This window comes from Pseudomonas sp. GW821-FHT11G12, assembly GCF_058808055.1.
This window is the reverse complement of the sequence record NZ_JBXARH010000006.1, coordinates 286062-343732: the sequence shown is the minus strand read 5'-3', so window position 1 is coordinate 343732 and position 57671 is coordinate 286062. Positions and strand designations below refer to the sequence as shown.

The window sequence follows — 57671 nt, the reverse complement described above, 5'->3', positions numbered from 1 at the left end:
GCGTTCATCTTCGCCGGCCCCGAAGGCGTGGACATTCACCACTGGCCGATGCTGGTCAGCCTCGACGAATCGTTCTACATGAAGCCCGACGCCGGCATGTTCCTCGGCTCGCCGGCCAACGCCGACCCCGTCGAACCGCACGACGTGCAGCCGGAAGAACTGGATATCGCCATGGGCATCTACCAGATCGAAGAAGCGACGACCCTGACCATCCGCCGCCCGACCCGTACGTGGGCCGGCCTGCGCAGCTTCGTGGCCGATGGGGATTTGTTGTCCGGGTTCGATCCGCAGGTGCCGGGGCTGTTCTGGGTCGCGGCCCAGGGCGGTTACGGCATCCAGACTTCGCCGGCGATGGGCCAGGCCAGCGCGGCGCTGGTGCGCGGTGAGTCGCTGCCCGAGCACCTCAAGCAGTTCGGTCTGTCCGCCGCCATGCTCTCCCCCGCCCGCCTGGCCTGACCGCCCCCGGATGACTCGCCCAACGGATTGCGGCACACTCGCAACGCCCCCGGACCACGGGGGCGTTGACGTTGCCTGGAGCTCCACAGTTATGACCGCCCCCGAACAATCTCCCGAGCTGAATGACGCCGCGCTGGATAACTTCCACGCCATCGCCGACGCCATCGCCACCCTGTTCTTTCCCCACGCCGAAGTGGTGTTGCATGACCTGCGCACGCAGAAGGTCGACTACATCGCCAACAACCTGTCGAAACGGGTGATCGGCGATGAATCGTCGCTGGAAGACATGCTCAGCGACGACGTCAGCGAACGGAACATCGGCCCGTACGAAAAGCTCAACTGGGACGGTCAGAAGATTCGCAGCCTGAGCACTGTGCTGCGGGACAGCGAAGGGCATCCGCTGGCGGTGCTGTGCATCAACCTGAATATTTCGCTGTTCGAGAACGCCAAGGCTGCGCTGGACCTGTTCCTCTCGCCGAGCAAGCTGATCCCGCAACCGGACTCACTGTTTCGCGATGACTGGCAAGAGCGCATCAACACCTTCCTGCATGCCTGGCTGCGCGAGCGGCAACTGAGCCTGAATCTGCTGACCCGCGACCACAAACGTGAACTGGTACTGGCGCTGCACGCCGAGGGGGCGTTCAAGGGCAAGAGCGCCTCGAACTATGTGGCCAATGTGCTGAACATGGGGCGGGCGACGGTGTACAAACACTTGAAGGAATTGAAGGGCTGAAGCCGTGCAGCCTGCAAAGGCTGCACGGTTTTCAAGATCAGTCGCCGTAGATGTCCGACTTGAAGTACTTCTCGGAAATCTTCTGGTACTCACCACTGGCACGAATGCCGTCGATGGCGGTATTCAACTGGCTGACCAGTTCGGTGTTGCCCTTGCGCACCGCGATCCCGGCGCCCTCGCCCACGTACTTCGGATCCTTCAGTTCCGGCCCGACAAACGCGTAACCCTTGCCGCGCGGCATCGACAGGAAGTCGGTCAGTGGAATGGTGTCGGCAAAAATCGCGTCGAGACGCCCGGCCGCCAAGTCCATGTAGATTTCTTCGTTGTTGCCATAGCGCTTGACGTTGATGCCCTTGGGCTCGAACACCTCGGTGGCGTAGCGATCGGTGGTGGTGGCGCGCTGCACACCGACCGTCTTGCCCTTGAGGCTGGCGTACTGGTCATCGACGTTCGCGCCTTCCTTCATCACCAGCCGCGACGAGGTGAAATAGTACTTGTGGGTGAAGTCCACCGACTTCTTGCGATCTTCGTTGATGGTCATGGACGACAGCGCCATGTCGATTTTCTTCACTTTCAGGGAAGGAATCAGACCGTCGAACTCGCCCTCGACCCACACACACTTGACCTGCATCTGCGCGCACAGAGCGTTGCCGATGTCGTAGTCGAAACCGACGATTTCACCCTGGTCGGTCTTTGAGGCGAAGGGCGGATACGCCGCTTCGATACCGATGCGCAGGGTTTTCTCGGCGGCAAACACGCTACTGCACGCCAACAGGCTCAGCGCCAGACCGGTGATGAGGGGGAATTTCTTCATGTTCGTTCTCTCGCGGGTTGTTGTTGGTTTGGCAAGACAGAAGAAAGAGCTGAAACAGGGAAAAGCTTTATTTGTACTTGTAAATCCATACTGGACTTTTACGTACATGCCGTCAATTGGACAAACGCCATCGGCGTCAGCCGATGGTCGGGAGTCGAGGGGAGATTGATTGAGGAGAGGAATTACTGCTTCCAGCGATCCGCCGCCGCATGATCGCTGTCACGACCTTCGACCCAACGCGGGCCGTCGCTGGTGTTCTCTTTCTTCCAGAACGGCGCGCGGGTTTTCAGGTAATCCATGACGAAGGCGCAGGCGTCGAACGCGGCTTGGCGGTGGGCACTGGCGGCGCCGACGAACACGATCGGCTCGCCCGGCTCCAGCGCGCCGATGCGGTGCAGCACTTCCAGCTTCAACAGTGGCCAGCGCTGTTCGGCCTCGACGGCAATCTTGCCCAGGGCCTTTTCGGTCATGCCCGGATAGTGCTCCAGAAACATTCCGGCAACATCGAGGCCATCGTTGAAGTCGCGCACGTAGCCGACAAAACTCACCACCGCCCCGACGCCGACATTGGCCGCGTGCATCGCGTTGACTTCAGCGCCGGGATCGAACGCCGTGGACTGCACACGAATCGCCATGTCTCAGCCTCCGGTCACGGTGGGGAAAAACGCCACTTCGTCGCCATCGACCACCGGTTCGTCGAGCTGACAAAGGTCTTCGTTGCGCGCGCACATCAGGTTCTGTTCGCTCAGCACCTCGGCGCCATCACGCTTGGCGAGCAACGCACGTACATCGTCGACCGTCGCGAAATCGCCCTCCACCTTCACCGAATCCACGCCCAGCGCCTCACGGTAACGGGCAAAAAACTTCACGGTCAGGTTCATGGCTGCTCCGCCTGGAAATGCCCGCTCTTGCCGCCGACTTTCTCCAGCAGACGCACGCTTTCGATGGTCATGCCGCGATCCACGGCCTTGCACATGTCGTAGATGGTCAGGGCGGCGACGCTGGCGGCGGTCAGCGCTTCCATCTCGACGCCGGTCTGCCCGGACAGTTTGCAGCGAGCCACGATGCGCACGGCGTCGTCACCTTCGGCGCTGAGTTCGACCTTGACGCCGGTCAACATCAGCGGATGGCACAAGGGAATCAGATCACTGGTTTTCTTCGCTGCCTGAATGCCGGCAATGCGCGCCACGGCGAACACGTCGCCCTTGGGATGGCCGCCGCTGACGATCATCTGCAGAGTGTCGGGCAGCATGCGCACCAGCGCTTGGGCCGTCGCCTCGCGGAACGTCACGGCTTTTTCGGTGACGTCGACCATGTTGGCGCGACCTTGGGAATCGAGATGAGTCAGCACGGGATTACTCCTGATCAGGAGCACCGATTGTAAACCTGCGGGTCAAATTTCCGCACATAAAAAACCGGGCGACTTTGCAGTCGCCCGGTTCCTTTGTAAGGGTTACAGATGCGATTCGGCGTATTCGGCCAGAATCGAACGCGGCACCCCTTGCAGGGTGATGTGCACACCGTTGGGGAAGTCTTTGAAACGTTCGGTCAGATAGGTCAGCCCGGAACTGGTCGCGGACAGGTAAGGGGTGTCGATCTGTGCCAGGTTGCCCAGGCACACCACTTTGGAACCGGCGCCGGCCCGGGTGATGATGGTTTTCATCTGGTGCGGCGTGAGGTTCTGGCATTCGTCGATCAGGATCAGGCTTTGCTGGAAGCTGCGACCGCGAATGTAGTTGAGCGATTTGAACTGCAGCGGCACTTTGCTGAGGATGTAGTCGACGCTGCCATGGGTGTTTTCGTCATCCATGTGCAAGGCTTCGAGGTTGTCGGTGATGGCCCCCAGCCAGGGCTCCATTTTTTCCGCTTCGGTGCCGGGCAGGAAGCCGATTTCCTGGTCCAGGCCCTGCACGCTGCGGGTGGCGATGATGCGGCGATAACGCTTGCTGACCATGGTCTGCTCGATCGCAGCGGCCAGCGCCAGGATGGTCTTGCCGGAACCGGCGGCGCCGGACAGGTTGACCAGATGAATGTCAGGGTCGAGCAAGGCGTACAGCGCCAGGCTCTGATAGATGTCACGCGGCTTGAGGCCCCAGGCTTCCTGATGCAGCAGCGGTTCCTGGTGCAGATCGAGAATCAGCAGCCGGTCTTCTTCAATCTCCTTGATCCAGCCGACGAACCCCTGCTCATCGATGATGAACTCGTTGATGTGCACGGCCGGCAGGTTGTCGATCAATTGCACCTGGTGCCAGGTGCGGCCATGGTCCTGACGGGTTTCGACCTTGCTCACGCGGTCCCAGAAGGAGCCGGTCATGTTGTGGTAGCCGTTGGGCAGCAGGGACACGTCGTCGACCAACTGGTCGGTGCTGTAGTCCTCGGCCGCAATCCCGCAGGCGCGCGCCTTGAGGCGCATGTTGATGTCTTTGGTGACCAGCACCACCGGTTTTTTCGGGTCGCGGGTGTGCAGATCGATCAACTGGTTGATGATTTTGTTGTCGTTCAGGTGCTCGGGCAGAATCAGGTTCGACTCCGCCTGCTTGCTCATCAGAATTGACAGCAACCCCTTCGGCCCGCTCTTTCCGCGCTGGATCGGCACCCCTTGCTCGACGTCTTCGGGCGAGGCATCGCCCAGCGTCTTGTCGATCAGCCGGATGGCCTGGCGGCATTCGGCGGCCACGCTGTGATGCCCGCTCTTGAGCTTGTCCAGCTCTTCAAGCACGGTCATCGGGATCGCGACGTGGTGTTCTTCGAAATTCAGCAGGGCGTTTGGATCGTGAATCAGTACGTTGGTATCGAGTACATAAAGGATTGGCTGGTTGGAGGAAGGGCTACGTCCGTGATCATCCATACTCGGTCACCTTTGTGGGAGCCATTCGACGCAATACCTGGACGGTGCTGCGCCTCGAAGTGACTGCCGAATCCACCTGCACAGCTTTTGTCGGGATAGCAGGTGAACCGCACACAAAATGGGTCTTGGAAGACGCCACCTGTGTTGCAGGTTTCGGCGGTCTGACTTCGTAATACTCCAAAACCCGTGACAGAAAAAAGCACTTTGACGCTTTTTTGAAGTTTATTTTGCAAAGTGACGAAAAGCCCTTGGCGGACCGCCCCGCCCCCGTTAGAGTCGGAAGTCCGCCTGCATCGAATTTTGCAAAAAATTCACCCCAAGCCCAATGTTTCCGGGCTCTCGACGCTTGTCAGCGAAAAGCGTCCTGACAGTCTTCCCAGCCGATGCCGCTTTGCGCGGTTTGCGTGATCAGCCACGGCAACGCCGTCTTCACCGCATCCTGCTTCATGTTGAAATTGATCACCCCGTGGCGCCACAACAGCATCAGGGTCAGCACCCGCTGTGCGCTCGGATTGCCCTTGAGCTTGCCGGCACCGTCCTGGGCGTCGATGTCCCACAGCGCCACTTGCAGGCCCTGATTGCGCAAGAAACTGCCGGCATCACTGCGGCGCTGCCCCTCTGGTGGACGGAACAGCGGCACGTAGTTCTCCGGCAGCTTGTTCTTCACCAGATCGCTGCTGCGGCGCACCGAGTCCTGCCAGTCCTGCCAGTGGCTGTGGGAGCGGAACTCCCAGCCCTGCACGCCCACGCAGAGTTTCGAGAATTCCGATTGCAGGTTATTCACCGAGCGATCCGCCAGCCGCGCCTGCACATCCTTGCCGAGCAAAAAGAAGGTGCCGCTCAGACTGGATTTGCGCAGGTAGTCGGCGATCCAGTCGGTATTGTCCGGCTGCAGGTTCGCAGCGCTGTCGAAACTGAGCAGGAACAATCGGTCATGCATCTCGTCGCCGTTGCGCTCGTAGTCGCCGAAATGATCGACTTCGCTGGTGGTCTGCGGCGACAGCGCCGCCTTGCGCATCAGTTCGTCCAGGTATTGCAGATGGAAGATCCGGCTCGGCTCGGCCCACTGGGTGTAATAGCTTTCGTCGCTGACCACGAACTTGGTCGCCTGCTCGCGCAGGGTCGGCAGGTCTTCGACGAGGAAGCAGAACGAGGCGTCCTGATCGCAGCTCTGTTGGGCGAAGTTGTAATTGGCGAGCAGCCGCTGCCACAGACGCTCACGCAGGCTGTTGATCGCCTCCAGATTGACCGTGCGCAGCCCCAGACGCTGGGCCAGAGCGGCCTCATCCAGCGACTCGCTGCCCAGCAGGCCCCGGGCGAACATCAGGATTTCTGCCCGCGAGGCGACGTCGAACAGGGTCGGGTTGTCGAGTTTCTCCGGCCAGGTGCTGCGATCGAGCGTGGCAATATCGCCCGGCGCCGCAACGGCCCCGAAGCTCAACAGCCACACCGTGAATAAAAGAACAATGCGCAAAGGGGTGTCTCCATAACAAAACCCGCGCGGCACTATAGCCGATCCGGCTCGCAAACCGCCGATCACCTATGGACCTGATAGCTGGAGTCATCCGCCTCAACCCCCTAGAATCGCCCCCACGATTAAAGGAGACGACTTCATGCTGATGGTGATTTCCCCCGCCAAGACTCTCGATTACGAAACACCGCCGGCGACCCAGCGCTTTACCCAGCCGCAATACCTCGACCATTCCCAGGAGCTGATCCAGCAATTGCGCGAGCTGACACCTGCGCAGATCAGCGAACTGATGCACGTCTCCGACAAGATCGGCGGCCTCAACGCCGCGCGTTTCGGCAGCTGGACACCGGCGTTCACCCCCGAGAACGCCAAACAGGCGCTGCTGGCCTTCAAGGGCGACGTCTACACCGGGCTCGACGCCCAGTCCTTCAGCGAAGCCGATTTCGATTACGCGCAACAGCACCTGCGCATGCTCTCCGGTCTCTACGGCCTGCTGCGCCCGCTCGACCTGATGCAGCCGTATCGTCTGGAAATGGGCACCAAACTGGCCAATGCCCGGGGCAAGGACTTGTACGCATTCTGGGGCACGCGCATCAGCGAATGGCTGAACGAAGCGCTGGCCGATCAGGGCGATGACGTGCTGCTGAACCTGGCCTCCAACGAGTACTTCTCGGCGGTCAAACGCTCAGCCCTGAACGCGCGGATCATCAACACCGAGTTCAAGGACCTGAAGAACGGCCAGTACAAGATCATCAGCTTCTACGCCAAGAAAGCCCGCGGCCTGATGAGTCGCTTCGTGATCCAGGAGCGCATCAACGATCCGGCCGCTCTCAAACAGTTCGATGCTCAGGGTTATCGCTACAGTGCCGAACAGTCGAAACCGGACAATCTGGTGTTTCTGCGCGACCACGCCCCGGAATAAAGCATGCTCATTGCACGACTCTTAATAGTGAGAGTCGTGCAGCTCGCACGACGTCAAAAAAACCTCCCCCCTTTTCGCCGATTTATTGGCGCCATAAAAACATCGCCTCGATTTCTATCTTTTCTTTCACTCGACAGTTGTCATTTTTTTCAGTAGTGGCACGTAAATTTTTTACCGGTAGTGGCACAAAACCATCTAACGCGATTATCTGCCTATCAATAAAGGGCGAAATCGAAAGTGCTATCAATATGAGAGCAGTGCCATCTTTCTCAATATTTCAAGAAATTTCAGATTTGGCGATGGGCGGACCGGAACTATGTCCAAATGCATAGCTCATACCACCGGTAACGATTCTCGCCGAACATGTACGAGATAACTTACGCAGAGATCAAAACCATGTAACCAAGTTGTCACAGCAACTTGCCTGAATGGATAACAACTCTGGACAACTATCGAAGGACAGGAGATACGCACCATCAATATCCCCTACAAGGCCAAGGCCGCGCCCTTATAAACGTGCTCGCCTGAGCACCCAACCGCCCGATCCACAGGCCTGCGCCTGACATCGAGCGCGCAATACGAGATTGCACAAGAGTCCTCTTGCCAGAGGATCAGCTGCATAACAGGGCACGTCACAACAATAAGGCCTGGTTGCGCACATCTTGAGTGCACTTATTTAGACACTCGAAACTTAGTATGCCTGCACACGGCATTGTGGCGCCTGCAAGTCACACTTTCGAGTGCACTAAGACCGCTGAACACCATTAACTCCGGCCCTTTAACGGCCTGATATATACAGAGGTAATTGCGATGCGCATCAGCATATTTGGTTTGGGTTACGTCGGCGCAGTGTGTGCCGGTTGCCTGTCTGCACGGGGCCATGACGTGGTTGGCGTCGATGTTGCCAAAGACAAGATCGATATGATCAACGCGGGCAAATCCCCCATTGTCGAACCGGGCCTGGGCGAGTTGCTGGCGAAAGGAATCGAGACCGGTCGTCTGCGCGGCACGACCAACTTCGCCGAGGCGATTCGTGACACCGATTTGTCGATGATTTGCGTCGGCACGCCGAGCAAGAAGAACGGCGACCTGGAACTGAACTACATCGAAGCCGTGTGCCGCGAGATCGGTTTTGTCCTGCGTGAAAAATCCACCCGCCACACCATCGTCGTGCGCAGCACCGTGCTGCCGGGCACCGTGGCCAACGTGGTGATCCCGATCCTCGAAGACTGCTCCGGCAAGAAGGCCGGCGTTGATTTCGGTGTAGCCGTGAACCCTGAGTTCCTGCGTGAATCCACCGCGATCGCCGACTACGACCTGCCACCGATGACCGTCATCGGCGAATTCGACAAGGCTTCGGGTGACGTTCTGCAATCGCTGTACGAAGAACTCGACGCGCCGATCATCCGCAAGGACATCGCCGTCGCCGAGATGATCAAGTACACCTGCAACGTCTGGCACGCGACCAAAGTGACCTTCGCCAACGAGATCGGCAACATCGCCAAAGCGGTGGGCGTCGATGGCCGTGAAGTGATGGACGTGGTCTGCCAGGACAAGACCCTCAACCTGTCCCAGTACTACATGCGCCCGGGCTTCGCCTTCGGCGGTTCGTGCCTGCCGAAAGACGTGCGCGCCCTGACCTACCGCGCCGGTTCCCTGGACGTCGAAGCGCCGCTGCTCAACTCGCTGATGCGCAGCAACGAATCGCAAGTGCAGAACGCCTTCGACATCGTTGAAAGCCACGACAAACGCAAAGTCGCCCTGCTCGGCCTGAGCTTCAAGGCCGGCACCGATGACCTGCGCGAAAGCCCGCTGGTGGAACTGGCCGAAATGCTGATCGGCAAGGGTTACGACCTGAGCATCTACGACAGCAACGTCCAGTACGCCCGTGTCCACGGCGCGAACAAGGATTACATCGAGTCGAAGATCCCCCACGTGTCGTCCCTGCTCAATGCGGACTTCGATTCGGTGATCGACAACTCCGACGTGATCATCCTCGGCAACCGCGACGAGAAGTTCCGCGCGCTGGCCCAGCAGGCACCGCACGGCAAACAGGTCATCGACCTGGTCGGCTTCATGGCCAAAGCCACCGATGCCGGCACCCGCACCGAAGGCATCTGCTGGTAACGCAGCAGCAAGCCTCGAGCTTCAAGCCGCACGCCGTGAATCGGCAGGCGGCTTGAAGCCCCCATCACCTTCGGATGACGGTCATGTCCAAGCTCAAACATTTTTTTCTGCAATCCGCCGGCTGGCTTTTGTTTCTGAGCCTGCTGATGGGCCTGGCCCTGATGCTGCCCACGTCCACGTTCGACTCCGAGTCGAAGGACTTCATTTTCCTGATTGGCGCCGTGGGTATCTGGCGCTACTCGATGGGTGCCACGCACTTTGTGCGCGGCATGATTTTTCTCTACATCGTCTACCCGCACCTGCGCCGCAAGGTTCGCAAGCTGGGTAAGGCGGCGGACCCGTCGCATGTGTTTCTGATGGTCACCAGCTTCCGTATCGACGCGTTGACCACCGCGCAGGTCTACAGCTCGGTGATCCGCGAAGCCATCGACTGCGAACTGCCGACCACCGTGGTCTGCTCCATCGTCGAAATGTCCGATGAGCTGCTGGTCAAGGCGCTGTGGGCGCGAATGAATCCGCCAGAGCGGGTGAAGCTCGACTTCGTGCGCATTCCCGGCACCGGCAAGCGCGACGGCCTGGCTTATGGTTTCCGCGCGATCTCCCGTCACCTGCCGGACGACCGTGCCGTGGTCGCCGTGATCGACGGCGACACCGTGCTCGGCGAAGGCACCGTGCGCAAGACCGTGCCGTGGTTCCAACTGTTCGGCAACGTCGGCGGCCTGACCACCAACGAATTCTGCGAAGTGCGCGGCGGCTACATCATGAGCGAGTGGCACAAACTGCGCTTCGCCCAGCGCCACATCAACATGTGCTCGATGGCCCTGTCCAAGCGCGTGCTGACCATGACCGGCCGGATGTCGGTGTTCCGCGCCACCGTGGTCACCAACCCGGAATTTATCGCCGACGTTGAAAGCGACTCACTGCAACACTGGCGTCTGGGCCGTTTCAAGTTCTTGACTGGCGACGACAAGTCGAGCTGGTTCAGCCTGATGCGTCTGGGCTACGACACCTTCTACGTGCCGGATGCCGCGATCAACACCGTTGAACATCCGCCGGAAAAGAGCTTCATCAAGGCCAGTCGCAAACTGATGTTCCGCTGGTACGGCAACAACCTGCGGCAGAACTCCCGGGCTCTGGGCCTGGGCGTGAAACGCCTCGGCGCCTTCACCTCGGTGGTGCTGTTCGACCAGCGCGTGTCGATGTGGACCTCGCTGCTCGGACTGACCGTGGCGCTCATCGCCAGCTTCAAATACGGCGGCGCGTTCATCCTCGCGTACCTGCTGTGGATCGGCATCACCCGCCTGATTCTGACGCTGCTGCTGTCCTGCTCCGGCCACCGCATCGGCCCGGCGTACCCGGTGATTCTCTATTACAACCAGATCGTCGGTGCGCTGGTGAAGATCTACGTGTTCTTCCGCCTCGACCAACAATCCTGGACTCGCCAGCCCACTTCCCTGACCCGTGACCTCGCCAGCTTTCAACGTTGGTTCAACACCTGGTCGTCTCGGACCATGACCTTCTCCGCCGGCAGCATTTTCGTCGCCGTGCTGCTGATGATGGTCTGACCCGCCCCTCTTGAATTAACAAGGAAATCGCCCCTATGAATACCGCCGTCAACGCCAACGTAGTGCATGAATCCGAAGCCCAGCGTCAGCACGCCCGGGTGAAAATCCCGGCTAAGCTGCGGTTCTTCGGTCCCGACCGGACACCGGTCGAAGCACGGGTCATCGACCTGTCTGCCGGTGGTCTGGCGTTCAATGCCGGTCAGTTGCCGCTGACGATTGGCGAGGTGCGCAAGGCGCGCCTGCAATTCGTCATCGACAACCTCGGCATCGCCATGGACGTTGAACTGCAAGTGCGCTCCTACGACCGCCAGACCGGTCGCGCCGGCTGCCAGTTCCAGAACCTCGAACCGCAGGACATCTCGACCCTGCGCCACCTGATCACTTCGCACTTGGCCGGCGACATCGTCAGCATCGGCGAAGTGCTGGCAACCCTGCAGCGCGACAACTTCACCAAGGCGCGCAAGGTCAAGGACGGCGGCCACGGCATGACCCCGTTCGGGCGCCTGAAAGCCGTGACCTTCAGCGCCGGCATTTTCGCGATCGGCCTCGTGGCAGCGGGTTTCGTCTTCAAATCGGTGTACAGCATGTATTTCGTCAGCCACGCACAGGCCGGTCTGGTCAGCGTGCCGGGCATGAACATCACCATGCCGCGCGACGGCACCGTACAGAGCCTGGTGAAATCCGACGGCGTCGCCGCCAAAGGCGCACCGCTGGCGACATTCAGCACCAGCATGCTCGACGTGCTCAAGGGACATCTGGACGAAGACCAGTTGCAACCGGCCAAGGTTGAAGAACTGTTCGGCAAGCAGATGACCGGCACCCTCACCTCGCCTTGCGATTGCACCGTGGCCCAGCAACTGGTGGCTGACGGTCAGTACGCGAGCAAAGGCGATGTGATCTTCTCGCTGGTGCCGCGTAACACCCAGGCCACCGTCGATGCACGCTTCTCCTATCGCCAGTTCGGCGACGTGCGCCCGGGCACCCCGGTGAGCTTCCAGATCGCCGGCGAAGACAAGACCCGCACCGGCAAGATCGTCAGCAGCACCAGCCTGAAAAGCGCCGACCTGTCCTCCGACATCCGTGTGCAGATCCAGCCTGACGAGCCGCTGGACAGCAGCTTCGCCGGCCGCCCGGTGGAAGTGAACAGCGACCGTGGTCCGAACCTGAACTGGCTGATCGACAAAGCCATGGCTGCCGGTCTTTAAGTCGAGGACATGCCTATGACGAGCCCTATCAGAATCCCGCCGGCCCCGCTGAGCCTGGCCATGGCCATGGCAATCGCCCTGGCCGGTTGCGCCGGCCTGCCCGACCAGCGTCTGGCCAACGAAGCGCTCAAGCGCGGTGACACCGCGACCGCCGCGCAGAACTACCGTGCACTGGCCGACCTGGGTTACAGCGAAGCTCAGGTCGGGTTGGCCGACATTCAGGTCGACAGCCGTGACCCCGCGCAGATCAAACAGGCTGAGGCGACCTACCGCGCAGCGGCCGATGTTTCGCCGCGCGCCCAGGCGCGTCTCGGTCGCTTGCTGGTGGCCAAGCCCGGCGCCACCGAGGCCGAGCATCAGGAAGCCGAAACCCTGCTGAAGAAAGCCGCCGCCAACGGCGAAGGCAACACGCTGATCCCGCTGGCGATGCTGTACCTGCAATACCCGCACAGCTTCCCGAACATCAACGCCCAGCAGCAGATCGACCAGTGGCGCAAATCCGGCTACCCGGAAGCCGGCCTGGCGCAGGTGCTGCTGTATCGCACCCAGGGTACTTACGACCAGCATCTGGATGAAGTGGAAAAGATCTGCAAGGCCGCGCTCAACACCACCGACATCTGCTACGTCGAACTGGCCACGGTCTATCAGAAACGTGGCGCGCCGGAGCAACAGGCCGAGCTGATCAAACAACTGCAGGCTGCTCACAGCCGTGGCAGCGTCAGCGCCCAGCGCGTGGATTCCGTTGCCCGTGTGCTCGCCGATTCGACCCTGGGCAAGACCGACGAAAAAACCGCACAGTCGCTGCTCGAGCCGATCGCTCCGGGCTACCCGGCGTCGTGGGTCACTCTTGCGCAATTGCTCTACGACTTCCCGGAACTCGGCGACACCGACCAGATGATGAAGTACCTGGACAACGGCCGCGCCGCCGACCAGCCGCGCGCCGAACTGTTGCTGGGCAAGCTCTACTACGAAGGCAAACTGGTGCCGGCCGACGCCAAAGTCGCCGAGGAACATTTCCAGAAAGCCGTCGGCCGCGAAGTCGCCGCCGATTACTACCTCGGCCAGATCTACCGCCGTGGCTACCTCGGCAAGGTCTATCCGCAGAAGGCCCTCGACCATCTGCTGACCGCTGCGCGCAACGGCCAGAACAGTGCCGACTTCGCCATCGCCCAGCTGTTCTCCCAAGGCAAGGGCACCAAACCCGACCCACTCAACGCCTACGTATTCAGCCAGTTGGCCAAGGCGCAGAACACCCCGCAAGCCGATGAGCTGGCGACCACCCTCGCGGCGCAATTGCCGCCCGAGCGCCTGGCCGAAGCCCAGCGTCTGTTGCAGCAGGAACAGGCCAGCCGAGGCGCCCTGAACCAGAACACGCTGCAACTGCACGCCCTGCAAGAAGAAGACGGCGAGGAAAAATTATGAAGCTGAATCCATTCGTGAAGGCCGGCCTTGGCCTTTCGTTCGCGCTGATCTGGTCTTGCCCGACACTGGCCGCGATCACTGAAACCAAGAACTTCGGCCTCGAAGTGAAAATCACCGGCCAATCCGAAGACGACCGCGACCTTGGCACTGCCAAGGGTGGCGACGTCAACGGCGTCGGCCTCGACCTGCGCCCGTGGGTCTACGGCGAAAGTGGTGCGTGGAGCGCCTACGCCATGGGTCAGGCGGTCGCCTCGAGCGACATCATCGAAACCGACACCCTGCAGCAGTCCGACGGTGCCGAAAACACCGACAGCGGTGATCGCAAGACCAAGAAGAACTACCTGGCGATGCGCGAGTTCTGGGTCGGCTACAGCGGCTTCACGCCCTACCCCGGCGAGATCCTCAAGTTCGGTCGCCAGCGCCTGCGCAACGACGACGGCCAGTGGCGCGACACCAACATCGAAGCGCTGAACTGGACCTTCGACACCACCCTGCTGCGCGCCAACGCCGGTGTTGCCGAACGCTTCAGCGAATACCGCACCGACCTCAAAGAGCTGGCGCCGAAAGACAAGGACCGCCTGCACGCCTACGCCGACGCCTCCTACCAGTGGACGCCGGGCAACTGGGTCGGCATCCGTGGTCACCACACCCATGATGACGGCAAGCTCGATTACGCCGAACCGGGTGTGCCCCGCGACACCCTCGACAAAACCCAGAACGGGGACATCAGCTGGCTCGGCCTGACCGCCGACAGCGACGCGTACAACTGGCGCAACACCAACACCGTCAACTACTGGGGCAGCATCACCGGCATGAGCGGCGACCGCGACACGGTCAACCCGCTGAACGCCGATGGCAGCCGTCCGGCACAAGCCAAGCGCAGTGAAGACATCAACGGCTGGGCCACCGACATCGGCGTGCGTCTGCGCCTCGATCCGCAGTGGCAGGTCGGTGCGGCGTATGCCCGTGCCAGCGCCGATTACCAACAGAACGGCCTGGAAAGCAACCGCTCGAACTACACCGGTACTCGCTCCCGCGTTCACCGTTTCGGCGAAGCGTTCCGTGGCGAAATGAACAACATGCAGACCGCCACGCTGTTCGGTTCGTGGATGCTCAACGACCAGTACGACGCCAGTCTGATCTACCACAAGTTCTGGCGTGTGGACGGCAACAAACCGGTGGGCAGCAACGGCATCAACGCCGTGGAAAACAACACCGACGACGTCACCGGCGCGATCCTTTCCAGCACCTCCCTGCCACTGGACGATGGCAAGAAAGACCTCGGCCAGGAAATGGATCTGGTGGTCACCAAGTACTTCAAGCAAGGCCTGCTGCCAGCGGCGCTGAGCCAGTCAATCGACGAGCCTGCGGCGCTGGTGCGCTTTCGTGGCGGCGTGTTCAAGCCGGGTGATGCCTATGGCAGCCAGGTCGATTCGTACATGCACCGCGCGTTCATCGACGTGATCTGGCGCTTCTGATGCAAACCGCGAAGGGAGTGCCCGACATGAACAACCCAAGGAAAGGCTCGCTCAGCCTGTTGGCCGGCGCCCTGCTGCTGGCCTCGGCTGGGGCCTTCGCCAACGTTGAGCCGGCGGCCCCTCAACAAGGCAAACCTGTGACCACGGCGAAAGAGCTGCAACAGGCCAAGACCTACACCGTCAGCAGCGCCCCGACCGAAGCGCTGGAACTGGCCAAGCCGAAATTGCCCGACCTCTCCGGTTTCACCGCCGAAGCCGCTGCCGCGAAAATCGTGCGCAGCAAACCGGGCAAGATCAGCGTGCGCCGGATGATGCAGGAAGACGCCCTGAAGGACTTCATCGGCGGCGACAACAAGATGGCCGAATGGGTGGTGCGTCAGCACGGCATCCCACAGGCGATCTTCGTCGACGACGGCTACCTGAACCTGAAAGAGCTGGCGCAGAAACTGCCCAAGCAGTATTTCAGCGAAACCTCGCCGGGCGTGTACCTGGCGAAGTTGCCGATCGTGGTCGGCCGCAAAGGCATCCTCGAAATCGATGGCCAGACCCAGGAATTGCGCCTGTCCCAGGAGGCCGGTTCGTTCCTGGTCAACGACGGTCAGTTGTTCGTGCGTGATACCAGGATCACTGGCTGGCGCGAGAAGGAAAACGGCCCGGCGACGTTCCGTTCGCCGAAGGAATTCCGCCCGTTCCTGCTGGCCTGGGGTGGCACCGAGACCTATATCGTCAACAGCAAGATGGCCAGCTTCGGCTACGCCAACAGTAAGTCCTACGGCGTGAGTATTTCCCAGTACACGCCGAACATGGCCAAGGTGCTCAAGCGTCCCGAGCCGACCGGCTGGATCGTCGGCTCCGAGTTCTCGGACATGTGGTACGGCTTCTACTGCTACGAGACCCGCGACTTCGTGGTCAAGGGCAACACCTACAAGGACAACATCGTCTACGGCATCGACCCCCACGACCGTTCCCACGGTCTGATCATTGCCGAGAACACGGTGTACGGCACGAAGAAGAAGCACGGGATCATCATTTCCCGTGAGGTGAACGACAGCTTCATCTTCAACAACAAGAGTTTCGACAACCACCTCTCGGGCCTGGTGATCGACCGTAACAGCGTAAACAACATCATTGCCTACAACGAGATCTACAAGAACCACACCGACGGCATCACCCTCTACGAGTCCGCCGACAACCTGCTGTGGGGCAACAAGGTCATCAGCAACAAGCGCCACGGCATCCGCATTCGTAACAGCGTGAACATCCGCCTCTACGAAAACGTCGCCATGGCCAACGGCCTGACCGGCGTCTACGGCCACATCAAGGACCTGACCGACACCGACCGTGACATCAAGCTCGACCCGTTCGACGCTCAGGTTTCGCTGATCGTGGTCGGCGGTGAGCTGGCCGCCAACGGCAGCGGCCCGCTGTCGATCGATTCGCCCTTGAGTGTCGAGCTGTATCGCGTGTCGATGCTGGCGCCGACCAAATCCAGCGGCATCAGCTTCAACGGCATCCTTGGCGAGCGTCAGGATGAAATTCTCGACCTGCTGGTGCGCCAGCAGAAAGCCGTGCTGATCGACCCTGTCGAACGCCAGACCGAAATGCGGGACTGAGGACAATTTTATGCACCCACACCTGATCAAGTTACTCAGCCTGTCGGCCCTGACCGTGGGCATTCTGGCGGCCAGCAATGGTGCGCGCGCCGATGAAACTGCCGGCGCCACACCGCCGAAGTTCAGCGCCGAACCGTGCTGCAACCTGTGCCCGGCGGCGCATGACGCGAAGAACTACACCACCCGTTACCAGCAGAACTTCACCACCCTGGTGCAGGCCCAGGGCGACTGGTTGTTCCGGACCCAGGAAGATTTGCGCACCGAGTTCAACACCACCCCGGCCGGCTACAAGCGCCTGCAACAGCTGCACGATGCGTTCAAGGCCAAAGGTGTCGAACTGGTGATTGTCTACCAGCCCACCCGTGGTCTGGTGAACCGCAACAAGCTCAACCCGCAGGAAAAAGCCGCGTTCGATTACGAGAAAGCGCTGGGCAACTACAAGACCATGCTCGGCCGTTTCGCGCAGATGGGTTACGTGGTGCCGGACCTGTCACCGTTGACCAACGAATCGCTGCCCGACACCCTGCCCGCTCACGATTTCTACTTCCGTGGCGACCAGCACTGGACGCCGTACGGCGCGCAACGCACGGCGAAAATCGTCGCCGAGAAGGTCAAGCAGATCCCGGCCTTCGCCGATATTCCCAAGCGTGAATTCGAAACCAAACGCTCCGGGCGCATGGGCAAGACCGGCACCCTGCACAACATGGCCGGGCAACTGTGCGGCACCAGTTACGCGATCCAGTACATGGACCAGTTCACCACCGAGCCGAAAGGCGAGGCCGGTGACGGCGACCTGTTCGGCGATTCCGGCAATCCGCAGATCACCCTTGTGGGTACTTCGCACAGCGGCAAGAACTACAACTTCGCCGGGTTCCTCGAAGAAGCCATCGGCGCCGACATCCTCAACGTCGCCTTCCCCGGCGGCGGTCTGGAAGGCTCGATGTTGCAGTACCTGGGCAGCGACGAATTCCAGAAGACGCCGCCGAAGATTCTCATCTGGGAATTCTCGCCGCTGTACCGCCTCGACCAGGAAACCATCTACCGCCAGATGATGGCGCTGCTGGATAACGGTTGCGAAGGCAAGGAAACCCAAATCTCCGCCAGCACCACACTCAAGCCTGGCGGCAAACAGGAACTGCTGGTCAACAGCAAGAACCTGAACCTGCAGAACAGCAGCCATCAGGTCGACATCCGCTTCGCCGACCCCTCGGTGAAAAAACTGCAAGCCACCCTCTGGTACATGAACGGTCGCCACGAGGACATCAAGATCGAGAAACCGGAAACCTCCGACACCGACGGTCGTTTCGCTTTTGAGTTGCGCACGGACGAAGACTGGGCATCGCAGAATCTGCTGGCCGTCGAAGTCCAGGGCCCGGATGCGGGCACCGCGCCACAGAAAGTCGAAGCGAAAATCTGCAAACGCAACGTATTCCCGGGCGCTGGGCAACAAACCGCTCAGGTCGGGCAATGAGGTCTGCTATGCGAAATCCGAAACTCAAGAATCTGTTGGCCCCCACACTGCTGAGCCTGGCGATGTTCGCCGGGGCCACTCAGGCCGCCGCGCCATTGCGTCCGCCTCAGGGCTATTTTGCGCCTGTGGATAAATTCAAGACCGGCGACAAGAGTGAAGGCTGCGATGCGATGCCGGCACCGTACACTGGCCCGCTGCAATTTCGCAGCAAATACGAAGGCTCGGACAAGGCCCGCGCGACGCTGAACGTGCAGTCGGAAAAAGCCTTTCGCGACACCACCAAAGACATCACCACGCTGGAACGCGGCACCGCCAAACGGGTGATGCAGTTCATGCGCGACGGTCGTCCGGAACAGCTCGACTGCACACTGAACTGGCTGGCTACTTGGGCTCGGGCGGATGCATTGATGTCGAAAGACTTCAACCACACCGGCAAGTCGATGCGCAAATGGGCGCTGGGCAGCATGGCCTCTTCGTACATTCGCCTGAAGTTCTCCGACTCCCATCCGCTGGCCCAGCATCAGCAGGAAGCGCAGTTGATCGAAGCCTGGTTCAGCAAGATGGCCGATCAGGTGGTCAGCGACTGGGACAACCTGCCACTGGAAAAAACCAACAACCACTCGTACTGGGCCGCCTGGTCGGTGATGGCGACGTCCATCGCCACCAACCGCCGCGACCTGTTCGATTGGGCGGTCAAGGAATACAAGGTCGGCGCCAATCAGATCGACGCCGACGGCTACCTGCCGAACGAACTCAAGCGCCAGCAACGCGCCCTCGCCTACCACAACTACGCCCTGCCGCCGCTGGCGATGATCGCCAGTTTTGCGCAGGTCAACGGTGTCGACTTGCGTCAGGAAAACAACGGCGCGCTGAAACGCCTGGGTGATCGGGTGCTGGCCGGGGTGAAAGATCCCGAGGACTTCGAGAAGAAGAATGGCAAGGAACAGGACATGACCGATCTGAAAGAGGACATGAAATTCGCCTGGCTTGAGCCGTTCTGCACCCTCTACACCTGCTCGCCGGATGTGATCGAGAAGAAGCACGGGATGCAACCGTTCAAGACGTTTCGGCTTGGGGGCGACCTGACCAAGGTTTATGACCCGTCCCACGAAAAGGGCAACAAGGGGTCTTGAGAAGCCAAAAGCAAAAGCCCCTCACCCTAACCCTCTCCCGGAGGGAGAGGGGACTGATCGAGGTGGCTGTGCTAGCTGCACCGAAATGACATACCGAGTCGTTCTCAGGTTTTGAAAACAACCGAGATCAGGCTGCATAGAAATACCAATTCGATCTCCATTTTTGAAAACCATGGAGATCAGGCTCCCTCTCCCTCCGGGAGAGGGCGGGGGGTGAGGGCTGCGGTCGCTAGGCCACCCACAGCCTTCGAAGAAACACCGTTTCACCCCTCCAGCACCACGGGGGGTTTGGGGGGGCTTTGGCCCTTGACTGTTGGTTCAAACATGGAGAGATCGGGATGGTATTTTCATCCAACGTGTTCCTGTTTCTGTTCTTGCCGATCTTTCTCGGCTTGTACTACCTGAGCGGGCAACGCTATCGCAATCTGCTGCTGCTGATCGCCAGCTACGTGTTCTACGCGTGGTGGCGGGTGGACTTCCTGGCGCTGTTCGCTGGCGTCACCCTGTGGAACTACTGGATCGGCCTGAAAGTCGGCGCCGCCGGTGTGCGGACCCAACCGGCCCAGCGCTGGCTGCTGCTCGGCGTGGCGGTGGATCTGTGCATCCTCGGCTACTTCAAGTACGCCAACTTCGGCGTCGACAGCATCAACGCAATGATGACGTCGGTCGGTCTCGAGCCGTTCATCCTGACCCACGTACTGCTGCCGATCGGTATCTCGTTCTACATCTTCGAGTCGATCAGCTACATCATCGACGTCTACCGCGGCGACACCCCGGCCACCCGCAACCTGATCGACTTCGCGGCGTTCGTAGCGATCTTCCCGCACCTGATCGCTGGTCCGGTTCTGCGCTTCCGCGACCTGGCCGACCAGTTCAACAACCGCACCCACACCCTCGACAAGTTCTCCGAGGGCTGCACACGGTTCATGCAGGGTTTCATCAAGAAAGTCTTCATCGCCGACACCCTCGCCGTGGTGGCCGACCATTGCTTCGCCCTGCAAAACCCGACCACGGGCGATGCCTGGCTCGGCGCGCTGGCTTACACCGCGCAGCTGTATTTCGACTTCTCCGGCTACAGCGACATGGCCATCGGCCTGGGCCTGATGATGGGTTTCCGTTTCATGGAAAACTTCAAGCAGCCTTACATCAGCCAGTCGATCACCGAGTTCTGGCGCCGCTGGCACATCAGCCTGTCGACCTGGTTGCGTGACTACCTCTACATCACCCTCGGCGGCAACCGCAAAGGCACGCTGATGACCTATCGCAACCTGTTCCTGACCATGCTGCTCGGTGGTCTGTGGCACGGCGCGAACATCACCTACATCGTCTGGGGTGCGTGGCACGGCATGTGGCTGGCGATCGAGAAAATGCTCGGCCTCAACACCTCGCCGCGCAGCCTCAATCCGATCCGCTGGGCGCTGACCTTCCTGCTGGTGGTCATGGGCTGGGTGATCTTCCGCGCCGAGAACCTGCACGTTGCCGGTCGCATGTACGGTGCGATGTTCAGCTTCGGCGACTGGTCGCTGTCGGAACTCAACCAGGCCAGCCTCACCGGTCTGCAAGTCGCGACTCTGGTGGTGGCTTACGTGACCCTGGCGTTCTTCGGCCTGCGTGATCTGTACACCCATCAGCCTCCGGCCAAGACCAAACCTGTAGTGAACGTCGAAAGCGACGGCCCTGCCGGCGCACAACCGGGTCTGATCAAGGCTGCTCCGGGAGAAAACCCGGCCAGCATCCACGAACCTGGCTACACCGTCGGCGTCGACGCCCAGGTGCAACCGGCGTACTGGACGGCGGACTGGTCGCGCTACGTGATGCGCGGGCTGATCCTGCTGCTGTTCATCGCCTCGATTCTCAAACTCTCGGCGCAAAGCTTCTCGCCGTTCCTTTACTTCCAGTTCTGAGGGATCTGACATGACCCGCTCATTACGCATCTTCTACATCGCGCTGTTTCTGGTGACCCTGCTGGTGCTCGGTCTGTGGTCGGTGCGCAGCTTCTTTGGCTTCAGCACCAATGCCGACGCGACGGTGCTCAACGGCCGCTGGACCAAAGCCGTGGAAACCCACTACGACGATGAATTCCCGATCAAGCGTCTGGGCACCAACCTCTGGGCCGCGCTGGATTTCAAACTGTTCAACGAAGGTCGTCCGGGCGTGGTGCTCGGTCGCGATCAGTGGTTGTACAGCGATGAGGAATTCAACCCGATCGTCAACGAAGAGCTGAACCTGCAAGGCAACTACGCGCTGGTCGAAGGCGTGCGCCAGACCCTGAAGGAGAAAGGCGTGAAACTGGTGATGGCGATCGTGCCGGCCAAGGTTCGCCTGTACCCGGAACACCTGGGTGAAGTGAAACCGGCGAGCATCCACGCCAACCTCTATCAGGACTTCCACGCCCGTGTCGCGGCGGACAGGATCCTCGCCCCGGACCTGCTCGGCCCGCTGCAAAAGGCCAAGCAGAACGGTCAGCAAGTGTTCCTGCGCACCGACACCCACTGGACCCCGGAAGGCGCGGAAATCGCCGCCAACACCCTGGCCAAGACCATCGCCGACAAGTTCCCGCTCAGCGGCGAGCCGCAGCGTTTCGTCACCACGCCTGCCGAGAAGGTCACGCACAAGGGCGACCTGCGTCTGTTCCTGCCGCTGGATCCGCTGTTCGAAAACCTGATGCCGGCGCAAGAGCCGCTGCAAAAGCGCAACACCGTGGCCGCCGCCGAGCAGCCTGCCGGTGACGACGCGCTGTTCGCCAACAGCGAAGTGCCGGTCGCGCTGATCGGCACCAGCTACAGCGCCAACCCCAACTGGAACTTCGTCGGTGCGCTCAAGCAAGCGCTGCACAGCGACGTCGTCAACTACGCCGAGGACGGCCACGGCCCGATCCTGCCGATGCTCAGCTACCTGAAAAGCGATGACTTCAAGAACAGCCCGCCACAGGTGCTGATCTGGGAGTTTCCCGAACGATATCTGCCTGTGAACAACGAAATCGGCGACGCCGACCCGCAGTGGGTCGCAGAGCTTAAACAAGCCGGCGCGCGCCAACAAAACGTAGCAATCAACACTAAATCCGAGACGCCCGATCGGGCGCAAAACTGAAAGAGAGGTACACCATGACTTTCACTACAACTCCTCGTCGTCTCGCTAAACGCTTCGCACTGGTCGCTGGCCTCAGCGTGCTGTCGGTCCAGGCGTTTGCCGGTGGCGACGCTGCACTGTACGGCCCGACCGCACCGAAAGGCTCAACCTTCGTGCGCATCTACAACGCCAGCAACGCTGAAGTCAGCGCCACCGTCGGCAGCACCAACCTTGCCGACGTCGCGCCGCTGGCCAGCAGCGACTTCAGCTTCATGCCGGGCGGCGACTACAGCGCCAAGGTCGGCAGCCAGACCCTGCCGGTGAAACTCGCCGGTGATCACTACTACACCCTGGTCAACAACGCTTCCGGCGCGCCGCAACTGATCGAAGAACCGCCGTTCAAGAACAAGCAGAAATCCCTGGTGCGCGTGCAGAACCTCAGCGACAAGCCGCTGACCCTGAAGACCGCCGACGGCAAGACCGACGTGGTGCCGAACGTGGCCGCCAAGGGCCGTGGCGAGCGTGAAATCAACCCGGTGAAAGTCAGCCTCGCGCTGTACGAAGGCGACAAGAAAGTCGGCGACGTGAAACCGGTTGCGCTGGAACGCGGTGAAGCCGCAGTGCTGTACGTCACCGGCAACGGCAGCAACCTGTCGCCAGTCTGGGTGAAACGCCCGGTATCGACCCGCTAAGCACATGAAACCGGGCAGCCGTCGCTGCCCGGCACGGAATAACAACAAGAGTGAAACGACACAACGTTCGTGGCTCTGACCCAATCGATTTTATGGAGTAAACAATATGATTCCGGTGATCTTGTCAGGTGGTAGCGGTTCACGTCTTTGGCCGCTTTCGCGCAAGCAGTTTCCCAAGCAGTTCCTCGCCCTGACCGGCGAACACACGCTGTTCCAGCAAACCCTCGAGCGTCTGGTGTTCGAAGGCATGGACACCCCGATCGTGGTCTGCAACAAGGATCACCGTTTTATCGTCAACGAGCAGTTGGCCAATCGCAAGCTGGAATGCCAGCGCATCCTGATGGAGCCGTTCGGCCGCAACACCGCGCCGGCCGTGGCGCTGACCGCGATGATGCTGGTCAATGAAGGTCGCGACGAACTGATGCTGGTGCTGCCGGCCGACCACGTCCTCGAAGACCAGAAAGCCCTGCAACGCGCGCTGGCCCTGGCCACCGTCGCCGCCGAAAACGGCGAAATGGTTTTGTTCGGCGTACCGGCCACCAAACCGGAAACCGGCTACGGCTACATCAAGTCCACCGGCGATTCGCTGCTGCCCGAGGGCGTGAGCCGTGTCTCGCACTTCGTGGAAAAACCCGACGTCAAACGCGCCACCGAGTACGTCGAGTCCGGTGGTTACTACTGGAACAGCGGCATGTTCCTGTTCCGTGCCAGCCGCTTCCTCGAAGAGCTGAAAAAGCACGATCCGGACATCTACGACACCTGCCTGCTGACCCTCGAGCGCAGCCAGCAGGACGCCGACACCATCACCTTCGACGAAGCCACCTTCGCCTGCTGCCCGGACAACTCCATCGACTATTCCGTGATGGAAAAAACCCAGCGCGCCTGCGTAGTGCCGCTGACTGCCGGCTGGAGCGATGTCGGTTGCTGGTCGTCGCTGTGGGAAGTCAACGAGAAGGACGCCAACGGCAACGTCAGCAAGGGCGATGTAGTGATCCAGGACAGCAAGAACTGCATGATCCACGGCAACGGCAAACTGGTGTCGGTGATCGGTCTGGAAAACATCGTGGTGGTCGAAACCAAAGACGCCATGATGATCGCCCACAAGGACAAGGTTCAGGGCGTCAAGCAGATGGTCAACACCCTCAACGAGCAGGGCCGCAGCGAAACCCAGAACCACTGCGAGGTCTACCGTCCGTGGGGCTCCTACGACTCGGTGGACATGGGTGGGCGCTTCCAGGTCAAGCACATCTCGGTCAAACCGGGCGCATGCCTGTCGCTGCAGATGCACCACCACCGCGCCGAACACTGGATCGTGGTCAGCGGTACCGCCGAAGTGACCTGCGACGAGAACGTGTTCCTGCTCTGCGAAAACCAGTCGACCTACATCCCGATCGCCTCGGTCCATCGCCTGCGCAACCCGGGCAAGATCCCGCTGGAAATCATCGAAGTGCAGTCGGGTTCGTACCTGGGCGAAGACGATATCGAGCGCTTCGAAGATATCTACGGTCGCTCCACCCCGATCGAACGCGGCGTGTCGGTGAAAACCATCGCGCAGTGATCGCTCTGTAATTAAAAGCCCCCGCCCGGCCCGCTGCGTCCCCTATCCGCAGTGGGTTGGGCGGGGGCTTTTTTTTTCGCCAACCTCATCCAGGCTTAGGTAGGATGAACCTTCCCTGCCCACGAGGTTTCGCGACATGTTCATCGGCGTCTTGCTGGTCATCACCTGGCTGATCCTGCTGTTGCGCTACCCGGCCAAGGCCTTGCCGGTGTCCATGGCCGCCGCTGTCGGGCTCGGGCTGGTGGCGATGTGGGTGGTGTGGTTGGACAACCGCGAGATCAAGCAACTGGCGCGGCTTGAGTTGCGTATCACGTATGCGCCTGAACAGTGCCCGGCGGATCGCCCGTTGCAGCTGAAGATGAACAACGGCAACGACGTGCCGCTGACCGAACTGCGCTGGCGCATTGCGGCGTACGCGCCGGGCGACACCGTGAATCTGGCCGACAATCAATACGCCGCCCCACGCTATCGCGGCCCCGGCGAACTGCAGGCCGGCGGCAATTGGGAAGACTGCTTGCCGATGCCGCCGCTACGTCCCGGATATCGCCCGCAAACCCTGGAGTTTCGCGCCGAGCGATTGCAGGGTAGTTTCTCCGACTGATCCCCTCTTCCACTCTTTTGCACAAGGAATGCGCCATGCCCGTTGCGTTGATTACCGGTTGTTCCAGCGGCATCGGCCGCGCCCTCGCCGATGCATTCAAGTCGGCCGGTTTTGAGGTCTGGGCCAGTGCGCGCAGGGCTGAAGATGTCACCGCACTCGCCATCGCCGGATTCACCGCCGTGCAGCTCGACGTCAATGACAACGCAGCGCTGGAACAACTCGCCGAGCGTATCAACCAGCAACATGGCGGCCTCGACGTGCTGATCAACAACGCCGGTTACGGCGCCATGGGCCCGCTGCTCGACGGCGGTGTTCCGGCCATGCAGCGCCAGTTCGAAACCAACGTCTTTTCGATTGTCGGCGTGACCCGCGCGCTGTTCCCGGTGCTGCGCCGGGCGAAAGGCCTGGTGGTGAATGTCGGCAGTGTTTCCGGGGTTCTGGTCACGCCATTTGCCGGCGCCTATTGTGCGTCGAAAGCGGCGGTGCACGCGCTGAGTGATGCGTTGCGCATGGAGCTGGCGCCATTCGGGATTCGCGTGATGGAAGTGCAGCCGGGGGCGATTCAATCGAGCTTCGCCAAGAATGCCGGCCATGAGGCCGAACAACTGATCAACGAACAATCGCCGTGGTTTCCCCTGCGCGAAGGCATTCGAGCACGGGCCAAGGCGTCCCAGGACAAACCCACACCGGCCAGCGAATTTGCCGCCGAGTTGCTCAAGGCTGTGCAACACAGCAAGCCGCCACGACTGATCCGCATCGGCAATGGCAGCCGGGCGTTGCCATTGCTGGCGACCTTGCTGCCGAAAGGGTTGCTGGAGTCGACGTTGATGAAGCGGTTCGGGTTGCGCGGACAACTTTGATTACAAGCGGTGAAATTGCCAATTCGGTCGATCCACGTAGAATGCCCCGCACTTGAAGCGTCCGACGCTTCAAGTGAACCCGCTAGCGCATGGAGTCGCCGGGGCAAGCTTCCAAGCAAGGGATTTGCTGAACTTTTATCTCCCCTCTCTCGATTGTTCCCGCCCGGAGCCATCGCTGCTTTGTTGACCTGCCTGACGCGAGCCCTGCTCACACGCTTCAATTCAGATCAGGAAACACCTTTTGAAAGTCTTCAACGTACTGCCACTGGCACTGTTCACTTTGCTGGCAGGCTGCGCATCTCAAGCCCCTTCTCTAAATGACACGCTGCCCAAACTGACCCTGCAAAGCGTATTGCCGACCGTCACTGCCAACGCGCACTGCAACGCACAAATAGACAGCGACATTATGTATGGCATCGGCTACCAGTTGTACGAGGAAGGAGAGTTCAAGGACGCCAAAACCTGCATGGTCATGGCAGCCCCGAAACACACGCGCGCATTTTGCTACCTGTCGATGATTGCCCGTTATGACGAAACCCTGACCGTCGATCAACGTAACAGCGAAGCCTTCAACTACATGGCTTACGCGGCGCTGCAGAATGACTGGTGCGCGGAATACGGTATGTATGAAAGCTACAAATACGGCAGGGTCGGGGCCAAGCAAGATACTGCACTCGCCACTCGCTGGCTGGAGCGATCCTCGCTGCACGGCTATGCCGAATCCCAGCAGATATTGATCGAGCAATACACACAGCAGGACAACCTGAGCGCCGCCTACGCCTGGACCAGAATCATGGCCAAGGCCGAAGACGCCACGTCTGGCGATGACCTGAAAGCGAAGATGACCGCTGCACAGATCGCTGAGGGCGACAAGCTCTACAGCGAACTCCTCACACAGGTCACCAGCAAGAAAACTTTGCGAGATGAAGCGCGTGAAGAAGATGTCGGCCGTTATTCCGCCGATATCTATCAGCACTATCCGGATACCTTCAAAGGTCTGTCGTCAGCAGAGCGCTACGACTACGTGAAGCAAACCATGCTTACCGCTATCGAGCAGCCGTTCACCAAAAGTCGTGGGGATGTGATGAGCTACATCGTGATCAATCGCGCCGCGCTGCTGAAAAAACCTGATGCGAATATCGCGAATGACCAGCGCATTGTTTCCCTCATGGAAGATGAAGAGTTATCGGTCGACGAAACCATCGAGTCCGGCCTGTTGGTGGTCAGCAAGTTTTACAAATAAAGCGTCACTTGCACTTTGCAATCAAGGGCGCTGAGGTCTCTCGCGAAACAGATTGCGTCGATGCTTTCCATGACGGACCCGCTTACACAGGAATCCTCGCAACGGCAGAGGTTCTCTTTGGGAGCGGGTTTGTCCGCGAAAGGGCCAGAACGGCCAACACAAAATCTCAGCCCCAGCCCTTCATGAAATCAATGAACGCCCGCACCTTCAATGGCAGGTGCCGGGTGTCCGGGTACAGTGCGTACACGCCTTGTTGGGCGAAACGGTAATCCGGCAACAGACGCTGTAATCGCCCGGCGTCGAGGTCTTCCTGAATCAACCATTGCGGCAGAATCGCCACGCCTTGCCCGGTCAACGCAAAGGCACGCAGGGTTGCCGAGTTGTCGGCAACAATGGCTGTGGTTCCCGGTTTCGGCTGGTAGAGATGCTCGGTGCCGGCCGGGTCGGTGACCGTCATTTCCGGCACTCGCCCATGTCCCAGTGTCGGCATCGACTCCAGCACCGCCAAGGTGTTTACCGGAGTAAAACCCTCGACCAGCCCCGGCGCCGCCACGGCAAACACCTCGAACGTCGACAACTGCACCGCGCGCAGATTGGAGTCGTGCATGCGGCCCAGGCGGATCGCCATGTCAAAGCGTTCGGAGATCAGATCGGCATGGGTCGAGGACGTGGACAGGTGGATATTCAGTTGCGGCTGCTGCTGACGAAACACTTCCAGCGCCGGCACCACCTGAGCCAGGGCAAACTCCACGGTCGTGGTGATGCGCAACGTGCCCTTGAGCTGCGAGTGCTCCGAACGTGCTTCCTCGATCGCCAACCGCGCTTCGTCCAGGGTGCGCCGACAGCGTCGGTAAAAACGTTCGCCAGCATCGGTCAAAGCCAATTGCCGGGTGTTGCGAGTGAGCAAGGTGACGCCCAACTCTTCCTCAAGACGTTTGAGGTTGAAGCTCACCACCGCACGCGTCTGTCCCAGCGTATCGGCGGCCGCGGTCAGAGAGCCGGCCTCGACCACAGCTTTGAAAGTATCGAATCGATCCAGACTGACCATATTCGCTGCGCTCACTGTCAAAATAATTTTGACAAACTAGCAGCCAAACCAGCGTATTTCTATCGCCACAAGCGCCCTACCCTGCACGCTTCATCACAGGGAAGCTGCCATGGCCTATCGCTCGAAAGTCGCGCTGGTGTATCTGTTGGGGTTCGCCCTCGACCTGCTGAACATGTTCGCCGCGAGCATCGCCTACCCGGACATCGCCGCACAGTTGCACGCCTCGGTGACGCAACTGGCGTGGATCACCAACGCCTACATGCTCGGACTGACGCTGATCATTCCGATGAGCGTGTGGCTGGCGGCACGGATGGGCGAGCGGCGGTTGATCCTCGGTTCGTTGCTGGTGTTCGGGGTCGCCTCCGGGCTCATCGCTCAGGCGAGTTCGATTGAAAGCCTGATTGGCTGGCGATTGCTGCAAGGACTCGGTGGCGGGTTGCTGCTTCCGGTCGGTCAGGCGCTGGCCTATCGGGAGTTTCCGGCGACACAACGTGCGCACTTCACCGGTGTGGTTCTGCTGGTGGCGCTGATGGTGCCGGCCCTGTCGCCGGCGGCGGGCGGTTTGATCGTAGAAGCGTTGTCGTGGCGCTGGATTTTCTACCTGAACCTGCCGGTGGCGCTTTTTGCTTTCGGTCTGGGCCTGCTCTGTTTGAAAGCGGATCAGCCAACGAGCGAACGTCCGACACTGGACGCACGTGGCCTGCTGCTGGCCGTGTCTGCGCTGAGTCTGTTGTTGATTGCCGTCAGCCTGGCGAGTGAACCCGAAACCCGTCACCTCGCAGGCGGTGTGTTGTTGCTCAGCGCCGTGACCCTGTGGGTCTACCTGCGCGATGGTTGGGGCAAACCGGGTGCCGTCCTGGATCTGCAACTGATCAGAAACCCGTCCCTGCGCCTGGCAATGCTGATCTACCTGTTTGTGCCCGGCATCTTCACCGGCACCAACATGATTGCCGTGTTGTACCTGCATGACCTCGGTTTCGGCGCAGCACACATCGGGGCGCTGATGCTGTCCTGGGCGGCCGCCTCGGGCGTGGCGATCATGCTGGGCAAACGCAGCTTTAACCGGATCGGTCCCAAGCCATTGCTGATCGCCGGCATGCTGTTGCAATGCCTTGGCATCGTCGTGCTGATGCAGCTCGACCAGCCCGCAAGCGTCCCGTTGATCCTCGCTTACGCCTTGATGGGGCTGGGCGGCAGTCTTTGCAGCGTCACAGCGCAGACCCTGGCATTTGTCGGCATCACGCCAGAGAAAATGGGCCACTCCAGCGCCTTGTGGAACATCAACCGGCAACTCGGCTTCTGCCTCGGCGCGGCGTTGCTCAGTTCATTGCTGGGCTCGTTGGGCGCCAACGGTTTCAAATACTGCTTTCTCGCCGCCGCGTTGCTGACGCTGTTGCCGATGGCCGCCGTGCTGCGTTTCGACTCGACAAAAGTACTCGCTCTGCTGAGCTCACCTGCCCTTCAGGAACAATCCACATGACTGACTACACCGACTACTTTGACGAAGTGATCCAGGCTCACGAGGCCATCGAACGATGGTTTGCGGTGGAGGAAGACGAGGCTGCACTGGAGCGATTGCTGACGCGGTTTTCGCCACGGTTTTCCATGGTGACGCCGCTGGGACGCGTGCTGGATTTCGAGGCGTTGCGTGCGCTGTTTCAAATGGCGGGCGGGAAGAAGAGCGGGTTCAGGATCGAGCTCCGCGAGCTTTGTGGGATTGCCCTGCATGAGCGGGGTGCAACGGTGAGTTACCGCGAACAGCAGACTGATGCGAGCGGGTTGCACACGGATCGACGTTCGACTGTGGTGTTTGAAAAAACCGAATCCGGGCGGGTGATCTGGCGGCATCTGCACGAGACGTTTTGCCAAGGCTGACAACGAGCCAATCCGGCGAGGGAGCATCCTCCCTCGCCCCAAGGGTTACTCGACAGCGTCCTGCTTCACCACAACGGTGCAGGTAATCCCCGCCGCCAGCAACACACCCTCCGGCACTTCATCGATGTGAATCCGCACCGGTACCCGTTGCGCCAGACGCACCCAGTTGAAGGTCGGGTTCACATCGGCGATCAGCTCGCGGCTTTCCGGGTTGTCACGGTCGTAGATGCCGCGGGAAATGCTCTCCACGTGGCCCTTGAGGACTTCGCCGCTCATCAGTTGCATGTCGGCTTTGTCACCGACGCGCACGTGGGGCAGCTTGGTTTCTTCGAAGAAGCCGTAGACCCAGAACGAGTTCATGTCGACCACGGCCATTTTCGCTTCGCCGATGCGCGCATAGTCGCCGCGATGCACATTGAGGTTGGTCACGTAGCCGTCCACCGCAGCCCGCACTTCGGTGCGTTTGAGGTTGAGTTCAGCCGCTTCAAGTTGCGCCTGGGCCTGTTGGTAATCGGCCAGTGCCGAGTCGGCGATGTTGCTGGCGTCGTCGCGGTTTTCCTTGGAGATCACCAATGCGTCCATATCAGCGCGGCGATGGGCGTTGACCCTGCGCATCTCCCACGTGGCCTTGCGCGATGCGACCAGCGACTGCGCCTGCTTCACCGCCAGGCGATAGTGCTCGGGGTCGATCTGCATCAGCAGATCACCCTTCTTCACCAATTGGTTGTCGCGCACTGGCACGTCGACCACTTCACCGGTGACGTCGGCAGCGACGTTGATGATATCGGCGCGCACCCGACCGTCGCGGGTCCACGGGGTGTTCATGTAGTGCTCCCACAACGTGCGGCCGATCCACAGCGCCAGGGCCAACACCAGCAGGGTCGCGAGCAGGCTGAAAAACTTTTTCATCGGGACAATTCTCAGACTCAACGGTAAACAGTCAGCGCCATCGCGCCGAACAGACAGGTAAACAGGCTCAGGCGCAGCAGCGCCGGGTGCCAGAAGAAGCGATACAGATCAAACCCCGAGAGGAAACGGTCCAGCGCCCAGGCCAGTGCTGCGGCGACAAAAAACATCAGGGTCATGGTCGGCATGTACACGCCGTGGAAGGCGATTTCACGAGGCATGGGCAAGTCCTTCGGGCTTGGCGATGGCGTAGGCAGCGAGTGGCGATTGCGGGTCGAGCAGCGAGGTGCGGATGAAGTGCAGGTAGCTTTTCACCCGACGCAGTGCCGAGGTATCGAAGTGCGGTGCGAACGGCTCATCGGTGGCGGCGACACGGCTGATCGCGTGATCGACCGCAACCAGTGCGCGTTCCAGATTGCTCGAATTGGGTTGCAGGAACAGCCGCACCAGCGAACGCCCCATGACCCGGATTGCCTGACGCCACGGCTGGGATTCGGCATACGCCGGGTGCACCGGCAGGATCGCCTGTTCCTTGCGCAACTCGATGATCGCGTGGCCGACTTCCAGCACCACGAACATCCAGCGCAGCAGGTTTTTCTGCACCAGTGGCTGACCGGCTGCCAGACCGTAAGCCTGATGCATCAAGTCGCGGGTTCGGCTTTCGAAACTCGACGCCAGGCCCTTGAGTTTGCCGCTGATCGCGTACACCACTTGCCCGCGCAGGTCCTGCTCCAGGCGGCGCCACAACCAGCGGCTGTTCGGCGGCAGAATGATCGCGCCCGCTGCCGCGCAGACCAGCATGCCCATGACCATGGCGATGTAGTCGTTGATGAAGGTGTAGGGGTTGTAGATCGTCAGGTTGTCCGGCACCGAACCGGTGCTGAAAAAGATCAGCAGACCGAGGCCGACACCGGCGTATTGCGGCCGCGACGCGAGGAACGAACCGAGCACGATCACCGGCGCGAGCATCACGCACAGCAGCGGAAAACCGTCGATCCACGGGAAGATGAAAAACATCTCGACGAAGCCGATCAACGCCCCGAGGAACGTGCCGCACGCCATCTGGAACGCCATGCGTTTCGGGTTCGGTGTCGCCGCCGACAAGCCCACGGTGGCAGCGGCAATCAGGGTCATGGTCGCACCGCTCGGCCACGCCGTGGCGACCCAGTAACTGCCGAGCACGACCAGGATGAACGTGGCACGAATCCCCGAAGCCGCCGCCGCCCACCAACTGGTCTGCGGGGTAAACGGCTCGTCCCAGCGCTCGCGTTCGTGACTGTGATCGGCCAGCGAGGCGTGGGTCTGTGCATAACTGTGCAGGTCATCGACGAAGCGATAGAGCAGCTCATACGCGGTGTGGAAATCCAGTTGCTCGGCGTCGCTCGGCTCGCTCTCCTGGAAGATCGCCCGCAGGCTGCGCACCCGCGCCGGCAAGCCTTCCTTGTACGCCGTCAGCGCCAGCACCAGGCGCGCCGCATCCGGGCTGGTCAGGGCGCGGCCGCTGAAGCCGTCGAGCACTTCGGCCAGATCCTGCAGGCCCGGTTTGATCGCCGCTTCCACATGATCGGCACCGTTGCGGCGCAGGCGTTCAAGCAACTGGTGCAAGGCGTTGAAACGGGTGGTGATGCCCATGAACTCGCTGTTCAGGCGACTGAGCCGACCGTTACGTCGACGCATGTGCGGGTCTTCGAACACGGTCACGCTGCGCAGCCCTTCCAGGCCCACCGCTTCGGCGATGAAGCGTACGTTACTGGCCTCGAACGACTCCGGTTTGCTGCGCCCGCGCAGGCCATCAGTGACGAACAGAGCGAACACACCGAAGCGCTGATACAAGGCGTTGCGCATCGCGGCGCTGGCGGTTTGCGGCAGAATCGCGGCGCTGACCAGCGTCGAGCAGAGAATCCCCAGCGAGATTTCCAGCACTCGCCACACCGCCGCCATGAACGCACCGTCAGGATGGGCGAGCGCCGGCAGGCCGACCATCGCGGCGGTGTACCCGGCCAACACAAAACCGTAGGCGCGGAAGTTGCGGCAACGGGCGGCGCCGGCCGAGCAGATGCCGACCCAGATCGCCAGCGAACCGAGGAACAGTTCGGTGTTCTGGGCGAACAGTGAAATCAGCGTGACCATCATCGCCGACCCGGCCAGGGTGCCGAGGAAGCGATAGAAACTCTTGGCGAACACCTGACCGCTCTGCGGCTGCATGACGATGAACACGGTGATCATCGCCGTGCGCGGTTGCGGCAGCTCCAGGCGCATCGCCAGCCACAGAGTCAGGAATGCGGCGATCAACACCTTGAAGATGTAGACCCAGGTCACGCCGTCGCTGCGCGCCCAGTCGAAGAAACCCCGGCGCCATTCCAGGGAGTAGAGCCAGCGCAAAGGTGCGGGCAAGGGAGTCATTGAATCTTGCTCAGTGGTCGAGGGCTTGAAGAAGGGCCGGGGTTTTCGGTGCGGCGGTCTGCTCGGCGGTCGGTACGTCTTTACCCGCGCCAAGACCACCACCCAATGCTGTCACCAGTTCCGCGTGGGCACTCAACCGCGCCGCCTGCACTTGCTGCTGAACCTGTTGCTGTTTGAACAACAAAGTCTGGGCGTTGAGCACGTTGAGGTAATCGGTGAGCCCGCGCTGATAGGCGATCATCGCGATGTCGTAGGTCTTCTGCGCCGTGGCCACCGATTCGGCGGCGAACGTCTGCTGCTTGTCCATCGACTCGCGGCGGATCAACTGGTCGGAGATGTTCTTCAGCGCATTGACCAGGGTCTGGTTGTAATGCGCGATGGCGATGTCATAACCCGCCGAGGCTTCACCCAGTTCAGCGCGCAGTCGCCCGCCGTCGAAAATCGGCAGCGAAATCGCCGGCCCGACGTTGTAGTTGAGCTTCTTGCCGGTCAGGAACTCCAGCGCCCCGCCGCCGGTGGCCATGTAGCCGAGGCTGCCGACCAGATCGACGTTGGGGTAGAACCCGGCATGCGCGACCTCGATCCCGCGCGCCTGCGCCGCCACTTGCCAGCGACTGGCGACCACGTCCGGACGCTGACCGAGCAATTCGGCGGGCAATGCCGACGGCAACTTCAGCGCCGCGCCGAGGGACAGGGTCGGACGCTGCAATTGCGCGCCGGCGCCTGGGCCTTTGCCGGCCAGTGCCGCGATCTGGTTGCGGCTCAGGGCGATTTCTTCGTCCAGCGCATCCAGTTGCCGATGGGTTTCCGGCAGCGGCGTTTCGGCCTGGCTGACTTCGAAGTGCGTGCCGATCCCGCCGTTCAGGCGTTTCTGCGCCAACTCGAGAATCTGCTGTTGCTGCTTGAGCGTCGCCGCGACGATGTCGCGCTGGGCGTAATGCAGCGAGAGCTCGATGTAGGCGCGCACGATGTTGTTCTGCAACTCGAGCTGCGCCTGCCGCGCCTCGGCAGCGCTCATGTGCGCCAGATCGACAGCCCGCTCGGTGCTGTTGCTTTCACGGCCCCAGAGGTCGAGGGCGTAACTGAAACCCAGCGCGGCGTTGTTGTCCCAGGTGGTGCTGTTGGCCAGCTCACCGGGGCCGTAGAACTGGTCGGTCGGCCAGTTGTGGCGCTTGAGGGTCGACTCGCCATTGATCTGCAACGACTCGGCGGCTTCGGCAGCGCCGGCCATCGACCTGGCCTGACGCACTCGCGCGGCGGCCATGGCCAGGGTCGGGCTGCCTTGCACGGCGAGGTCGATCCAGCGATTGAGTTGCGGGTCACCGTAGGCTTGCCACCATTGGGCGGTGGGCCAGTTTGCGTCACGGGCGGCGTGGGCGATGGCTTCGTCGGTGGCCAGTTCATTGGCCTCCAGAGCCTTGCCCTGCGGGGCAATCCCTCCGGTTCCGATGCAGCCGCTGAGACCTAACGTAAAAGCCAGAACACTGAGCGGCAAAAGCGCTCTGTTGATGCGACGCGGCACTGCTGCGAATTCCTGAGGTGGGGGATGTTTCGAGGTGGGCGCAATTCTAGGGGGGCGCCCTTACGGCGATAAGCTGGGATTCCTGTGAATCTTTGTTACCGTTAACGAGATAATCCCTTGGTCGGGGGTCTCAGCCCCTGAAACTTCGTGTCACAATTTGCCATCTCCCTTGAGAGCACCCCATGGACACTTTGCAAAACATGCGCGCCTTCAGTTGTGTGGCCGAAGCGGGCAGCTTCACCGCCGCCGCCGTGCAACTCGACACCACCACCGCCAACGTCTCGCGCGCGGTCTCCAACCTTGAGGCCCATCTGCAAACCCGCCTGCTCAACCGCACGACCCGGCGCATCGCGCTCACAGAAGCCGGTAAACGCTACCTGCTGCGCTGCGAGCAGATCCTCGCCTACGTCGAAGAGGCCGAAGCCGAAGCCAGCGAAGCCCACGCCCGCCCGGCCGGACAACTGAAAGTGCACACCATGACCGGTATCGGCCAGCACTTCGTGATCGACGCCATCGCCCGCTACCGCAAGACCCACCCGGACGTGACCTTCGACCTGACCATGGCCAACCGAGTACCGGACCTGCTCGACGAAGGCTATGACGTGTCCATCGTCCTCGCCCGCGAACTGCCGGATTCGGGTTTCGTCTCGCAACGCCTGGGCATCACCTACAGCATCGTCTGCGCCTCCCCGGCCTACGTGAAAGCCAACGGCTGCGCACAAAAACCCAGCGACCTGCTGAACCACGCCTGCCTGCGCCTGGTGAGCCCGGTGATCCCTCTGGAAAAATGGGCCTTTGACGGCCCGGAAGGCCAGGAAATGGTCACCATCAATAGCTCGCCCTTTCTGGTGAACTCCGCCGACGCGATGAAAACCGCGATCACCAGCGGGATGGGGGTCGGTGTGTTGCCGGTGTATGCCGCGATTGAAGGCTTGCGCAACGGTTCGCTGGTACGGGTAATGCCGAACTACCGCTCGCAGGAACTGAACCTGTATGCGATCTACCCGTCGCGGCAGTACCTGGATGCGAAGATCAAGACCTGGGTCGAGTACCTGCGTGGATCGCTGCCGGAGATTCTGGCGGGGCATCAGGCGGAGTTGGCCGCTTATGAGATGAGCGGGAGTCTGGCGGGGGCGCGGGTGGCGAATTGAGTTGGTCCTCCTGAAAATGGGGTGGTATGGAGAGCGCTACCCCCTCACCCTAGCCCTCTCTCCGGGGGAGAGGGGACTGACCGAGTTGTTTGGGAGAGGTACACCGACGTGAAAGACCGAGTCGAACTCAAGTATTAAAAAAGCACACAATCCGCTTCTGCTTTGGCTTTCCACCACTCAACACAATGAGCGTTAGCTCGAGTACCGCTTTTGACGTGCCGGCCCCATCGGAAGGCTGAGTGGAGGGATTCATCCGGGGGGGGGCGCGCAGCGCCGTGCGGCGAAGCCGCATGCATCGAGAGGAGGTGCAGCGAAGCAAACCGTAGGCGATGCCCCCGGATGAATCCCGGAACGAAGGAACACCGAGCCAAAGCGAGGTGCCGAACGCCGGGGCCAAGCCTTTTGCTTACTTTTCGGCGTTTGGAAAAGTGAGCCGCTGTAAGAGCGGAACCGCCAGCGGCAGCACCCGCAGAAACGGATATTCACACAAAACAACCCAAAACCTGGTCGGCCCAGAGGCCGCCAAGACAACCCCAAACAGAAAATGTTAGCTTGCTTGGCAATCACATCAGCCGCCCAGCCGAGCCCAAGCCAATGAAAAAAACAGTTTTGGCCTTCAGCCGCATCACCCCCCCCATGATCGAACGCCTGCAACAGGACTTCGACGTCATCGTCCCCAACCCGAAAAACGGCGACATCAACGCCCAGTTCAACGAAGCCCTGCCCCACGCCCACGGCCTGATTGGCGTCGGTCGCAAACTCGGCAAGGCCCAACTGGAAAACGCCGCGAAACTTGAAGTGGTCTCCAGCGTCTCCGTCGGCTACGACAACTACGACCTTGCCTACTTCAACGAGCGCGGGATCATGCTCACCAACACCCCGGACGTCCTCACCGAAAGCACCGCTGACCTTGCCTTCGCCCTGATCATGAGCAGTGCCCGCCGCGTCGCCGAACTGGACGCCTGGACCAAGGCCGGCCAATGGCAGGCCAGCGTCGGCGCACCACTGTTCGGGTGCGACGTACACGGCAAGACCCTGGGCATCGTCGGCATGGGCAACATCGGCGCCGCCGTCGCTCGACGTGGACGCTTCGGCTTCAACATGCCGATTATCTACAGCGGCAACAGCCGCAAGACCGAACTGGAACAGGAACTCGGAGCGCAGTTCCGCAGCCTTGACCAACTGCTGGCCGAAGCGGATTTCGTCTGCCTGGTGGTGCCGCTCAGCGACAAGACCCGCCACTTGATCAGCCATCGCGAACTGGCATTGATGAAGCCGGGCGCAATTCTGGTGAACATCTCCCGCGGCCCGGTGGTCGATGAACCGGCACTGATCGAAGCCCTGCAGAACAACCGCATTCGCGGCGCCGGCCTCGACGTCTACGAGAAGGAACCGCTGGCCGAATCGCCGCTGTTCCAGTTGAAAAACGCAGTGACCTTGCCGCACATCGGTTCGGCGACGAATGAAACCCGCGAAGCCATGGCCAACCGCGCACTGGCCAATCTGCGCAGCGCCCTGCTCGGTGAGCGGCCGCAGGACCTGGTCAATCCGCAGGTCTGGCGCGGTTAAAAAAATCGGGCAAGTGTGTATTGCACTTGCCCGATCTTTTATCCGGCACACATAACTTGCAATTGAACTGAATAACGAAACAGACACTGCCGCTATAGACTCTCCAGAAGTTAAAACTTTATGGAGAGCACCCACTTTGAAAAACCTGACCACCGATCAACTTGTCCGCCACAGCAAAGTCATACTCATGGCTTACATCAGCATCTTCGGCCTTTTCGTGATGTACAGCAACTTCACCGACTACCCGTCAAACTATGAATATGTCGGGCACATCCTCAGTATGGACACCACTCAGATCAACGAGAACATACGCTATCGGGCAATTACCTCACCCATGCTGCACCATCGAATTTACTGGCTGATCATTACCCTGGAAGTGATTTATACCGTTTGCTGCCTGCTGGGCACTTATCACCTCTTTCGGAAAATCAACGAATCAGCGGAAGCCTTCCATGAGGCGAAGAAACTTTCGATCATTGGTTTATTGATCGCCATGTTCGTTTATTACGTCGGCCTGCAAACCATCGGTGTTGAATGGTTCGATATGGACACTTCACAAACATGGAATGCCAAGGACTGGGCCCGACACATTGTCGATTTCATATTTCCGTTATTGATATACATCGTTATAAAAGTGGAGCGCTGAACATTCAGCGCTCGTGTGCATCAGGCCAGTTTGCCTTGAGTCGGCAGTATCGGTGCGCGGGGTTTGCGAAACACCAGCACGTTGCCCAGCATGACCAGCACCAACCCCGCCAACGCCGGCGCCGTCCATTGATACCCTTCGGCAAACGCCGAAACGTTCAACGCCACCACCGGGAACAGCACTGTGCAATACGCGGCGCGTTCCGGACCCATGCGACCCACGAGGGTCAGGTACGCGGTGAAACCGATCACCGAACCGGGGATGACCAGGTACAGCAGCGCGCCGATGTAGCGCGACGTCCACTCCATCTCGAACGGAATGCCTTTGACCAGGCACCACACCGACAGCATCGCGGCACCGTAAGCCATGCCCCAGGCATTGGTGGTCAGCGGCTTGAGGCCGGCCTTCTGTTGCAGGCTCGACAACATGTTGCCCGCCGAAAAACACAAGGTGCCGCAGAGTGCCAGGCCAAGACCGAGCAAGGTTTGCGGACTGGCGTGATGCCCGGCCAGCTCCGGCCAGAACAACAGGCCCAGACCGCCCAGCCCCAGCGCCCCGCCCATCAGCACATTGCGCGCGATGCGTTGACCGAAGAACACCCGCGCATTCAGCGCGTTCCACAACGTTGCGGTAGAAAACACCACCGCCACCAGACCGCTGGGAATCCACTGGCTAGCAGTCAGGAAGCACATGAAGTTGACGCAGAACAGACACAAGCCCTGCGCCACACAAATCAAATGACCGCGCCGGTTCATCGGTTGCAGCCGCCGGCTGAGCAGCAACAGCGCGAACAACACCAACGCGGCGAGACCGAAGCGATAGACGATCGACACCGGAATCGCCACCACGCCCAGTTGCCACTTCAGGGCAATCCAGGTGGTGCCCCAGATCAGCACGGTCAACAAATACAACGACAGGTTCATGGCAGACACTCCTCGATTGGGTTTCAGTGTCCGCCCGTCCCCTCTGCCCGCGCTTGCATAAACTTGCGCTTTTGTCGGACCGCAGGCTGGCAGCGCGAAATCTACGGAGTAGGATGCAAGGCGTTGAAGAGAACCGATCATGGCCGCCATCGATACCCTGCAAGTCTTTCAAGCCCTCAACAATTCGCCCAATGCACGCCTTGTGCACAGCGCCGAGTTGGGTGACGGCCTGTCTGCAGCTTTGTGGACCAATCACCACGACGCCCAGGAATACGAAGCGCCAAGCCATCACACCCTCTCCTGCTACATCGCTGGCGGCACCGGCACCTTCCGCCGTGGCGAACCCGGCCACAAGGGCGGCCCGGACAAGCTGTGCATCCTGCCGGCCGACCACGAATCGGGTTGGGTGATCAACGGCGACATTCGCCTCGCTCACCTGTATTTCAGCGCCGAACAATTTGCCCTGGGTTGCGTCACCCTGCTGGATCGCGAGCCCCGGGAAATGCAGCTGCGCGAACAGACTTTTCTGGAAGATCCGCAACAGGCCCGACGGTTTCGCCAGTTACTTACCTTGAACTGGGACGAGCCGGCAGAGCGCTTGCTGACCAGCAGCCTGGCCCACGAATTGATCAGCCATACCTTGCTCAGCCAGGTCGGCGTGCGTCAGGGTTTGCGTCTGAAAGGTGGATTGGCACCGCATCAGCGCCGGCAACTGGTGGAGTTCATCGACAGTCAATTGGCCGAGCCGATCAGCCTCGGGCAACTGGCCGGGTTGTGTGCGTTGTCGGAATACCACTTTGCGCGGATGTTCCGGGTGAGCTTCGGCTTGCCGCCGCATCAGTATGTGCTGGCGCGACGTTTGAGCCGGGCGCGGGAGTTGTTGCGAGGGACGGCGTTGCCGTTGGGGGAGATTGCCCTGGCGTGCGGATTTGCCAGTGCCAGCCACTTCACCAACCGCTTTCGCCAGGTGCTGGGTGGAACGCCCGGCGAGTATCGCCAGGCGTTTTTGCGCTGATCAGAACTCCAGCGTGCTCGACAACGAAATCTGCCGCGAGTCGCCCATCGACACGAAGAACCGGCTCGCCGCCGAGGTGTAGTAAGTGCGGTCGAACAGGTTCTTCACGTTGAGCTGGAACTTGACCTTCTGCCCTTCAACCTTGGTGTCGTAAGTGGCAAACGCATCGGCCACGGTGTAGCTCGGCAGATCGAAATCATTCACCGCGTTACCCGCTCGTTCACCGACATACCGCGCACCGGCACCGACCCGAAGTTGATCGCCGCCGATCACGCTTCCGAAGTCGTAGACCGCCGACAGCGAGCCGGTATTCTTCGCCACGTTTTGCAGCTTGTTGCCTTTGTAGTCCGGATCTTCCGTGACCTCGGCGTCGGTGTAGGCGTAGCTGCCGATCATGCTCCAGCGGTCGCTGAGCTGGCCGGTCAGGTCCACTTCCAGGCCCCGGGAACGCACTTCGCCGGCAGCGCTGTAGATTGTGGTCGGGCCTTCGGCGTTGGCCACCAGCACGTTGCGTTTCTTGATGTCGAACAAGGCGATGTTGCCGGTGACACGCCCCGGAATGTCAAGGCGTGCGCCCAGTTCCCAGGATTTGGCTTCTTCCGGCGCGATGCTACCGTCGAGCACGGTGCTGCTGCCGCTCAGCGGGGCGATGGTCGAGTTCGGTTTGAACGATTCGGTGTAGCTGCCGTAGAACGACAACGCGTCGGTGTAGCGATACACCAGGCCTGCACGCGGCACCCACTTCTGGCCGTTGCTGTCGGTGTTGGCCTTGAATGGCACGCCTTTGCCGGCGTACTGGTCGTATTCCTGGAAGCGCCCGCCGGCCACCAGAATCCACTGATCGTTGAGGTGAATCGAGTCCTGCAGGAACACCGAATCACTGCGCAGCAGATCGGTCTGCGCACTGTCCGCCGGGCTGACAGTGGTGCCGGCGACTTCGCGGCCGTAGACCGGATTGACGTAGCTGAAGGTGCTCAGGCTTTTCTGACGGATCAGGTCGGCGCGGTAGATCTTGCGGTACTCGTCATCGACGCCGAACACCAGGTCATGCTGCATGCCCAGTACGTTGACCTTGCCTTCGAGGCTGGCGGTGGTGAAACGGTCGGTGCTGATTGCGCCTTGGGTGCCGTCCATACTGCGGGTCAACGTGCCTTTCTTGGTGTCGATCGCGGTCACGCGGACCTGGCTGGCGTCGTAGGTTTCGCGGTTCCAGCTGTAGCCGAAATGGGCTTTCCAGTCGTCGTTGAGTTCGTGGTCGGCCTCGAAGTGATAGAGGTCCGAGCGCCCTTCCATGTCGTTGAATTTCTCGTCGAGACGTTCGTTGCGCGAGATGTCCAGCGGATGGTTGGTGCGTGGATCGATCAGCGTGCCACGGTCGAACGGCGTCAGGAATTCCCGATGCTCATAGGCAAACAACAGCTTGGTGCGCTCACCGTACCAGGCCAGCGACGGCGCGATCAGGCTTTCACGGTGGGTACCGAAATTGCGCCAGTAATCTTCGTCTTCGTGATCGAGCACCATGCGATAGGCCAGTCCGGAATCACCCAACGCACCGGTGCTGTCGAACGAGCCACCGCTGCCGTTCTTGCCATCGCCGTAGGTCGAACCGCGCAGGGTCAGGGCGTTGTACTGGGTCAGTTCGGGCTTTTTGCTGACCATGTTGACCACGCCGCCAGGGTCCTGAATCCCGTACAACAGCGAGGCCGGGCCCTTGAGCACTTCGACGCGATCCACGGTCGCGTTCATGCCACGGCCCTGCACCACCGGCATGCCGTCGCGCATGATCGAACCGTTGCGGTTGTCGCCGAAGCCCCGGGTCATCACCGAATCCTGGGTGCTGCCCAGCGTGTTGCCCTGGGTGATACCGCTGACGTTGGCCAGTGCATCATCGAGGTTGCGCGGCGCCTGGTCGCGAATGACCTGGGCCGGGATCACGTTGACGGTCTGCGGAATTTCCTGGAGCGAGGCCGAGGAACGCATCACCGAACTGGTTTCCGGTGGCTGGTAACTCATCGGTTGATCCATAACCGAGGTGATGTTGGTCGCACCGAGGTTCAACGCACCTGCGGTCGGTTGCGGTTCGAGTGCCAGGGTATGGCTGTCGGTGCGGCGGAAGGTCAGGCCGGATCCGGTGAGCAGACGTTGCAACGCCTGTTCCGCGCTCATCTGCCCGTTGACCGCTGGGGCGTTGAGGCCGTACGGCGCTTCAACGGTGTAGACCACGCTCTGGCCGGTCACGCGACTGAAGTCGCTCAAGGCTTGCGGCAGCGGTTTGGCGGCCAGGGAAAAACTGAACTGTTTCTGTGGCTGGCTGCTGTTGCTTTCGGCGGCCTGCGCCACGCTCATCGGCAACAACGCCAACGCCGCAAAACTCAGCGCCGAGGCACCGAACCACTGTTTGACCGAACCCGATTTTGCCCTGGACTTCATTGCTCATGACCTGTGTAGAACCGCAACGGATGCGAATGACTCGCAGTTTCAGTCACTACACGGATGGCGTCGGGATTTACCTCACCACAAATTTGAAAATATTTTCAGCGCAGGATAATCAGCTTGCCCAGCACCTGATGCTGCTCGAATCCCAGAACTCCCTGCAGCGAATTCAGCACGGCTTGCGGATCCTTGCTCGGAAAGCTTCCGCTGACCTTGCGCGCGCCCAATTCGTCATTGAGTAACACGATCCGTCCCGGGTAATAACGCCGCAGATCCTGCACCACATCGGCCAGTGTCGACTTGTAGTAAGTGAGCCAGCCCTGACGCCAGGCCAGTTGCGCTTCGCTGTCCACGGCGTGCAGTTTTTCCGCGATGCCTTTGCCAAATGCCACTTGCTGGCCGGCGGTGAGAATCTGCTGCTCGGCATCCCGCGCCGCCGTCACGCCAACGCGCCCGGACAACACGGTGACTTGTGCGCCATGCGGTTGCAGGCGCACTTCGAACTGCGTGCCGAGCACCCGCGCCTGGCCCTTTTCAGCCTCGACCACGAACGGCTCGCCGGTGTGAGTCACGCTGAAAAAACCGGCGCCCCGACGCACCTGGACATGCCGCTCGCCATGACTGAAATCCACGGCGATGGCGCTGTCGGCATCCAGCGTGACTTGCGACTGATCGGCCAAGGTCACGGTGCGGATTTCGCCGGGTGCCGAAACATAGTCGGCGCCCAGATCATCGACCCAACGCTGCGGCTGCCAACCGGTGCCGAGGCTGATCATCAACAACAGACAGGCCGCCATTGCCAGCGCTCCGGCCCAACGTCGAATCTGCGGACGGCGCGGCCGGTCCATCGCATTCAGATAGCCCTGCAAGGCGAATGCCTCTTCATCCGCCAGAGTGCGGGCCGGCCCTTCGCTCAATTCCCAGATGACTTGCGCCTGGGCGTATGCCTCGGCGTGGGCCGGGTCGGCTCGCAGCCATTGGCTGAAGGTCAGTTGGTCACCGGTGCTGGGGCGGTCGTGCAACAGGCTCAGCCAGGCAAAAGCCGCCTGCTCCTGAGCGGGCGTCGGGATGACGCGGTCGGTGTGATTCACGGTGCTTTCCCTGGCAGGCGTGGCGCGGGTTCGCGCAGGCTGGCCTTGCAGGCCTCGAGGGCGCGCATCATATGTTTTTCCACGGCGCTTTGGGACAGGCCCATAGCCTTGGCGATCTCGGCGTACTTGCGCCCGTGGATGCGATTGAGCAAAAAGATCTGCCGCGTGCGCTCGGGCAATGCACGCAACGCCGCTTCGACGTGGCGCAGATCATTGCCTGCTTCGAGTGCCGCTTGCGGTTCGCTGGCGCTACTGTCCGGCTCATCCGGTTGCCAGCCTTCGTTGACCCGCACCCGCGTGCCTTCGCTGCGCAAATGGTCGATGGCGATGTTGCCGGCACAGCGCAGCAGGTAGGTGCTGAGCTCTTCAACCTGCACCAGCGGCCGGCGCCAGAATCGCAGGAACAGATCCTGCACCAGGTCCGCTGCCGTCGCCCGGCAACCGACGCGACGGTTCACCAGCGCTTCCATTTGCGGGCGCTGCGAGAGAAACACCTGAAGAAAATGCGCGCGCGCGCCGCTCGGTTCGTCGTCGCGGGATTCCGGGGGATGACCGATCAGCATTGCATCACCACGCCCATGCGGCGACCGGCGTCGCCAACAGGCTCAACGCCGCCATCGCCATTGCCAGTTTCGGTCGATAGGGCATCAGCAGCACCAGCAACAATGCGCTGATCATCAACACAGCGAACCAGTCGACCAGACCGAAACCCCAGCCGTTGGCAGCCACGGCGGCCCAGAGTGAAAGACACAGCAGCAACCAACCGGCGAGCTTCAGACTTTTTGCGCGTCGGTTTGAAGGCTTGTGACCCAGCAGCTCATCGTGATGTCGCGGCATCGACAGACACAGCGCAGTAAATCCGGCGTAACACAGCAACAGCGCCAGCAGCATCAGTGCGTCCCCTGCTCAAGCGTGATCGGCCGGGGTGTTTCGCGAGGTGTCTTTTTCACGCGGACGGTGTGGCCGGCACGCTGCATTTTCCAGGCGGCCCACCCCAGGAACAGACCGGTGCCGAGGCAGGTCAGGTCGAAACCGGCCAAGGCCCAGTCACCCTGGACCAGCGTGACGCCGAGGTGATGCGCAGTGGTCAATGCGTTGAGCAACGGCACCGTGGTGAACAGCAGCGCTGCCAGTGTCAATTGTTCGACCCAGGCTTTGCGACCGGGTCGGAGCAAGGCATGCACCAGGCTCAAAGCCCAAGCGATGAAGAACGCGTTCACTTCCCACTTGGCCCGGCCGTCGAGACTCAGTGGCAACAGACGGTTGGCCCAGAAGAACGCCGCCACCGCACTGACCAGCCCGGCCATGCTGGCGATGTTCAGCACTTCGACCAGCCGCAACTCGAACGGCATGACCCCGGTCTTGGCATGTTTGAGCTGACGTTTGCCAAGCCAGATCACCAGTCCGGTGCCGATCATTGCCGTGCCGGCCAAGCCGCAAATGAAATACAGCCAACGCAGCACCGGGCCGGCGAAATGGCCGATGTGCAAACCATAGAAACTGCCGGCAATCGTCATCGGCAGCGGTTTGGCCGGGGTCGCACCGAGGATTTGTCCGGTCACGCCATTGAAAGCCACGTCGCTGCCGTATTCGTAGGTGATCTTGTCGGAGCTGGCACGCGACACCTGCACCGAGACATTGGCGTCGCCGGGATTATTCACCGTCACCCGCGCGGCATGTCCGCCGCCCCAGTGCTCACTTGCACGTGCCAGCAGCGGTGCCATCGGCGGCAACATGGTGGGTATGCCTGCGCGCTCCGGGGCCGGCGTTTCGGGAAACACTTCATCGTAAAACGCACTGCGACCGCTGCCGTAGGACGCCAAAAGGCTCGCCGGCATAACCATCGCCATGAAGATCACCAGGCTGCTGTAGGTGATCATCAGGTGAAAAGGCAGCACCAGCACGCCCACCGCATTGTGCCCGTCGAGCCAGGTGCGCTGGCCTTTGTGCGGGCGGAAGGTGAAGAAGTCCTTGAAGATTTTCTTGTGGGTGATGATCCCGGTAATCAGTGCGATGAACATCACCATCGCCGCGCTGGTCGCCAGCCAGCGGCCCCACGGATAAGGCATTTGCAGCTGGAAGTGGAAGCGGTAGAAGAATTCGCCGCCGAAGCTTTTGCGCACGGGCACTTCGGCACCGGTCTGGGCGTCGAGGATTTTTTCGGTGAATCGGCCGCGCTGGCCGGGTTGGGTCGGGGCTTGCCAACCGACAGAGATCCCGGGCTCGCGCGTATCGGGAAGCGTGATCTGCCAGCTCGGCGCATCGGGCGCGCGCTGCTGCAGATAGGTTTGCGCCAGCGTCAGGCTCGCTTCGGCATCGAGCGGACGCGACGGGATTTCCGGCTGCATCCAGTGATTGGTCTCGTCCTTGAAATAGGCCAGCGTCCCGGTCAGGAAAATCGCGAACAGCAGCCAGCCGAAGACCAGCCCGGTCCAGGTGTGCAGCCAGGCCATCGCCTGCCGGAAACCCTCTTTCATGCGTAACCCAGACCCCGAGCGGCGCCGGAAATCGTCGCCAGAATCACGCTCGGCACCAGCAAACCGACCCACGCCGCCCAGGCACTACGGCAGGCGAAGCACCAGAGCACGGCCACCAGATACACGAGGAACGAAACCGTCATGCCGGTGATGACCGCTTCGGCGCGGTTCAGCGGCAACCACAGAGTCAGCGTGACACTGGCCAGCGCCGCGACCAGATAGCCGCCAAACACTGCCGCGAGCACCCGCGAAGTGACGGCCAGACGATAGGACATGGGGAGTGTGGCGAGTTTGGCTTTCATGTTTCGACCCTGAAACGGTTAACGCCCGGCCAACAGGCCGAGACGACAGGAATGCAATATTAATGATAAATATTCTCATACGCAAAAGAGTCTGATTGCCGGCATGCATTCACGGCCCTACAATGCGAACCATTCTTGTTCTCTAACGCATCCTGTATGCGCCCGGAGTGATGCCGTTGTCGTCCGCCCATCCCGTCGAATCGCTGTATCAGGCCCACCACAGCTGGCTCACTGGCTGGCTGCGGCGCAAACTCGGCTGCCCGGACAGCGCCGCCGATCTGGCCCAGGACACGTTCATTCGGGTGCTGACCGCACGAGAACCGCCGGTGATCATCGAACCCCGGGCGTTCCTCACCACGCTGGCCAAGCGTGTGTTGTTCAACCATTACCGCCGCCAGGACCTGGAGCGCGCCTACCTCGACACCCTCGCGCAGATGCCGGAAGTCGTCGCGCCTTCGGAAGAAGAGAAAGCGATCATCCTGCAAACCCTGATGGAGCTGGATCAGTTGCTCGATGGCCTGCCGCGCGCCGTCAAACGCGCATTTCTGCTGGCGCAGGTCGATGGCCTGACCTATCCGCAGATCGCCGCCGAACTGGGTATCTCCGTGGCCACGGTCAAACGTCATCTGAACAAGGCAGCGATGCGCTGCTACTTTGCTCTGTGAATCCGCCGATGGATTTTTCCGCGCAGGTTGCCGAGCAAGCGGTGCACTGGCTGCTGGAAATGCAGCAGGGCCCGTTGAATCCGCGTCAACAACAAGCCTGGCAACAGTGGATCGACGCTCACAGCGAACATCGCCGCGCCTGGGAACACATTCAGCGGGTCAATTCGCGGTTGCGGGGTTTGTCATCGCCACTGGCCCATGCCGCGTTGAACGCGCCAAAGTCCGGCAGTCGGCGTCAGGCTCTCAAATTGTTGCTGCTTCTCGGCGCCGGTTCGGCAGTCACCTGGGGGATGCGCGAGCACAATCCGTTGCCGTCGCTGCTGGCCGATTACCGCAGCCCGGTCGGTCAGCGCCGCAAGATATCGCTCGGCGCGGGTGGCCAGTTGCAGCTCAACACCGCGAGTGCGGCGGATGTCCGGGGAGATGGACTGATCCGTCTGCTCGAAGGCGAAATGCTGCTGACCGCCACTCAATCCTTCGAAGTGCAAACCGCGCAAGGCGTGCTGAAAACTCAAGGTGCGCGGATCAACGTGCGGCAGTTTGCCGACCGCACGCAGGTTGCGCTGTTTGAAGGTCGGGTCGAGTTGAACGCACAAGGTCGCTCGCCGATGTTGCTGCCGGTCGCCCGACAATTGAGCTTCAGCGCCACCTCCATCAGCGAAGCAAAACCGCTGGACGCCAACAGCGGCGCCTGGGCCGACGGCATGCTCGTGGCCGCCCACATGCGCCTGGGCGACTTCCTCGACGAACTCGGTCGCTACCGTCGCGGGCAGCTCAATTGCGATGCAAAAGTCGCTGACTTGCTGATCTCCGGGACTTATCCACTGGACGACAGCGAGCGGATTCTCGATCTGCTGGAAATCAGCCTGCCGGTAAAAGTGAAGCGTTTTACTCGCTACTGGGTGACGGTCGAAGCCAAGGTTTGATCAACCGTAAAAATAAATGAGCCGTTTTTCAGATCTGGCGTGACAGAGAAGGAAAGCCCCCCTTGATTCAACCTTCTCAGGACCGTCCTCCATGCTCCCCACCCGCCTCACGCCGCTGGCCCGAACCCTGCGCAATCTCGTCCTCGGCGCCAGCCTGAGCTTCAGCGCCATGCCCCATGCGCTGGCTGCCGACACCAAGGCTTACCACATCGCTCCGTCGTCGCTGGAAAACGCCCTCAACCAGTTCGGCCGTGAAGCCGGGGTGCTGATTTCCTTTGGCTCGCAGGTCACCAGCGGTGTGCAAAGCCGTGGGCTGGAAGGCAGCTACACAGCGGAACAAGGTCTGAACGCGCTGCTCGAAGGCACCGGCCTGCAAGCCCGCGCCGAGGGCGGCAATGCCTTCAGCCTGCAACCGTCGAGCGACAGCGCCCTGGAGCTGGACACCTCGAAAGTGGTCGGCGACTGGCTGGGTGAAGCCGCACAGGTCAACGTCTTCGAACATCCCGGCGCCCGTGACGTGATCCGCCGCGAAGAGTTCGAACGCCAGGGCGCGACCCAGGCCCGCGATGTGCTTAACCGCATTCCCGGCGTCAACGCGCCGGAAAACAACGGCACCGGCAGTCACGACATGGCGCTGAACTTCGGCATTCGCGGCCTCAACCCGCGCCTGGCCGCACGTTCGACGGTGTTGATGGATGGCATCCCGGTGCCATTCGCGCCTTACGGGCAACCACAGTTGTCGTTCGCACCGATCAGCATGGGCAACATGGACGCGGTGGACGTCGTGCGAGGCGGCGGCGCCGTACGTTACGGCCCGCAGAACGTCGGCGGCGTGGTCAACTTCGTGACCCGGGCGATTCCTGACGAGCCGACCGTCAAGGGCGGTTTCCAGACCGAAACCAGTCCTTCGTCGAGCCATGACGGCTTCAAGACCAGCGCCAACCTGCTGGCCGGCGGCACCAATGCCAACGGTCTGGGCGGCGCGTTGCTGTACTCCGGCACTCGCGGTGGCGACTGGCGCGAACACAGCGACACGGAAATCGACGACCTGATCCTCAAGGGCAAATACCAGCTCGACGAAGCCAACAGCTTCAACGCCATGGCCCAGTATTACGAAGGCAAGGCTGACATGCCCGGCGGTCTGAATGTCGCCGACTACGATGCCGATCCGTATCAGTCGACCCGACCGAAAGACCAGTTCTGGGGCCGTCGCACGATGTTCAATTTCGGCTACCGCTATCAGGAAGATCGCCGCGAATTCACCGCCAACACCTTCTTCACCAAGACCCTGCGCAGCGGTTATCTGGATCAGGGCACATTCCTGTCGCTGTCGCCGCGCGAATACTGGGTTCGCGGTCTGGAAACCCGTTTCGCTCAAGGTTTCGACCTCGGCTCGACCAGCCATGAAGTCGGCGTCGGCTATCGCTACATCAATGAGGCCGGCCACGAGTTGCGCTATCGCACCCCGATCGCCAGCAACGAATACCCGACCACCAACAGCCGCAACGACCGCGACACCCGTGGCGGTACCGAAGCCAATGCGTTCTTCGTCGATGACCGCATCGACATCGGCAAGTGGACGATCACCCCGGGCGTGCGCTACGAGATGATCGAGTCGCAGCAGACCAACAATCTGACCAACGTCAAATACAAGGGTGACTACAACACCGCGCTGCCGGCGTTGAACGTGCTGTACCACCTGACCGACACCTGGAACCTGTACGCCAACACCGAAGGTTCGTTCGGCAGCGTGCAATACAGCCAGATGCCCAACCGCGTGAGCAGCGGTGAAGTGAAACCGGAGAAGGCCCGCACCTGGGAACTCGGCACCCGTTACGACAACGGTGCCCTGCGAGCGGAAATCGGCGCGTTCCTGATCAACTTCGACAACCAGTACGAAAGCAATCAGACCAACGATTCGGTGATCGCCCGTGGCGAAACCCGCCATCAGGGCATCGAGACCAGCGTCAATTACGCGCTGGATGACTTGAGCCCGGCGCTGGCCGGCTTCGATGTCTACGCCACTTACGCCTATGTCGACGCGACCATCCGCGAAGACGGTCCGAACAAGGGTAATCGTGTGCCGTTCTCCTCGAAACACAAAGGCACGATCGGCGTCGGTTACACCGAAGGGCCGTGGAAGCTGAACCTGGACAGCAGCTTCCAGAGCGACCAGTTCGCCGACAACGCCAACACCTCGAAAGAAAGCGCCGATGGCAGCACCGGCAAGATTCCGGGCTACATGCTGTTCAGCAGCCGCGCCGGTTATGACTTCGGCCCGCAGCTGTCGGACCTGAACGTGGCGGTGGGGGTGAAGAACATCTTCAACACCCAGTACTTCACCCGTTCGTTCGATGACAACAACAAGGGCAAATACGTGGGTGAGCCGCGCACGGTGTATGTGCAGACTTCCGTTGCCTTCTGAGATCTACATGCATCCAGCCCTCTCCCGAAGGGAGAGGGGGTTCATATCTGATCCACTCACGAAACCCACCAGAAACGAAACGGGCCTGCAATTGCAGGCCCGTTCTCATTGGGTGACTTATAAAATCAGCGTATCAACTGTTGATCGCTGCCTGTTCGTTTTCCAGAAATTCTTCCTCCAGCAGCGCGTCATTCGCCTTGCTGGTAAATGGCACCACTGCGGCTCGCGGTTTGCCCCGCAGTTTGCCAAACAGGTGCTCCAGCGCGTGCTCCAGTTTTTCGGCTGCACCATCGATCGCCTGTTCCAGCGAATCGGCTTTGTGGGTGACGGAAATCGGTTGATGGCCTTTTGGCCGCGCTTCCAGTTGGCAGCGCAAATCATGGGGACCCGGTTTGTCACCGTTCTCGTCGCTCAGATGGACTTCGACACGGGTCAGGTCTTCCTCATAACGGTCGAGCGTGCTCTCAATTGTGGTTCGTACCCACTCCTCCAGTCGTTTGCTGCTTTGAATATGGTTGTCGCTGTTGACTTGGATTTGCATAGTTCATCCCTTATTTCAGCTAGCTCGCAAGAGGCCTTGAACAGGATTTCGTGACCTCTTGATTACAACAATCGGCCCGTGTGACGAACATTTCAACCCCTGAAAAAAGATAAATATTCATACGCAAAAAAAGCCGGACAACCGAGTGAAGCGCTGGTAAGGTCGGGAGTTGGGTCGCCTCACTCCCCTGCAAAATTTGCTCACAATTGGCCATCACCCAACGGGTGCAGGCTACGAAAAATCCCCGCCTCTTCCACCAGCCAGTCATGCACCGCCCGCACGCCCGGATGGCTCAGCGCCCCTGGTGCGTAGAGCAAGACATAGCGCTTGTGATTGGGCACCGAAATCCCGAACGGCACGATCAACGTCCCCCGCTCCAGCTCGTCGTTGAGCAGCGTGCGCCGGGCAATCGCCACACCCATGCCGGCAATCGCCGCTTCGATGGTCAAGTGATTACGATTGAACGTGTGCCCGCGCCGTACGTCGGCGCCATCGAATCCGATGGCATTGAGATAAAACTCCCACTCCGCGTATTCATAACTGCCGCGCCAGGCCGTGATGTCGTGCAGCAGCGGGAAGTGCACCAGATCCGCCGGCCCGTGCAGCGGCGGTCGTCCGCGCAACAGGCTCGGCGCGCACACCGGGAAAATCTGCTCGTCGAGCAAGGCTGTGGATAACAATCCCGGATAACTGCCGTCGTTCAAGTCGATGGCCAGGTCGAAATCCCCTTCATGCAACGGCACGCTGCTGTCCTCGGCCACCAGCCGCAACTGGATATCCGGGTAACGCTGTTGCAGGCGCGGCAGGCGCGGGGTGAGCCATTTGCTGAGGAACGATGGAATCGAACGCACCCGCAGAATCCCGCTGATCATCCCCGCATCCAGACGACGCAGCTCAGCATCGATGCTGCCATAAGCCTCGTTGACCGTAATCGCCAGTCGCTGTCCTTCAGCACTCAGCTCCACGCCCCGTGCGCGACGGTGAAACAGGCGAAAACCCAGACGCTCTTCCAGCTGTCGGATTTGCTGACTCACCGCCCCCGGTGTGATGTGCAACTCCTCGGCACAACGGGTGAATGACAGGTGCCGCGCGGCACAGGAAAACACCTGCAGCCAGACGTAAGTCTGGGCATGCAATTGACGACTCATGGTTTAGTCCTGCTAAAGGCTTACTTAGGAAGTTTCGTTAGTCACGTTGAAGCGAGGTAGGCAGTATCGCCGACATTGCGCTTGTCCTACAAAAAATGGCAGCGATTCCTACTCCATTGCTTGTAAGGGTTTAGCATGGCTATCAGTGTTTTCGATCTATTCAAAGTCGGCATCGGTCCGTCCAGTTCCCACACCGTCGGCCCGATGCGCGCCGCCGCGACCTTCGCCCAAGCCCTGATCGACCAGCATTTGCTGCTCGACGTACAGCGGGTGGAAATCCGTTTGTACGGCTCGCTCTCGGCCACTGGCGTCGGTCACGCCACTGACCGTGCAACGGTCATGGGCCTGATGGGCGAATGGCCGGACAGCATCGATCCGTCGACCATCGAACCGCGCATCCAGCAACTGCGCGAGACCGGCCAACTGTCCCTCGCAGGTACACGCTCGATTGCCTTCAACTGGCAAGACGATCTCCTGCTGCTGGACGAGAGCCTGCCCTACCACCCCAACGCCATGTCGCTGACAGCCTTCGGTGCATCCGGGCAACTGTTCGAGCAGACGTACTACTCGGTGGGTGGCGGTTTCATCATCGAAGCGGCCGAAGCCGAATCCGGTGTAGCACCGGCCGGCGACGTGGTGTTGCCGTACGACTTTTCCAGCGCTGCGGAACTGCTGTCGCTGTGCAACAAACACAACCTGCGTGTTTCCGAACTGATGATGGCCAACGAACGGGCCTGGCGCAGCGATGCCGAAATCCGTCAGGGCCTGCTGCATATCTGGTCGGTGATGCGCGAATGCGTCGAGCAAGGTCTGCGTCACGAAGGCGTGCTGCCTGGTGGTCTGAATGTTCCGCGTCGTGCGGCGAAATTGCACCGCAGCCTGCTGGAAATCGGTAAGCCGAACGTCATCAGTTCGACCCTGTCGGCGATGGAGTGGGTCAACCTGTTCGCCCTCGCCGTCAACGAAGAAAACGCCGCCGGCGGGCGCATGGTCACCGCGCCGACCAACGGTGCCGCCGGGATCATTCCGGCCGTCCTGCACTACTACATGAAATTCAATCCGGACGCGTCCGACGATGACGTGGTCGCGTTCTTTCTGGGCGCGGCAGCGGTCGGCATCCTGTGCAAGAAAAACGCCTCGATTTCCGGCGCCGAAGTCGGCTGCCAGGGTGAAGTCGGCTCTGCCTGCGCCATGGCCGCTGCTGGTCTCGCCGACGTGCTCGGCGCTACCCCGGAGCAACTGGAAAACGCCGCCGAAATCGGCCTGGAGCACAACCTCGGCCTGACCTGCGACCCGGTCGGCGGACTCGTGCAGGTGCCGTGCATCGAGCGCAACGCCATCGCTGCGGTGAAGGCGATCAACGCCACACAAATGGCCCTGCGCGGTGACGGCAAACACTTCATTTCCCTCGACCGGGTGATCCGCACCATGCGCGATACCGGCGCCGACATGCATGACAAATACAAAGAGACTTCACGAGGCGGCCTGGCCGTGAGCTGGGTGGAGTGCTGAGGAGCGCTCCCTGACCGCCTGTAACACGTGAGCCCGAGCAAGAATAATAACGAGGCAAAAACGATGACCGATGTACGCACACCTGCTGCCGAAAACCCCGCTGTAGACCGCACACGCAATAGCGAAATCGCCCACAAGGGCTGGAGCAAATTCGACACCACCTGGATGCTTGGCCTGTACGGCACGGCCATCGGTGCCGGCACTTTGTTCCTGCCGATCAACGCCGGTGTCGGCGGTTTCTGGCCGTTGCTGATCCTGGCGGTGCTGGCGTTCCCGATGACCTTCTTCGCGCACCGGGGCCTGACCCGCTTCGTGCTGTCGGGCCGCTCCGGTGATATCACCGAAGTGGTGGAAGAACACTTCGGCGTCGGTGCCGGCAAACTGATCACGCTGCTGTATTTCTTCGCGATCTTCCCGATCCTGCTGGTGTACAGCGTGGCGCTGACCAACACCCTGAGCAGCTTCCTCGAACACCAGTTGCACATCGCCCCGCCGCCGCGCGCAGTGTTGTCGCTGGCGTTGATCCTCGGTTTGATGGCCATCGTGCGTTGCGGTCAGAGCGTGATCGTCAAAGCCATGAGCGTGCTGGTGTATCCGTTCGTCGCCGCGTTGCTGCTGCTCGGCATCAGCCTGATTCCGAACTGGAACGGCGCGTTCTTCGCCAGCGCCCAGGAAGCGATGCCGATGTCGGTGTTCTTCAAGACCCTGTGGCTGGCGATCCCGGTGATGGTGTTCTCGTTCAACCACTCACCGATCATTTCCGCGTTCGCCGTCGAGCAGAAACAACGCTACGGCGACCAGGCCGAACGCAAGAGCAGCGGCATCCTCGCCATGGCCCACGGCATGATGGTGGTGACCGTGATGTTCTTCTGCTTCAGCTGCGTGCTGGCACTGTCGCCGGCTGATCTGGCAGCGGCCAAGGCGCAGAACATTTCGATCCTGTCGTACCTGGCCAACCACTTCCAGACGCCGGTCATCGCTTACGCCGCGCCGCTGATTGCGCTGGTGGCGATCACCAAATCCTTCCTCGGCCACTACATCGGCGCCAGCGAAGGCTTCCAGGGCATGATCGTCAAAAGCCTGCGCGGCCGTGGCCGGGTGATGTCGGCGAGCTGGCTGAACCGTGCGACGGCGCTGTTCATGATCCTCAGCTGCTGGGCCGTGGCGACCTTCAACCCGAGCATCCTCGGCATGATCGAAACCCTCGGCGGGCCGGTGATTGCCTGCCTGTTGTTCCTGATGCCGATGTACGCGATCCGCCGTGTGCCAGCCTTGCGCCAGTATTCGGGCCAGGTGTCGAACGTGTTCGTGGTGCTGATCGGCCTGATTGCACTGTCAGCGATCATCTACTCGGTTCTGCCCTGAAACGGGCCGCAAACGAAGAAGGCGAGCCATGGGCTCGCCTTCTTTTTGGCCGGTTTCATTGTTCGACAAAATTCCCGGCATGTCCCTTGCTACATCCCTGAAGGAGACAGGACCACGGAATGGCCGACGGTCAGGTTTGGCGAACCAACCCGATCAAGGCCGGTCAACAACTGCACGTTCAATCAGGCGGTGACGCATCATGGACAATCCTTTTCAGATCATTACCGATGCCTTCGCGCCGGACTATCAGATCAACCTGAGCATTCAGGGCCTCGACGGCAGCATCATGCTGACCCTTTCCAACAGCGGCCGGATCGTCGCCAAACGGATGATCAGCGCCGACCAGCGCAACGACCCCAAGCGCCTCAAACGACTGGTGCAGAGCATTCAGTTCGGCATCGCCATCGAACAGGGCCACAGCGCCATGGCGATCCTGGAAGCCATGACCCGCGGCGACGGGCTCACCCCGCCACCGCGCCAGATCAAGGGCCAGCATCGGCCATCGATCGGTCTTTAGAGCTCGCCCTTCTCGATCTCGGGGTGTTCACCAGAACCCGCACCGAGCTTGCGTTGCGGCTTCTCGATTTTCACCGAAGGGAACTGCGACGAGGCGTAACGCACCACCAGGATCGAGAACGCCAGCAGCAGAATCCCGCCGCACAGGTAAATGATGCCCATGTCCGGCGGGTTGTGGTGCGAAACGTTGGAGATCAGCAGGCGCGTCAGTGCGGTGATCGCCACATAGATCAGGAAGCGCACCGGCATGTGGTTGGTCTTGAAGTAAATCCCGACCATCGCCCCCAGTTCCAGATAGATGAACAGCAACAGAATGTCATCGATCTTGATGTGCCCTTCCTCGAGCATCCCGAGAAATTCCATCACTGCCGCCCAGGCGGTCACCGCGCCAATGGCGAACAGCGCCAGGTAGTGGAAGGTCTCGACGAACAGGTTGCCCAGAGACTCGGCCAGTTGGTGCACGTTTTGCCGCAGTTTCTCGGCCCAGTTGATTTTCACGATGAAGGTTCCTTAGCCCGGTTCGAGCGGATGTTGCACGCTTGGATGTGACGGTTATTGCGCACGCACACGGATGCATGCAGAAAAGAGGCCACGCCATCATGGCGAGGCGCCGCGAAACCCGCGCCGTGGCGTTTGGTCGCACCTGCGCGGCGCATTAGGCCTGACAAAACCCGAATCCGGTCTACATTAAAAAGCCACTACCCAAAGCGCAGGGATTCGCTTATCCTTTTAGCTGTATATAGATACAGTAGTCGCTAAGACAACTTAATGTGAAGGCATGTGAGGTGGTGAATGGCCGTCGAAGTGGTATACCGCAGCAGCCGAGATCTGGAGCGCTTGTTCATGGATAAAGCCGAAGCTGACCGTCATGACAAAATGCTCGAACTGGCCGAGTTACTGGCCGAAGTGCTGGAAAAAGCCGTTCCATCGTTGAGCGAGCAGCAAGTGGAAGAAGTCGGGATCTTCATGGCGAAGAACCGCGACGTGTTCGCCCGAGCGTTCAAGAGCCAGCCTGATGCCCTGTCGGAGCTGATCAACGCACCGGCCGAACCGGTTGTGGCGACTGAGACGGCAGACGCGGCTGAGCCGGCAGAAGCCCCAGCCAAACCCGCCAAAGCGGCGAAGGCTGCAAAGTAATCGACACTTGAATTGAAGCCTCTGAATTGAATAGCCCCTGAGTTGAACGACTCAGGGGCTTTTTCATGTCCGGAAAAACCTCAGCGGTACAACACCTTCTCCGCCAACTCGTCCGCCACCCGCGCGGGTGAACGCTTTTCTGCCTGGGCGTGAGCAAACACTTCCGTCAGCCGCGAACTGATCTTCGACAGGTGCGCGGTGATGGTCGTCAGCTCTTCGCCACGGTGCTTGAGGGAAACGTAGATCAAGCCACCGGCATTGATCACGTAATCCGGCGCATACAGGATGCCGCGCCGTTCCAGTTGATCGGCCACATCCAGATGCGTCAGTTGATTGTTGGCCGACCCTGCCACCGCCGAACAGCGCAACTGGGTGACGGTGTGGCTGTTGAGCACACCGCCCAGGCCGCACGGCGCAAGAATGTCACACGGCGTGCTGAGCAATGCGTCGTTGGCGATCGGGTGGGCGTTGAGCTGCTCCATCGCCAGTTGCACCTTGCCGTGGTCGATGTCGCTGACCAGCAGTTCGGCGCCAGCGGCGTGCAGTTGTTCGGCCAGGGCATAACCGACATTGCCCAGCCCCTGAATCGCCACGCGCAAGCCTTCGAGGTTGTCGCTGCCCAGCCGCGCCATGGCCGTGGCGCGTATTCCGGTGAACACGCCCATTGCCGCGTGTGGCGCCGGGTCGCCGGCCGAGGTGGTGCTGGTGACGTGCTGGGTCTGCTGGGCGATGCAATCCATGTCCGCCACCGAGGTGCCGCTGTCGATGGCAGTGATGTAGCGGCCGTCGAGCTG

52 protein-coding genes and 1 pseudogene (2 of these 53 cut by a window edge) are annotated in these 57671 nt (G+C 60.8%); 31 read left to right on the top strand and 22 right to left on the bottom strand.

The genetic code is table 11. From position 1 onward, the window contains the following. Together AC1RR7_RS20045 and AC1RR7_RS20040 are read left to right on the top strand one after the other, a co-directional pair. Positions 1-456, top strand: partial view of an NAD(P)/FAD-dependent oxidoreductase gene (locus AC1RR7_RS20045; RefSeq protein ID WP_273536100.1) — the end only. 672 nt of this gene lie to the left of the window's left edge; 456 of the gene's 1128 nt are visible here — the last part of the coding sequence; its start codon lies off the left edge, out of view; its stop codon occupies positions 454-456. A 91-nt stretch (positions 457-547) separates the two neighbouring features. Next, positions 548-1189, top strand: coding sequence for a helix-turn-helix transcriptional regulator (locus AC1RR7_RS20040; protein ID WP_249485390.1), 642 nt, complete (start codon positions 548-550; stop codon positions 1187-1189). 37 nt (positions 1190-1226) lie between these two features. On the opposite strand, the gene AC1RR7_RS20035 is transcribed toward AC1RR7_RS20040, so the two are convergent. The 6 genes from AC1RR7_RS20035 to AC1RR7_RS20010 form a co-directional block, all read right to left on the bottom strand. Next, positions 1227-2003, bottom strand: coding sequence for an ABC transporter substrate-binding protein (locus AC1RR7_RS20035; protein ID WP_493158263.1), 777 nt, complete (start codon positions 2001-2003; stop codon positions 1227-1229). 182 nt (positions 2004-2185) lie between these two features. After that, entirely contained in the window at positions 2186-2638 is a 453-nt protein-coding gene (gene moaE / locus AC1RR7_RS20030) for a molybdopterin synthase catalytic subunit MoaE (protein WP_085711692.1), read from the bottom strand. A gap of 3 nt (positions 2639-2641) precedes the next feature. After that, a complete protein-coding gene (gene moaD / locus AC1RR7_RS20025) occupies positions 2642-2884 on the bottom strand; it encodes a molybdopterin converting factor subunit 1 (RefSeq protein ID WP_096819168.1) in 243 nt (80 codons plus the stop codon). After that, positions 2881-3354, bottom strand: coding sequence for a cyclic pyranopterin monophosphate synthase MoaC (moaC, locus tag AC1RR7_RS20020; protein WP_007957321.1), 474 nt, complete (start codon positions 3352-3354; stop codon positions 2881-2883). Before moaC ends, moaD begins: the two co-directional genes overlap by 4 nt. A gap of 102 nt (positions 3355-3456) precedes the next feature. Further along, positions 3457-4851: a PhoH family protein gene (locus tag AC1RR7_RS20015; protein ID WP_096819166.1), complete on the bottom strand. Its 1395-nt coding sequence runs from the start codon at positions 4849-4851 to the stop codon at positions 3457-3459. A gap of 349 nt (positions 4852-5200) precedes the next feature. Beyond that, positions 5201-6325 carry a polysaccharide deacetylase family protein gene (locus tag AC1RR7_RS20010; protein ID WP_102619504.1) on the bottom strand — a complete coding sequence of 375 codons (1125 nt, stop codon included), beginning with the start codon at positions 6323-6325 and terminating at the stop codon, positions 5201-5203. A 139-nt stretch (positions 6326-6464) separates the two neighbouring features. On the opposite strand from AC1RR7_RS20010, the gene yaaA reads away from it, so the two are divergent. The 16 genes from yaaA to AC1RR7_RS19930 all read left to right on the top strand — a co-directional run bounded on the left by yaaA (position 6465) and on the right by AC1RR7_RS19930 (position 27281). Continuing rightward, the gene (gene yaaA, locus AC1RR7_RS20005) at positions 6465-7244 is read left to right on the top strand and encodes a peroxide stress protein YaaA (RefSeq protein ID WP_192559842.1); all 780 of its coding nucleotides are present in this window, start codon (positions 6465-6467) and stop codon (positions 7242-7244) included. An 810-nt stretch (positions 7245-8054) separates the two neighbouring features. After that, a complete protein-coding gene (locus AC1RR7_RS20000; protein WP_493158261.1) occupies positions 8055-9371 on the top strand; it encodes a nucleotide sugar dehydrogenase in 1317 nt (438 codons plus the stop codon). A gap of 83 nt (positions 9372-9454) precedes the next feature. Beyond that, complete coding sequence (alg8, locus tag AC1RR7_RS19995; RefSeq protein ID WP_493158259.1) at positions 9455-10936, top strand: mannuronan synthase; 1482 nt, start codon at positions 9455-9457, stop codon at positions 10934-10936. A gap of 35 nt (positions 10937-10971) precedes the next feature. Next, positions 10972-12141, top strand: a complete 1170-nt coding sequence (locus tag AC1RR7_RS19990; protein ID WP_102619501.1) for an alginate biosynthesis protein Alg44 — start codon at positions 10972-10974, stop codon at positions 12139-12141. A 9-nt stretch (positions 12142-12150) separates the two neighbouring features. Next, positions 12151-13563 (top strand): alginate biosynthesis TPR repeat lipoprotein AlgK, encoded by a 1413-nt coding sequence (algK, locus tag AC1RR7_RS19985; protein WP_273536116.1) that lies wholly within the window; start codon positions 12151-12153, stop codon positions 13561-13563. Continuing rightward, positions 13560-15041: an alginate export family protein gene (locus AC1RR7_RS19980; protein WP_493158257.1), complete on the top strand. Its 1482-nt coding sequence runs from the start codon at positions 13560-13562 to the stop codon at positions 15039-15041. Before algK ends, AC1RR7_RS19980 begins: the two co-directional genes overlap by 4 nt. 26 nt (positions 15042-15067) lie before the next feature. Continuing rightward, the gene (gene algG, locus AC1RR7_RS19975) at positions 15068-16654 is read left to right on the top strand and encodes a mannuronan 5-epimerase AlgG (protein ID WP_493158255.1); all 1587 of its coding nucleotides are present in this window, start codon (positions 15068-15070) and stop codon (positions 16652-16654) included. Positions 16655-16664: 10 nt separating this feature from the next. Then, on the top strand, positions 16665-18125 hold the full coding sequence (locus tag AC1RR7_RS19970; RefSeq protein WP_493158254.1) for an alginate O-acetyltransferase: 1461 nt from the start codon (positions 16665-16667) through the stop codon (positions 18123-18125). A gap of 8 nt (positions 18126-18133) precedes the next feature. Then, entirely contained in the window at positions 18134-19258 is a 1125-nt protein-coding gene (locus AC1RR7_RS19965; protein ID WP_493158252.1) for a mannuronate-specific alginate lyase, read from the top strand. A 338-nt stretch (positions 19259-19596) separates the two neighbouring features. Beyond that, positions 19597-21162, top strand: a complete 1566-nt coding sequence (locus AC1RR7_RS19960; protein WP_192559835.1) for an MBOAT family O-acyltransferase — start codon at positions 19597-19599, stop codon at positions 21160-21162. A 10-nt stretch (positions 21163-21172) separates the two neighbouring features. Next, entirely contained in the window at positions 21173-22348 is a 1176-nt protein-coding gene (locus AC1RR7_RS19955; protein WP_493158250.1) for an alginate O-acetyltransferase, read from the top strand. Between the two features lie 14 nt (positions 22349-22362). Next, positions 22363-23019, top strand: coding sequence for an alginate O-acetyltransferase AlgF (locus AC1RR7_RS19950; RefSeq protein ID WP_102619493.1), 657 nt, complete (start codon positions 22363-22365; stop codon positions 23017-23019). 106 nt (positions 23020-23125) lie between these two features. Beyond that, entirely contained in the window at positions 23126-24577 is a 1452-nt protein-coding gene (locus AC1RR7_RS19945; protein WP_096819141.1) for a mannose-1-phosphate guanylyltransferase/mannose-6-phosphate isomerase, read from the top strand. A gap of 136 nt (positions 24578-24713) precedes the next feature. After that, positions 24714-25178 (top strand): multidrug transporter, encoded by a 465-nt coding sequence (locus AC1RR7_RS19940; protein ID WP_096819139.1) that lies wholly within the window; start codon positions 24714-24716, stop codon positions 25176-25178. A gap of 35 nt (positions 25179-25213) precedes the next feature. Beyond that, positions 25214-26038, top strand: coding sequence for an SDR family oxidoreductase (locus AC1RR7_RS19935; RefSeq protein ID WP_102619492.1), 825 nt, complete (start codon positions 25214-25216; stop codon positions 26036-26038). Positions 26039-26279: 241 nt separating this feature from the next. After that, a complete protein-coding gene (locus tag AC1RR7_RS19930) occupies positions 26280-27281 on the top strand; it encodes an SEL1-like repeat protein (protein ID WP_493158248.1) in 1002 nt (333 codons plus the stop codon). 166 nt (positions 27282-27447) lie between these two features. Here AC1RR7_RS19930 and AC1RR7_RS19925 read toward each other — a convergent pair whose 3' ends face one another. Next, on the bottom strand, positions 27448-28329 hold the full coding sequence (locus AC1RR7_RS19925) for a LysR family transcriptional regulator (RefSeq protein ID WP_493158246.1): 882 nt from the start codon (positions 28327-28329) through the stop codon (positions 27448-27450). Between the two features lie 109 nt (positions 28330-28438). On the opposite strand from AC1RR7_RS19925, the gene AC1RR7_RS19920 reads away from it, so the two are divergent. Beyond that, positions 28439-29809, top strand: coding sequence for an MFS transporter (locus AC1RR7_RS19920; protein WP_493158244.1), 1371 nt, complete (start codon positions 28439-28441; stop codon positions 29807-29809). Then, positions 29806-30204 (top strand): DUF4440 domain-containing protein, encoded by a 399-nt coding sequence (locus AC1RR7_RS19915; protein ID WP_102619488.1) that lies wholly within the window; start codon positions 29806-29808, stop codon positions 30202-30204. Before AC1RR7_RS19920 ends, AC1RR7_RS19915 begins: the two co-directional genes overlap by 4 nt. Before the next feature lie 45 nt (positions 30205-30249). Here the strand turns inward: AC1RR7_RS19915 and AC1RR7_RS19910 are convergent, their stop codons facing one another. Genes AC1RR7_RS19910 through AC1RR7_RS19895 form a run of 4 tightly spaced genes read right to left on the bottom strand, consistent with a single transcriptional unit; the run spans position 30250 to position 35035 of the window. Continuing rightward, positions 30250-31113 carry an efflux RND transporter periplasmic adaptor subunit gene (locus AC1RR7_RS19910; RefSeq protein WP_096819130.1) on the bottom strand — a complete coding sequence of 288 codons (864 nt, stop codon included), beginning with the start codon at positions 31111-31113 and terminating at the stop codon, positions 30250-30252. Positions 31114-31130: 17 nt separating this feature from the next. Then, positions 31131-31331, bottom strand: coding sequence for a DUF1656 domain-containing protein (locus AC1RR7_RS19905; RefSeq protein WP_003221811.1), 201 nt, complete (start codon positions 31329-31331; stop codon positions 31131-31133). Then, entirely contained in the window at positions 31321-33513 is a 2193-nt protein-coding gene (locus AC1RR7_RS19900; protein WP_096819128.1) for an FUSC family protein, read from the bottom strand. Before AC1RR7_RS19900 ends, AC1RR7_RS19905 begins: the two co-directional genes overlap by 11 nt. 10 nt (positions 33514-33523) lie before the next feature. Beyond that, the gene (locus AC1RR7_RS19895) at positions 33524-35035 is read right to left on the bottom strand and encodes an efflux transporter outer membrane subunit (protein ID WP_192559828.1); all 1512 of its coding nucleotides are present in this window, start codon (positions 35033-35035) and stop codon (positions 33524-33526) included. A gap of 182 nt (positions 35036-35217) precedes the next feature. Between AC1RR7_RS19895 and AC1RR7_RS19890 the strand changes: the two genes are divergently transcribed. The 3 genes from AC1RR7_RS19890 (at position 35218) to AC1RR7_RS19880 (ending at position 38401) form a co-directional block, all read left to right on the top strand. Continuing rightward, positions 35218-36186 (top strand): LysR family transcriptional regulator, encoded by a 969-nt coding sequence (locus tag AC1RR7_RS19890; RefSeq protein ID WP_096819124.1) that lies wholly within the window; start codon positions 35218-35220, stop codon positions 36184-36186. 594 nt (positions 36187-36780) lie between these two features. Beyond that, positions 36781-37755: a 2-hydroxyacid dehydrogenase gene (locus tag AC1RR7_RS19885; RefSeq protein ID WP_493158242.1), complete on the top strand. Its 975-nt coding sequence runs from the start codon at positions 36781-36783 to the stop codon at positions 37753-37755. Between the two features lie 136 nt (positions 37756-37891). After that, entirely contained in the window at positions 37892-38401 is a 510-nt protein-coding gene (locus AC1RR7_RS19880) for a DUF2165 family protein (protein ID WP_102619484.1), read from the top strand. 20 nt (positions 38402-38421) lie between these two features. Here the strand turns inward: AC1RR7_RS19880 and AC1RR7_RS19875 are convergent, their stop codons facing one another. Next, positions 38422-39324, bottom strand: coding sequence for a DMT family transporter (locus tag AC1RR7_RS19875; RefSeq protein ID WP_102619483.1), 903 nt, complete (start codon positions 39322-39324; stop codon positions 38422-38424). A 139-nt stretch (positions 39325-39463) separates the two neighbouring features. On the opposite strand from AC1RR7_RS19875, the gene AC1RR7_RS19870 reads away from it, so the two are divergent. Continuing rightward, a complete protein-coding gene (locus AC1RR7_RS19870) occupies positions 39464-40339 on the top strand; it encodes an AraC family transcriptional regulator (RefSeq protein ID WP_102619482.1) in 876 nt (291 codons plus the stop codon). Here AC1RR7_RS19870 and AC1RR7_RS19865 read toward each other — a convergent pair whose 3' ends face one another. The 6 genes from AC1RR7_RS19865 to AC1RR7_RS19840 all read right to left on the bottom strand — a co-directional run bounded on the left by AC1RR7_RS19865 (position 40340) and on the right by AC1RR7_RS19840 (position 46642). Beyond that, on the bottom strand, positions 40340-42769 hold the full coding sequence (locus tag AC1RR7_RS19865; protein WP_493158240.1) for a TonB-dependent siderophore receptor: 2430 nt from the start codon (positions 42767-42769) through the stop codon (positions 40340-40342). It lies immediately after the preceding gene. 104 nt (positions 42770-42873) lie between these two features. Then, positions 42874-43863, bottom strand: coding sequence for a FecR family protein (locus AC1RR7_RS19860; RefSeq protein WP_493158239.1), 990 nt, complete (start codon positions 43861-43863; stop codon positions 42874-42876). Continuing rightward, positions 43860-44426 carry an RNA polymerase sigma factor gene (locus tag AC1RR7_RS19855; protein ID WP_096819110.1) on the bottom strand — a complete coding sequence of 189 codons (567 nt, stop codon included), beginning with the start codon at positions 44424-44426 and terminating at the stop codon, positions 43860-43862. Before AC1RR7_RS19855 ends, AC1RR7_RS19860 begins: the two co-directional genes overlap by 4 nt. Before the next feature lie 4 nt (positions 44427-44430). Further along, on the bottom strand, positions 44431-44754 hold the full coding sequence (locus AC1RR7_RS19850) for a DUF3325 domain-containing protein (RefSeq protein ID WP_192559821.1): 324 nt from the start codon (positions 44752-44754) through the stop codon (positions 44431-44433). Then, positions 44754-46340: a PepSY-associated TM helix domain-containing protein gene (locus tag AC1RR7_RS19845; RefSeq protein WP_493158237.1), complete on the bottom strand. Its 1587-nt coding sequence runs from the start codon at positions 46338-46340 to the stop codon at positions 44754-44756. Before AC1RR7_RS19845 ends, AC1RR7_RS19850 begins: the two co-directional genes overlap by 1 nt. Then, a complete protein-coding gene (locus AC1RR7_RS19840) occupies positions 46337-46642 on the bottom strand; it encodes a DUF3649 domain-containing protein (protein ID WP_096819105.1) in 306 nt (101 codons plus the stop codon). The genes AC1RR7_RS19845 and AC1RR7_RS19840 overlap by 4 nt, the downstream gene beginning before the upstream one ends. A gap of 176 nt (positions 46643-46818) precedes the next feature. Between AC1RR7_RS19840 and AC1RR7_RS19835 the strand changes: the two genes are divergently transcribed. The 3 genes from AC1RR7_RS19835 (at position 46819) to fecA (ending at position 50658) form a co-directional block, all read left to right on the top strand. Next, positions 46819-47307 carry a sigma-70 family RNA polymerase sigma factor gene (locus tag AC1RR7_RS19835; protein ID WP_085730110.1) on the top strand — a complete coding sequence of 163 codons (489 nt, stop codon included), beginning with the start codon at positions 46819-46821 and terminating at the stop codon, positions 47305-47307. Then, a complete protein-coding gene (locus AC1RR7_RS19830; RefSeq protein WP_493158235.1) occupies positions 47304-48233 on the top strand; it encodes a DUF4880 domain-containing protein in 930 nt (309 codons plus the stop codon). Before AC1RR7_RS19835 ends, AC1RR7_RS19830 begins: the two co-directional genes overlap by 4 nt. 91 nt (positions 48234-48324) lie before the next feature. After that, positions 48325-50658, top strand: coding sequence for a TonB-dependent Fe(3+) dicitrate receptor FecA (fecA, locus tag AC1RR7_RS19825; protein ID WP_493158234.1), 2334 nt, complete (start codon positions 48325-48327; stop codon positions 50656-50658). Between the two features lie 133 nt (positions 50659-50791). Here fecA and AC1RR7_RS19820 read toward each other — a convergent pair whose 3' ends face one another. Together AC1RR7_RS19820 and AC1RR7_RS19815 are read right to left on the bottom strand one after the other, a co-directional pair. Further along, positions 50792-51199 (bottom strand): HPF/RaiA family ribosome-associated protein, encoded by a 408-nt coding sequence (locus AC1RR7_RS19820; protein WP_096819094.1) that lies wholly within the window; start codon positions 51197-51199, stop codon positions 50792-50794. Between the two features lie 200 nt (positions 51200-51399). After that, positions 51400-52347 carry a LysR substrate-binding domain-containing protein gene (locus AC1RR7_RS19815; protein ID WP_102619474.1) on the bottom strand — a complete coding sequence of 316 codons (948 nt, stop codon included), beginning with the start codon at positions 52345-52347 and terminating at the stop codon, positions 51400-51402. Positions 52348-52482: 135 nt separating this feature from the next. On the opposite strand from AC1RR7_RS19815, the gene AC1RR7_RS19810 reads away from it, so the two are divergent. From AC1RR7_RS19810 to AC1RR7_RS19800, 3 genes are all read left to right on the top strand, one after another. After that, a complete protein-coding gene (locus AC1RR7_RS19810; RefSeq protein ID WP_102619473.1) occupies positions 52483-53859 on the top strand; it encodes an L-serine ammonia-lyase in 1377 nt (458 codons plus the stop codon). 63 nt (positions 53860-53922) lie between these two features. After that, positions 53923-55224 (top strand): HAAAP family serine/threonine permease, encoded by a 1302-nt coding sequence (locus AC1RR7_RS19805; protein ID WP_493065296.1) that lies wholly within the window; start codon positions 53923-53925, stop codon positions 55222-55224. Between the two features lie 199 nt (positions 55225-55423). After that, a complete protein-coding gene (locus tag AC1RR7_RS19800; protein WP_096819085.1) occupies positions 55424-55741 on the top strand; it encodes a DUF3509 domain-containing protein in 318 nt (105 codons plus the stop codon). On the opposite strand, the gene AC1RR7_RS19795 is transcribed toward AC1RR7_RS19800, so the two are convergent. After that, on the bottom strand, positions 55738-56238 hold the full coding sequence (locus AC1RR7_RS19795; RefSeq protein ID WP_003221775.1) for a phosphate-starvation-inducible protein PsiE: 501 nt from the start codon (positions 56236-56238) through the stop codon (positions 55738-55740). The two genes, AC1RR7_RS19800 and AC1RR7_RS19795, sit on opposite strands and share 4 nt — an antisense overlap. A gap of 294 nt (positions 56239-56532) precedes the next feature. Between AC1RR7_RS19795 and AC1RR7_RS19790 the strand changes: the two are divergent. Continuing rightward, positions 56533-56787, top strand: a pseudogene (locus AC1RR7_RS19790) (YebG family protein); the annotation flags it as partial. A 170-nt stretch (positions 56788-56957) separates the two neighbouring features. Here the strand turns inward: AC1RR7_RS19790 and AC1RR7_RS19785 are convergent. Beyond that, positions 56958-57671, bottom strand: partial view of a Glu/Leu/Phe/Val dehydrogenase family protein gene (locus AC1RR7_RS19785; protein WP_096819082.1) — the 3' portion only. 306 nt of this gene lie beyond the right edge of the window; 714 of the gene's 1020 nt are visible here — the last part of the coding sequence; the start codon falls outside the window, past its right edge; it ends in the stop codon at positions 56958-56960.

Coding starts and splice junctions, on each gene's coding strand:
- AC1RR7_RS20040 (WP_249485390.1), top strand. CDS start 548: ATGACCGCCCCCGAACAATCTCCCGAGCTGAATGACGCCGCGCTGGAT.
- AC1RR7_RS20035 (WP_493158263.1), bottom strand. CDS start 2,003: ATGAAGAAATTCCCCCTCATCACCGGTCTGGCGCTGAGCCTGTTGGCG.
- moaE (WP_085711692.1), bottom strand. CDS start 2,638: ATGGCGATTCGTGTGCAGTCCACGGCGTTCGATCCCGGCGCTGAAGTC.
- moaD (WP_096819168.1), bottom strand. CDS start 2,884: ATGAACCTGACCGTGAAGTTTTTTGCCCGTTACCGTGAGGCGCTGGGC.
- AC1RR7_RS20015 (WP_096819166.1), bottom strand. CDS start 4,851: ATGGATGATCACGGACGTAGCCCTTCCTCCAACCAGCCAATCCTTTAT.
- yaaA (WP_192559842.1), top strand. CDS start 6,465: ATGCTGATGGTGATTTCCCCCGCCAAGACTCTCGATTACGAAACACCG.
- AC1RR7_RS20000 (WP_493158261.1), top strand. CDS start 8,055: ATGCGCATCAGCATATTTGGTTTGGGTTACGTCGGCGCAGTGTGTGCC.
- alg8 (WP_493158259.1), top strand. CDS start 9,455: ATGTCCAAGCTCAAACATTTTTTTCTGCAATCCGCCGGCTGGCTTTTG.
- AC1RR7_RS19990 (WP_102619501.1), top strand. CDS start 10,972: ATGAATACCGCCGTCAACGCCAACGTAGTGCATGAATCCGAAGCCCAG.
- algK (WP_273536116.1), top strand. CDS start 12,151: ATGCCTATGACGAGCCCTATCAGAATCCCGCCGGCCCCGCTGAGCCTG.
- AC1RR7_RS19980 (WP_493158257.1), top strand. CDS start 13,560: ATGAAGCTGAATCCATTCGTGAAGGCCGGCCTTGGCCTTTCGTTCGCG.
- algG (WP_493158255.1), top strand. CDS start 15,068: ATGAACAACCCAAGGAAAGGCTCGCTCAGCCTGTTGGCCGGCGCCCTG.
- AC1RR7_RS19970 (WP_493158254.1), top strand. CDS start 16,665: ATGCACCCACACCTGATCAAGTTACTCAGCCTGTCGGCCCTGACCGTG.
- AC1RR7_RS19965 (WP_493158252.1), top strand. CDS start 18,134: ATGCGAAATCCGAAACTCAAGAATCTGTTGGCCCCCACACTGCTGAGC.
- AC1RR7_RS19960 (WP_192559835.1), top strand. CDS start 19,597: ATGGTATTTTCATCCAACGTGTTCCTGTTTCTGTTCTTGCCGATCTTT.
- AC1RR7_RS19955 (WP_493158250.1), top strand. CDS start 21,173: ATGACCCGCTCATTACGCATCTTCTACATCGCGCTGTTTCTGGTGACC.
- AC1RR7_RS19950 (WP_102619493.1), top strand. CDS start 22,363: ATGACTTTCACTACAACTCCTCGTCGTCTCGCTAAACGCTTCGCACTG.
- AC1RR7_RS19945 (WP_096819141.1), top strand. CDS start 23,126: ATGATTCCGGTGATCTTGTCAGGTGGTAGCGGTTCACGTCTTTGGCCG.
- AC1RR7_RS19940 (WP_096819139.1), top strand. CDS start 24,714: ATGTTCATCGGCGTCTTGCTGGTCATCACCTGGCTGATCCTGCTGTTG.
- AC1RR7_RS19935 (WP_102619492.1), top strand. CDS start 25,214: ATGCCCGTTGCGTTGATTACCGGTTGTTCCAGCGGCATCGGCCGCGCC.
- AC1RR7_RS19925 (WP_493158246.1), bottom strand. CDS start 28,329: ATGGTCAGTCTGGATCGATTCGATACTTTCAAAGCTGTGGTCGAGGCC.
- AC1RR7_RS19920 (WP_493158244.1), top strand. CDS start 28,439: ATGGCCTATCGCTCGAAAGTCGCGCTGGTGTATCTGTTGGGGTTCGCC.
- AC1RR7_RS19915 (WP_102619488.1), top strand. CDS start 29,806: ATGACTGACTACACCGACTACTTTGACGAAGTGATCCAGGCTCACGAG.
- AC1RR7_RS19910 (WP_096819130.1), bottom strand. CDS start 31,113: ATGAAAAAGTTTTTCAGCCTGCTCGCGACCCTGCTGGTGTTGGCCCTG.
- AC1RR7_RS19905 (WP_003221811.1), bottom strand. CDS start 31,331: ATGCCTCGTGAAATCGCCTTCCACGGCGTGTACATGCCGACCATGACC.
- AC1RR7_RS19900 (WP_096819128.1), bottom strand. CDS start 33,513: ATGACTCCCTTGCCCGCACCTTTGCGCTGGCTCTACTCCCTGGAATGG.
- AC1RR7_RS19890 (WP_096819124.1), top strand. CDS start 35,218: ATGGACACTTTGCAAAACATGCGCGCCTTCAGTTGTGTGGCCGAAGCG.
- AC1RR7_RS19885 (WP_493158242.1), top strand. CDS start 36,781: ATGAAAAAAACAGTTTTGGCCTTCAGCCGCATCACCCCCCCCATGATC.
- AC1RR7_RS19875 (WP_102619483.1), bottom strand. CDS start 39,324: ATGAACCTGTCGTTGTATTTGTTGACCGTGCTGATCTGGGGCACCACC.
- AC1RR7_RS19870 (WP_102619482.1), top strand. CDS start 39,464: ATGGCCGCCATCGATACCCTGCAAGTCTTTCAAGCCCTCAACAATTCG.
- AC1RR7_RS19865 (WP_493158240.1), bottom strand. CDS start 42,769: ATGAAGTCCAGGGCAAAATCGGGTTCGGTCAAACAGTGGTTCGGTGCC.
- AC1RR7_RS19855 (WP_096819110.1), bottom strand. CDS start 44,426: ATGCTGATCGGTCATCCCCCGGAATCCCGCGACGACGAACCGAGCGGC.
- AC1RR7_RS19850 (WP_192559821.1), bottom strand. CDS start 44,754: ATGCTGCTGGCGCTGTTGCTGTGTTACGCCGGATTTACTGCGCTGTGT.
- AC1RR7_RS19845 (WP_493158237.1), bottom strand. CDS start 46,340: ATGAAAGAGGGTTTCCGGCAGGCGATGGCCTGGCTGCACACCTGGACC.
- AC1RR7_RS19840 (WP_096819105.1), bottom strand. CDS start 46,642: ATGAAAGCCAAACTCGCCACACTCCCCATGTCCTATCGTCTGGCCGTC.
- fecA (WP_493158234.1), top strand. CDS start 48,325: ATGCTCCCCACCCGCCTCACGCCGCTGGCCCGAACCCTGCGCAATCTC.
- AC1RR7_RS19820 (WP_096819094.1), bottom strand. CDS start 51,199: ATGCAAATCCAAGTCAACAGCGACAACCATATTCAAAGCAGCAAACGA.
- AC1RR7_RS19815 (WP_102619474.1), bottom strand. CDS start 52,347: ATGAGTCGTCAATTGCATGCCCAGACTTACGTCTGGCTGCAGGTGTTT.
- AC1RR7_RS19810 (WP_102619473.1), top strand. CDS start 52,483: ATGGCTATCAGTGTTTTCGATCTATTCAAAGTCGGCATCGGTCCGTCC.
- AC1RR7_RS19805 (WP_493065296.1), top strand. CDS start 53,923: ATGACCGATGTACGCACACCTGCTGCCGAAAACCCCGCTGTAGACCGC.
- AC1RR7_RS19800 (WP_096819085.1), top strand. CDS start 55,424: ATGGACAATCCTTTTCAGATCATTACCGATGCCTTCGCGCCGGACTAT.